We start from the raw sequence: 48,488 nt of genomic DNA, 5'->3' as shown, positions 1-48,488 counted from the left end.
CAGCGGGTCCGCGAAGAGCCGCTCGAAGTTCTCCCAGCCCACCCAGTCGGGGCTCGTGACGAAGTTGACCTGCTGGAAGCTCAGGACCACCCCGCGCACGATGGGGTACCAGGAGAACACCGCGAAGACGACCAGTGCGGCGCTCAGGAAGCCGTACGCGGTGACGTGGCGCCGCACTCACTTCACCTGCGCCAGGACGGCGTTGACCTTGGTCTCCGCATCCTTCAGCAGGGCCGCGTGGTCGGCGTCCTTGTTCGTGAGCGTCGCCTGCACCACGCTGTCGAGGATCGCGTAGACCTGCTGCGCCTGCGGCGGTTCGAGCGAGCCCTTGGTCTTCTCGGAACCGTCCACGTAGGCCTGGAAGTTCTGCACCGGCATGGTGGCGTACTTGGCCTTGAGCTCTTCCTGCTTCTTGCGCGGCTCACCGGTCCACACGTCGGCGATCGGCGGGATCGGCAGTCCGACGGGCTGACCGCGGTCCTTGTAGGTCTGCAGGTTGTGCTCGAGGCGGTCCGGGTTCAGGTACTTCCACTGGATCCACCTGAGGCCGGCCTTGATCTTCTCCGGCGAGGCCTTGGGGTTGATCATGTACCCCTCGCCGCCGAGCAGGGTGCCCTTCTGCTCCGGGATCGCGGCCAGTCCGTAGTCGTCGTACTTGCCCTTGAACTGGTTGACGATCGCGGCGACGTTGTCGGGCGCGGCGAGGTACATGCCGAGCTGGCCCGCGCCCATCATGTTCTGCACGTCGCCGATCTCCAGGAGCTGCTTCTCGCCCATGGATTTGTCGTCCCAGCGCATCTCCTTGAGCCTGCGCAGGACTTCCTTGCCCTTGTCGTTGTTGAAGTCGGCCTTGTAGGTGTCGCCGTCCTTGCGCGCGATGTCACCGCCGACGGACTTCATCCAGGTGGTGAAGTGCCAGCCGCCCTGGTTGCTCTTGCTGTACTCGGCGAACCCGGTGACGCCGGCGTCCTTGAGCTTCTTGGCGGCGGCCCTGACCTCGTCCCACGTCTTCGGCGGGGAGTTCGGGTCCAGACCGGCCTTGGTGAAGTTGGTGCGGCTGTAGAGCAGGCCCATCGTGTAGTTGGCGGTGGGCAGCCCGTAGACCTTGCCGTCGACGGTGAAGACGTCCTTGAGCTCCTGCTTGATGTCCCCGTAGTGCGGGACGTCCTTCACGTAGCCGGTCAGGTCGGCGGCTTGCTTTCTGGCGATGAGAGCCGCGGGATCTGTGAAGTAGACGTAGAAGACGTCCTCGAGCTGCCCGCCGGCGAGCTTGGCGGAGAACGTCTTCGGGTCCATGAACCCCTCGTGCGGCACGAGGTCGATGTCCTGGTTCAGCTTCTCGAACTCCGCGACGTCCTCGTCGAAGACCTTGCGGTCGAACGCCTGGGTCTGTGGCGGCTGGCCGTTGATGTCGATGGTGACCTTGCCGCCGGGTTCGGTCGTGGAACCGCTCCCACAGCCGGCGACGAGGACACAGCCCAGCAGCACGGCAGCGGACTTCTTCATGGTGGAGCCGCCCTTCTCGCGAGCGCGTCGATGTGACGGCGACCATAAGTCCCCGTTACATCTGAACGCAATATCCAGACGAAAACTCGCAAGAAGGCGACTGCCTTGTCACCTCACCGGCGCGCTGGAGGCCCTCACCACCAGTTCGGGCTCGAACAGCAGCTCATCGGGCGCGACGGCGTTGCCCGAGATCTGGTTGGCCAGCAGCTCCACGGCGGCCCGCCCCATCGCCTCGATGGGCTGCCGAACCGTGGTCAGCGGCGGATCAGTGCAGGTCATGAAGGCCGAATCGTCGTACCCGATGATCGACACGTCCTTGGGCACATCCAGCCCCGCACGCCTGACGGCCCTTATCGCGCCCAACGCCAACGGGTCGCTCGCGCAGATGATCGCCGTGACCCCGCGCTGCACGAGCTTGGTGGCCGCCGCCTGCCCACCCTCGAGGCTGAACATGGCGTGCTCCACATCCGCTCCGCCGCTCTTGGTGAGGGCTTCGAGCTTGCGCTGGCTGGGCACGTGGTCCGGCGGCCCGAGCACGGCCCCGATCCTCTTGTGCCCCAGCGACACCAAATGCCCGTAAGCCTGCTCGACCGCCACCGCGTCGTCACACGAGACCCGCGGGAACGCCAGGTCGTCTATGGCGGCGTTGACCAGCACCGCAGGCAGTTTCCTGCTCATCATCTGCTGGTAGTGCCCATGGCTCGCGTCCTTCTGGGCGTACAACCCACCCGCGAACACGATCCCGCTGACATGCTGCTCCAACAGCAGCTCCAGGTACTCCGCCTCCGTCACCCCGCCGGCGGTCCTGGTGCACAGAACGGGCGTGAAGCCCCTTTGCGCCAGCGCGTTGCCCACGACGTCCGCGAACGCGGGGAAGATCGGGTTCTGCAGCTCCGGCAGCACGAGCCCGACCAGCCGCGCCCGTTCCCCCCGCAGCTGCGTCGGCCTTTCGTAACCCAGCACGTCAAGCGCGGTGAGCACGGCGCTCCTGGTGGCGTCAGAGACGCCTGGCTTGCCGTTCAGCACCCGGCTGACGGTGGCCTCGCTGACCCCGACCTTGGCCGCGACCTCGGCCAGCCTTCGTTGCGTCATGGCGCAAGTGTACGCAATTTCTTGCGTCCGTTTGCGTGACCCGGTCTGAACGGGTGAAGGAGGTGCCGGACACTTGCGGCTGCCTACGCTGGACGACCTGTCGATCGAGCCCGAGGACGCGCGATGGCGGATTCAGCGAGATCCGGGACATAGGTGCTCGCGTGTCCAGCCACGTACGCCTGCGCAGGCGCACGGACAAGATGCAGATCAGCCCAGACGGCAGCTGTACCTACTTCGTCGAGTTCGACGTGGAGGTCGAGCGGGATGTCGCCGTCGCATGGCTCGCCTTCCCTGTCTTCTCCTCCGCTCCGGTGGATGCACAGCCTTGGCAAGGCGTCCAGGTGCGCCGTCTGATGATCGACGGCAGGGACAACGACGTGCAGCACTCATATCTGCGCAAGCGCAGGTCGTTCGTGGAAGGCCCGCTGTACAAGGACGTCGTCTTCGAGGAAGGCGTGATTCGCATGCCGGTCTCGTTGGAGAAGGGGCAGGCCAAGCGCCAGGTCAAGTTGGAGATCGATCTCTACAACAGCATGCCCGCGCTGTTCAGCGAGGAGTCGCACGCGATCGACATCTCTTATCTCACCGATGAGCTGGATGTGCACCTCACGGGCACGGCCGGGCTGGAGATATTCCCATCACCGAACGCGCCCTACCTGGTGGAAGCCAGCCAGAACCTGGGAGAGGACGCCGACCCGCAGGAGTCGATACTGCAGTCGAGCACCTGTCGGCACCGGGATGGAATCCACTGGCGGTCGGGGAACACCAAGCTCGGCTACCGGTATGAGATCAAGTTCGTCGCACGGCGGGAGGTGCCCCTGGACCCGATGTCCGGGTAACCTTTCTGTTCAGAGGGAGGGGATGCGATGACCTCCGACCGCCCGTTGCCAGGCGATGCCTCCACCTCGGGGGTGTGGCCGGTTCCAGGGATCCCTCCGTCTCCGGAACGCCCACGGCCTCAGGGTGAGCCCGTGCGCCAGGTCGACTGGTTTCGCCGCGCCCCGACGGGCGGCACCGTCAATGCCGCGCCTCCCGCCACATCAGAGCCACCCCGTGCCCCGGAAGCAACCACGACCGAACCGTGAGGTCGTCCAGGTCGTCCGCCTTCAGCCACTGCCCGGTCACGGTGTTGGAGCGGAACAGGAACGGCATGATGGAGAACTCGTGCGCGGGGGAGTGGTCGTCCACCGTGAGGCCGCGCACGTCGAAGCAGATCTGCTCCACATAGGACGGGTACGGCGCCTGCCAGTAGCAGAATCCCTCATTGGTCCGCTGCAACATCCTCGAGGTGATGGTGAGGCCGCGGATCGCGCTGACCAGGTGGTCCTCCGCGATGCCGCTGAGGTCGCATTCGAAGATGCGCAGGTCGCCGAGGTGGTGGTGAGGGCTCAGTTTGGGACGGTTGCCCATGGCCTCGCGGAAGAAGGTCAGGTAGTTCGCCCACTGGTCGAACCTCACCTCGAGCAGGGGGATCTGGCTCGGTGCGGCGGAGCGACTGACACCGTCGTGGTCGATGTAGTCGATCGCGATCTGCGTCGAGTGCAGCACGTCGTCGACCGAGTCGAGGAACAGCGACGGATCGGTGATGTAGTAGAGCTCGAACAAGGGGTAGCGGCAGGCCGCGCTGATCGTGTCGCGCAGCAGCACGTTGCTGGTGGCGAAGATGACGAACCGGTCGACGGGAACGGTGTGCCGGAACTGGTAGCTCTGCGTCGTGATCAGGTGGTACGTCTTGGCGTCGATGCCTTGCAGTTCCAGCTTCACCGTCGTGTTCGTGCTGATGGTGAGGTCCTTGCCGTGCGGGCGCAGCCCGTTGCCACCGAGCACGCCGGAGACGACGTCCTGGTTCGCTTCGTTCGAACCGTAGATCGACGACAGGAACGTGCGCAGCACATCGCTCGGCAGCAGGTGTTCGACGATGCCGGGACCGGAGATCTGGCTCAGCTCGCTGACCAGGCGACGGTGCAGGAAGAGCTCGTAGGCGCCGAGCAGGAAACCGGCCAGAGCCGGCAACGGCCACAGCACGACCAGCACGTCGTGCGGAAGGCTGCGTTCTTCCGGCTGCCAGAGGAAGACGACGGACAGGTCCGCGGCGGCGAGGGCGAGCAGTGCGAACGCGACGGCCAGCACCAGCCCGTGCCTGCGCGGAGCCACCACTCGCCGCCCGCCCCCTCGACTCCACCGCTCGTCCATACATGGTGGGAGTGGCGGCGGATCAGCGCCAGATCCGTTCGGCGGATGCCGTATCAGCGAGTGGTCTTCCAGATCGGGTTGTCCGACACCCCGACGTAGGTGTCCAGTGTGGCCTTCGGCTTGGAGTCGTCGGTGGCGAGATCGTTGTACAGACCCAGCAGGTGGGTGGTCATCGCACTCTTCGCGCCCACTTCGTCGTGCCTGCGCAGGAACCAGACGACCTGGTCGTGCTCGTTCGCCGAGCGGTTGTGCACCTCGCGGGTCGTGTTCGTGTGCCGCTTGCAGTCCTGCAAGCCGGGCACGAGCGCCTGGTACATGTGTTCCAGCAGTTCGTTGTGCGACGCGCGGACCAGCGCCGAGTGGAACTCCTCGTCCACCTCGATCACCTCCTGCGGGTCGTCGACGGACACACGCTGGTAGCGGCGGTTCAGCTTGGCCAGTTCGTCGAGTTCGCCGTCGCCGGCGCGGACAGCGGCGAGACTCGCCGCTGTGGCCTCGAGCGCGATTCGCACCTCGAGCAGGTCCGTGTGGGAGAACTGGCGGGCGGCGAGCCTGCCTTCCAGGTGCTCTTCCACCGCTGCCAGGTCGGTGCGGCGCACGTACCAGCCGAGGCCGCGGCGCACTTCGACGATGCCCTGCAGCTGCAATCTCTGCAGAGCTGTACGTAGCGACGACCTCGCGACATCTAGCTTGCGGGCCAGTTCCGGCTCGGTGGGAAGGCGGTCGCCGGCCTTGAGGGTGCCCCCGATGATCTGCTCGCGCAGTTTCTGCTCGATCAGCTCTGGCAGTGGCCGTCGCGAATCGGGTGAGAGCGACCAGCTCTCACCTGGCTGCGCGTCATCGGCGGGCATTGGTTCAGGGTAGGCCCCAGGCCTACCTGTTGCAACTTGTCTGGCAACCTGTCGACCGTTGACAGACAACCTACAACACGGGATTCTGAAGTCATGGTGAGAGGCCCAGGACCGCCCACACCTGGGAGCTCGAACTCACCTAGTCGGGAGGGAACGAGATGTCCACAGGGAGCGCACTCGGAATCGCCGCCGTCATAGCAGTCGCCGTCACCACGATCGGCTGGCGCACCGTGTTCACGATGATCGCCGTCTCGGTCATCGCACTGGCCGTCGTCGGCTTCGTGAACGTCACCAGCATCATGTTCGGCTGATGGACGGAATCGAGTAGCTGTGCCCCGGTCGCTCTCCGGCAGACGCGACCGGGGCACAGCCGTTCGCGGGGGATCCGCTGTGTTGGCCTGGTCACGATGTGCTCTAAAGTTGCGCGCCATCAGGGCGTCGCCGTTGTGGTGCGCCCATGGCTCCATGGCGTCGGGGGACGTGAGTACGGAGTCTTCGGTGACGGGTTCGTCCACCGTGAGCACGCATGCGCTGCATGCGGCGCTGGTTCCTGTGCCCGCTCTGGTGGACGAGAGACGTACCCTCTACCGGCTCGCGGCGGAGTTGTTCGCCCCCGGAACCCAGTTGTCCGACAACCTGGCCGACCACCCGATCGTCCGCTACGAGATCGGCAAGGCCCTGGCCGGTCACGGTGGCCTCGACCCGGCGAGGCTGGCGGAAGCCGCCTCGATGCGGGTGCGCGACGCGGGCATCGACGTCGCCGCGGACTCGATGGCCGCTGACGTGCTGGAAGCCCCGCTGCGGATCGTCGCCCCGCGCGACGCGCGGCCGGAGCCGCTGACCGTGGCCGACGGGGACCGGTTCGAGGCGGCACTCGCGGTCGTGGCCGAAGGTGTTCGGCTGTTCCGCGAGATCGCGCCGGACATGGCCGCTGATCTTCTCGCGCACGTGTCGATGCTCGTGGTGCTGAAGAAGGAGTCGTCCGGCGGTCTGGTCTCGGCGTCGTCGCGCTACGTGCCCGGAATCGTGCTGGTCGACGAGCCCGCGCTGCCGATGGAGGTGGCCGAGGCGCTGGTGCACGAAGGAGCACACGAAAAGTTCTTCGACCTCGCAATCGTGAAAGATTTTCTTGACCCGCGTGCCGAGGAAGCGGATTATTTCGAGAATTCGTGGTCGCATGCACGGTGGCCACTGGAACAGACCTTCGCGGCTTGGCACGCCTACAGCTGCCTCGCGCAGTTCAACGCTTCAACCGGCACCGAACAACTCGGTCCGGACTCACTGCTGCCGAAAGCCGGCATGCGGGCGCGGGAGATCGGTGCGTGGCTGCTCGCGCACGAGGACGAGCTGCGCGAAGACGCGCGCTGGCTCCTGCGCGGCCTGGCCGGTGACGCGAACGAAAACCCTGGTGAGGGTGTCGTGCCGTCGCGAGTGGACAGTGCTGTCACACTGTTCCCCGAGATCGCGGAAGACTGCCATTTCCAGCCGCTACCGGACGTGCGGTACAAGCGCGCGGCCACGGGGCGTGTGGTGGTGGGAAGGGTGGCACAACCGCCCGAGGTCTTCTGGCTCGACGAAGATGCGAGCTGGACTCTGGGCCAGTGGTGTCACGATAGAACGCCGAAAACGTTCGGGTGGATGCTCACCCGCGCAACCGAGGAATGGCACGTCGATTCCGCCGCAGCCACGGCGCGTCTCGGAAAGGCACTCGGGTCGCTTCTGCGTTCAACGCTCGTCGAGCGCTCCGACAGAGCACGTTAAAGCTGCCTCCCGAGAAGGAACGATGACCACCCCGAACCAGCCTCACCGCCTGCCGCAGTTCCCGCGGAACGCCGGCATGCCCGTTGCCCACCCGACGACCGGGGTGGGTCCGGTGATCGGTCAGCCGGTCACCCCCGTTCAGTGGTTCAGGCGGATGCCGACCGGTGGTGGCACCGTGTTCCTGCGGCCCACGAAGGCCGGGCAGAACGACTGAGAACCATCGCTGGTGTGACGGAGGGGGCCGGTTCGCCGGCCCCCTCCGGCGTTCGGTCGTTTGGGAGTACCACTTCACGGGCGCATAACAACTGGGCCACAAGGGCGAAGTTGATCGTCATCTACGCCGTTCGGGCGACGTCGATCGTCTTAGATCGCCGCATCCGCCAACCCCACGGAGTAACCCGATGCGCCTCACGCCCCTGAGAAGAGCCGGCCTGCTCGCTTCGGCCGCGGTCACCGTCGTGCTCGCACTGACGACGACTGCCGGAGCCCAGCCCGAAACGCCGGTCACGGACGACGAGCGGGCGCAGCCGTTCCTCAAGAACGTGGACATCAACCACCCCGAGGCCTGCACCGTCGGCGGGTTGAGCGGCAGCACGGTCCACCCGAACCTGTTCACCTACACGGGTGGTGACAACCAGCAGTACCTGACCATCTCCGGTGTGCCGGCGGGCATCAAGGTCACGGGGATCCTGGTCAAGGGCGGGGACCGGTTCAACGTCTACCTCGCCGACAAGCTCGGCCCGCTGTCGTGGGAGAAGTTGCGGGCGCCGTTCAACAACGGTGGGCAGCTCCCGCAAATCAGCCACTGGTTCGGCTGCGGCGTCAAGGACGAGCCGCCTACCACGACCACCACGACGACGACCACCACGACGACGACGACGACCGAGTCGACCGTGACCCACTCGTCGACGCCGATCGCGACGTCGAGCACCACGTCGTCTTCCTCCGTGATCGCGCCGACCACGACCACCACCGCCGCGCCTGTCCCGGTCGCCGACCAGGACCAGCTCGCGTCCACCGGCTTCGGGTCCGCGTGGTTGCTCGGGCTGGGTGCCGCGCTCGTGGCCGCCGGTGCCGCCGTGCTGCTCGTGATGCGCAGGCGCCGCGCCTAACCGCGCTCCATCAGCACGCCCCACAGCGTGCCGAAGAGGACTCGGACCTCCAGCCAGAACTCGACGTCCGAAGAAGCCGCTCCGCCGCCGTACAGCTCCACGGCGCGTTGAGCGGCTTCTTCGCCACGTGCACCCGCCAGGCAGGCCAGGTCCCAGCCGACGGGGCCGCGCCAGGTGTCCTCGAAGTCGTTCCATACCGGGCCTGACGACGTCATCAGCAGGTTGCCGTGGTGGGAGTCGCCGTGCAGCGGCTGGACGTCGTTGTAATGCGCGTCCCATTCGCGAACCAGCTCGGCTCGCCGTGTGTGGAAGGGCTCCAAGTCCGCCACGCCTGCGCGAGCCAGGTGCGCGAGCGTGTTGTCGATGTCGTCCAGCGGGCCGTGAGTAGGTAGGTCGCCGGGGTAAAGCCGCAGCTCGGCGTGCAGGCCGGGCAGCAGCTTGAGCACGTCGGGGCGCGTCAGCTCCACGTCGGGGAAGTGCGGGACGTACGTGCTGAACGTGAACACGAACCCGTCGGCCGTGTGAGGACCGGCGGGAAGCTCGGACGACGGCGTCACGACGGGCACGCCGCGTGAGGCGAGGAACGCCGACACCGCCAGGTCACGGGCGAAGTGAGAGGCAACCGAGGGCCGTATCAGGGCCGTGCGCGCGGCTATGCGGGCCACGACCGGTGCCGGGCGCAGGTGCACGATGACGTTGCTGCCGTCCTCCAGGACGGCGGGGTCGTCGCACACGACGCCGTGGGAAGCGGCCAGCGACACCGCGGCGCGCACTGCGGCAGAAGTCATGCGGGTGAGGCTGGCATCAGCCCTGGGGGAGGAGCGACTCCATTTCCGCGATCTCCTTCTCCTGGTGCGCGACGACGTCCTGGGCCAGCCTGCGGGTCTCCGGGTCGGTGCCGGCGGACAGGTGCTCGCGCGCCATGTCCACGGCGCCGCGGTGGTGCTGGATCATCAGCGACAGCCACTGGCGGTCGAACTCGGTGCCGTCCAGGCCGGCGAGGTTGCCGAGATCCACCATGCCGTGGTTCGACGAGTGGCCGTGTGACGTGTGCGACGACGACGCCTCCACCGGGGCGTTCCAGGTGCGCAGCCAGCCGTTCATGCGGTCGATCTCGGGCTTCTGCGCCGACGAGATGCGGGCCGCCAGGTCGATCACCCGCTGGTTGTCCGTGCGGGTCGCGACGAGGCCGCTCATCTCCAGCGCCTGCTCGTGGTGGGGCACCATGCCCCGCGCGAACGCGACGTCCGCCGAGTTGTGCGTGGCGGGACCGCCGCACGCGGTGAGCAACAGGACAGAAGCGACGGCGAACGATCGGAGCACGGCGGCAGGATACGTGTGACCTGCGCTACGCCGCTGGCCACCGGCTCCGGCCCACCCGAATGGAGCTGATCGGCTCCGTCTAATATCCCGTGGAGTTTCCCGAACGACTGGTCCCACCAAGGCCTGGAGGCACCGTGACGGCCGTAGCCCCGCAGCCGATCGCAACGCGTCCTTATCCGACGCGCACTGCGGTCAAGGGGTCCTTCCTGCTGCGGATGTTCCGCACCACGGACCACAAGCAAATCGGCATCATGTACCTGGTCACCTCGTTCGCCTTCTTCATGGTCGGCGGCGCGATGGCCATGTTGATCCGAACCGAGCTTGCCCGGCCTGGCATGCAGTTCCTGAGCCAGGAGCAGTACAACCAGCTCTTCACGATGCACGGCACCGTGATGCTGCTGCTCTACGCGACCCCGATCGTGTTCGGCTTCGCGAACTTCGTCCTGCCGCTGCAGATCGGCTCGCCCGACGTGGCGTTCCCGCGGCTCAACGCCTTCTCGTACTGGCTGTACCTCTTCGGCGGCCTGATCGTGATGGCGGGCTTCGTCACCCCCGGTGGCGCCGCCGACTTCGGCTGGTTCGCCTACACGCCGCTGTCGAGCGCCATCCACTCGCCCGGCGCGGGTGCCGACCTGTGGATCGCCGGCCTGGTGGTCGGTGGTCTCGGCACCATCCTCGGCGCGGTGAACATGATCACCACCGTGGTCTGCCTGCGCGCGCCCGGCATGACGATGTTCCGCATGCCGATCTTCACCTGGAACATCCTGGTGACGTCGGTGCTCGTGCTGCTCGCGTTCCCGATCCTCACCGCGGCGCTGCTCGGCCTTCTCGCCGACCGCCACCTCGGGGCGCACGTGTTCGACCCCGCCAACGGCGGCGTCATCCTGTGGCAGCACCTCTTCTGGTTCTTCGGGCACCCGGAGGTCTACATCGTCGCCTTGCCGTTCTTCGGCATCGTGTCGGAGATCTTCCCGGTGTTCAGCCGCAAGCCGATCTTCGGCTACAACGGCCTGGTCTACGCGACGCTCGGCATCGCCGCCCTGTCCGTCGCCGTGTGGGCGCACCACATGTACGCGACCGGCGCCGTGCTGCTGCCGTTCTTCGCCTTCATGACGTTCCTCATCGCTGTCCCGACCGGTGTGAAGTTCTTCAACTGGATCGGCACGATGTGGAAGGGCCAGCTGACGTTCGAGACGCCGATGCTGTTCTCGATCGGCTTCATCGTCACGTTCCTCTTCGGTGGCCTCTCCGGCATCCTGCTGGCCGCGCCCGCGATCGACTTCCACGTGTCGGACACGTACTTCGTCGTCGCGCACTTCCACTACGTGCTCTACGGCACGATCGTGTTCGCGACCTTCGCCGGCATCTACTTCTGGTTCCCGAAGATCACCGGCCGGTTCCTCAACGAGCCGCTCGGCAAGCTGCACTTCTGGACGACGTTCCTCGGCTTCCACGCGACCTTCCTCGTCCAGCACTGGCTGGGCAACGAGGGCATGCCGCGCCGGTACGCCGACTACCTCGCGTCGGACGGCTTCACGACGCTCAACATGATCTCGACGATCGGCGCCTACATCCTGGGCGCGTCGACCCTGCCGTTCATCTGGAACGTCTTCCGGTCGTACCGCTTCGGCGAGGTCGTGACGGTCGACGACCCGTGGGGTTACGGCAACTCGCTCGAGTGGGCGACGTCGTCCCCGCCGCCGCGGCACAACTTCACCGAGCTGCCCCGGATCCGTTCGGAGCGCCCGGCGTTCGAGCTGCACTACCCGCACATGATCGAGCGCATCCGGAACGAGGGTCACGTGACCTTCACCGGCAAGACCATCCCGCACGAGAAGGCGGCGCCCGCGCTGTCCGAGATGGCTGCATCGGCGATCAAGTCGGGCACTGCCTCCGAGAAGGACGATTCGGAGCACGACAAGTAACCTGCCCTTAACAGGTTCAACGATGAGCCCCGGCTGCTTGGTTGCGGTCGGGGCTCATTCGCGTCTTACGAGGAGACGACCACGTGAAAACGCCCGTGCTCATCACCGTGACCGGCCCCGACAAGCCCGGCGTCTCCTCGGTGCTGTTCGCCGTGCTGACACGGCACGGCGTCGAGGTGCTCGACGTGGAGCAGGTCGTCATCAGGGGACGGCTGGTGCTCGGCGCGCTGGTCTCGACCGAGCAGGACCCCGAGAGCCTGCAGGAGTCGGTCGAGCAGGCCATGGCCACCGTCTCGATGCACGTGGAGATAGAGATCGGCGCGGACTCGAAGCGCACCGCGCGCCTGGAGTCCTCGCACGTCCTGATCGTGCTGGGCCGCCCGGTGACGGCGAAGGCGTTCACCGAGGTGGCGCGCAGGCTCGCGTCGCTGGGTGTGAACATCGACGCGATCCGCGGTGTCGCCGACTACCCCGTCACCGGTCTCGAGCTGCGGGTTTCCGTCGCCGACGACACGATGGAGAACGACGCGGAGCTGCGGTCGGCGCTGGCAGAGGTGTCGGGGCGGGTGGGCCTCGACATCGCCGTGGAGCGGGCCGGCCTGACGCGGCGGGCCAAGCGCCTGGTGGTGTTCGACGTCGACTCCACTCTCATCCAGGGCGAGGTGATCGAGATGCTGGCCGCGCACGTCGGGTGCGAGGAGCAGGTGCGCGAGATCACCGAGGCCGCGATGCGCGGCGAGCTCGACTTCGCCGAGTCGCTGCGGCGCCGGGTGGCGTTGCTGGAGGGTCTCGACGCGAAGGTGCTGGACGAGGTCGGTGCCTCGCTGGAGCTCACGGCCGGCGCGCGCACGACGATCCGCACGCTCAAGCGCCTCGGCTTCTACTGCGGTGTGGTCTCCGGCGGGTTCACGTCGGTGATCACGGGTCTGGCCGACGAGCTGCAGCTGGACTTCTGCGCGGCCAACACGCTGGAGATCGTCGACGGCAAGCTGACAGGCAAGGTCGTCGGCGAGATCGTCGACCGGCCCGGCAAGGCCGTGGCGTTGCGCCGGTTCGCCGACGAGGTGGGCGTGTCGCTCGCCCAGTGCGTGGCGGTCGGTGACGGTGCGAACGACATCGACATGCTGAGCGCGGCCGGGCTGGGCATCGCGTTCAACGCCAAGCCGGCGTTGCGCGAGGTCGCCGACACCGCCCTGTCGCACCCGTTCCTCGACGCGGTGCTGTTCATCCTGGGCGTCACGCGCGCCGAGGTGGAGGCCGCGGACGCCGCGGACGGCCTGGAGCTGACCCGGCTGTGATGATCCTCGACCTGATCGCCTCCCGTAACTACGCGGAGGAGTCCGAAGTCCGCGCGATGCCGATGGTGATGCGCATCGAACGCGTCGACCCGCCGTCCAGGACGGCGTTGCTGGAGGCCGCGGCCGCTTCGGCGGTCGCGGTGTGCCTCGACCCGCGTGCCGACGTGGGCGGGGAGTGGCACGAGCCCGTGCGGGCGTGGGTGGCCGGGAGGATCCGCAAGGTGTCGCGGCGAGCCCGTGGCGTGCAGTGGGAGGCCGTGCAGGCCCTGCCGGGCGTGACGATCACCGTGGACGGCGCGTCGGTGCGGTCGCTGCTGCCCGTGCTGGTGACCGAGACGCCCCGGGAGGTCGCGAAGCTGCAGATCTCCGGGTCCGACCTGCCGGTGGACGAGCCGGGGCCGGTGCCGGAGGGCGCGCGGCTGCTGTACGTGAACCCGCGCGTCGAGATGTCCGCGGGGAAGCTCGCGGCCCAGGTCGGGCACGCGTCGATGCTGCTGGCGCCACGGCTGTCGGAGACCGAGCTCAAGGCGTGGGCGTCGCTCGACTACCGGTGTGCCGTGCGGACGCCGTCCGTCGCCGAGTGGGACTCGCTGGTGGCCGGTGACGACGTCGTGGCCGTGCGCGACGCGGGTTTCACGGAGGTCGAACCGGGCACGACGACGGTGCTCGCTGTTTAGAACCTCGTCAAACGGGTAAATCCGCCTCTTGTGGGCTTTTTCGACGTTCTCGACGCACGCCTCGGCGACGGGCTGGAGAACCTGCTCTGCTCCCACCACACGCGAAGACTGCGGCGGCTGGGATGGGGCGAGGTTCTCGAAGGCGACGGCGCGGGGTGGTTCACCCCGCGCCGGCCGGTGCAGCACGGCAACAACATCGAGGTGCTGATCGACGGCGCCACCGCGTTCCCGGTCGTGGCGAAGGCGATCGAGGGCGCGCAGAAGTACGTGCACATCGCGAACTGGCACGCGTCGCCCGACTTCCAGCTGACCAGGGAGCCGGGCGCGCCCCAGCTGCGCGAGCTGCTGTCCGCCGCCGCGGAACGGGTGCCGGTGCGCGTGCTGCTCTGGGCGGGCCCGCCCGTGCCGTTCTTCGAACCGACGCGGAAACGGGCCGTCGCCGCGCAGAAGGCGTTCCTGGAGTGCGGCGCGGTCCGCTGCGAGCTCGACGCGCGCGAACGGACCCTGCACTGCCACCACGAGAAGGTCGTGATCGTCGACGACGTGGCGTTCGTCGGCGGCCTCGACATGACAGCGGTGGAGGGCGACCGCCACGACTCGCCGGAGCACCCGCCGCGCGACCTGGGCTGGCACGACCACATCGCGAAGCTCGAGGGCCCGGTGGTCGCGGAGGTGGCCGCCCACTTCGCCGCGCGCTGGCTGGAGATCGCGGGGGAGACCCTGCCCTCGCCCGAGGTGCCGCCCGAGGCCGGGTCGTCGTCGGTGCAGCTGGTCCGCACGATCCCGGAGAAGACCTACGACTTCGCACCGCACGGCGACTTCAGCCTGCTCGACTCGTACCTGAGGGCGCTGCGGGCGGCGGAGGAGTTCGTGTACGTGGAGAACCAGTTCCTGTGGTCGCCGGAGATCACCGAGGTGCTCCTGGAGAAGCTGCGCAACCCGCCGTCACCGGAGTTCCGGATGGTGCTGGTCCTGCCGCAGAAGCCCAGCAACGGCGCGGACACCACGCGCGGCCAGCTCGGCCGCATGCTCGACGCCGACCCGGACGGCCGGGTCGTCGCGGCGACCCTCGTCTCGCACGGTGACGCACCGGTCTACGTGCACGCCAAGCTGTCCATTGTGGACGACAAGTGGCTGTCCGTCGGCTCGGCGAACCTGAACGAGCACTCGCTGTTCAACGACACCGAGGTCAACGTGGTGACCGACGACGCGGAGGTCGTGCGCGCGACGCGGCTGAAGCTGTGGGCGGAGCACCTGGAAGGCCTGGAGGGTGACGTCTCCGGACCCGTGCACGAGGTCGTGGACAAGATGTGGCGCCCGGCCCTGGAACGTCCGGCCCGCGTGACGTCGCTGCCCGGTGTGTCGCGTCGTGCCGGAAGGTTGCAAGGACCGTTACGCGGATTGCTGGTCGACGGCTGATCTCTGGGTCTAGCGTGGCCGCGTGGCCAACGAGGTGACGATCCCGCTGTTACCGTGCGCCTCCATCGACGAGGTAGCCGAGTTCTACGTGATGCTCGGGTTCACGCTCACGTATCGGCAGTACCGGCCGAACGCGTACCTCTCGGTGCGGCGCGAGGAGATCGACCTCCACTTCTTCGGCATACCGGGCTACGACCCCGCGTCGTCGTACAGCTCGTGCCTGATCCAGGCGGAGGACCCGCGCGAGCTGTACGAGGCGTTCGCCGCCGGGATGCGCGCGGTGTACGGGCGGGTGCTGCTCACGGGGATCCCGCGGATGACCCGGCCGCGGCGGGACGGGTTCCTGTTCGTCGATCCCGGTGGCAACTGGATCCGGGTGGTGCCGTCCGTGCGGGAGCGGGAGGTCACGCGCAACGGCCTGTCGCGGGCGTTGACCAACGCGGTGACGCTGGCGGGGTCGCACGGGGCGGAGCGGCAGGCGTTGAAGATCCTCGAAGGGGCGCTGGCGCGGGAGGTGCACGCTTCGGAGGAGGAGCGGGCGTCGGCGCTGGAGTTCCGCGAAGAGCTGCTCGAACGGCTCGGGCTGCGCAGCTGACGCTGTTCGCACGAGCAAATAGCTCCGTGTCGTTCTCGCCGCACCGGGCTTAGCTTCAGGCGGTGGCGAACGAACTGACAATCCCGCTCCTGCCCTGCACTTCCATCGACGAGATCGCGTCGTTCTACGAGATGCTCGGCTTCTCGCTCACCTATCGGCAGACGCGGCCGAACCCTTACGTCGCAATGCAGCGCGAGGGCATCAACCTGCACTTCTACGGCATGGACGGTCACGTCCCGGAGCACTCGCACAGCTCGTGCGTGGTCATCGTGCAGGACACCGGCCCGCTGTTCGAGGCGTTCGCGGCGGGGATGCGTGCCGTGCACGGGAAGGTGCTCATCTCCGGCATCCCGCGCATGACCCGGCCCAGGGTGCGCAACGACCGGTACACCGGGTTCACCGTCGTCGACCCCGGCGGCAACTGGATCCGGATCAACAAGGCCGCTCAGGAACCCGAGCCGCGGACCAGGCTGGCCCGCGCCCTGGAGAACGCCGCCCGGCAGGCCGACGCGCGCGGCGACGAGCGGCAGGCGTTGAAGATCCTCGAAGGCGCGCTGAAGCAGACCGACGGGACCGAGCCGGAACTGGCGGAGGCCCAGGCCTACCGCGACGAGCTGGTCGAGCGGATCAGCGCGACTGGATCTATCGAGTCTGGGCCTCGTCCAGGCGCTTGAGGGCGCCGCGGACCACCTCGGGGTCGTAGGTCGTCCAGAACGGGGGGAGTGAGGCCCTGATGAAGCCGCCGTAGCGAGCGGTGGCGATGCGCGGGTCGAGGACGGCCACCACGCCCTTGTCCGACATCGAGCGCAGCAACCTGCCGGCGCCCTGGGCCATCAGCAGGGCGGCGTGCGTGGCGGCGACGGTCAGGAAGCCGTTGCCGCCACGGGTGTTGATCGCCTTCTGCCGCGCGGAGGCCAGCGGGTCGTCCGGCCGCGGGAACGGGATGCGGTCCATGATCACGAGCTGCAGGCTGGGACCCGGCACGTCGACGCCCTGCCACAGCGACAGCGTGCCGAACAGGCACGTGCGCTCGTCCTCGGCGAACTTCTTGACCAGCAGGCCGGTCGCGTCGTCGCCCTGGCAGAGGATCGGGTAGTCGATCTTGTCGCGCAACGCCTCCGTGGCGGCCTTGGCCGCGCGGGTCGACGAGAACAGGCCGAGCGCGCGGCCGCCCGCCGCGTTCACCAGGCCCTCGATCTCGTCGAGGTACTCCGGCGGCAGGCCGTCACGGCCCGGCTGCGGCAGGTGCCGCGCCACGTAGAGGATGCCGCTCGACGAGTGCTGGAACGGCGAGCCGACGTCGAGGCCGGTCCACTTCGGACCGTCGATGTCCTTGTCGGTGGCCGCGCCCTCGATCTTGCGGACCTTCTCCGACGGCGGCAGGCCCCACTGGCGCGCCATGGCGTCGAAGGCGCCGCCGAGAGTGAGCGTCGCCGACGTGAGAACGGTGGTGCGCTTGGCGAAGAGCCGTTCCCTGAGCAGCCCGCCCACACCGAGCGGCGCGACCCGCAGGGACGGCGCCTTCTGCTGGAAGTCGCCCGACACCCACACGACGTCGTGCTCCTCGTCGAACGCCTCGAGGATCCGCACCGCGCAGTCGTGGACCTCCTCCAGCAAAGCCAGCGCGAGCTTGCGCGCCGTCGCCCCCTCCGGGTCCTCCTTGCGCTCCGGTCCCATCGCCGACACACAGGCGTGCGCGGCGTCGCGGGTGGCGGCGAGCGCTCCCGCCAGCGCGCGGGGGAGCGCGTCGAGCCGGCCGGCCGGAATGTCCTCGAGGATCATCGCGAGCCCGTCGCCCGCCTCGGCCAGCCGGTCGGCGACGTCCTGGTCGATGAGCCTGCCGCACCGGCGCGCGGCCATGGAGACCGACGCCCCGCTCAGCTCCTCCGTGGCCACCGACGTGACCCTGTCCACCAGGTCGTGCGCCTCGTCGATCACCACCACGTCGTGGTCGGGCAGGACCTGGTAGCCCTCCAGCGCGTCGATGGCGAGCATCGCGTGGTTGGTGACCACGACGTCGGCCTTGCCCGCCTCGGCGCGCGCCCGTTCCGCGAAGCAGTCGGACCCGACCGGGCACTTGCTGACGCCCAGGCACTCCCGCGCCGTGACGCTGACCTGCCGCCACGCCTGCTCGCTGACGCCGGGCACCAGCTCGTCGCGGTCGCCGGTCTCGGTGTCCGACGACCACTCGTGCAACCGCTTGACCTCGCGCCCCAGCTTCGAGGCGGCGAACGGGTCGAACAGCGCGGCGTCGTCCGGCTCCTCGGGCGCGCCGTTGTGGACGCGGTGCATGCACAGGTAGTTGCGCCGGCCCTTGAGGATCGCGAACGTGGGCTCCCGGCCGAGCTCCTTCTTGAGCGCCTTGGACAGGCGCGGCAGGTCGCGGTCGACCAGCTGCCGTTGCAACGCGATCGTCGCCGTCGACACCACCACGGTCTCGTCCTCGGCCACCGCGTGCCGGATCGACGGCACCAGGTAGGCGAGCGACTTGCCCGTACCCGTTCCCGCCTGGACCGCGAGGTGCTCGCCCGTGCGGATCGAGTGGTCGACGGCCTCGGCCATCTCCACCTGACCAGGGCGCTCCGCACCGCCGACGGCGGTGACGGCGGTTTCGAGGAGGCTCAGCGTGGGGGGAACTTCAGGCACGGGACAAGACCGTACCCGGCAGGTCCGACAGTCCCGCCGGGAGTCGCGGAGTGGGCCGGGGCTCAGTCGCCTCCGCCGCCGCACCCACCACCGCAGCCGCCGCCGTCCCCACCACCGTCACCGCCGCCGCACGAGCTCGACGAACACCCACCACCGCACGAGCTGCCGGACGACGCGTCACGCCCCGGCAGCGTGGCGACAGCGGCCGCCGTCAGCCCGAACATCCCGGCGACCGCCACCCCGCCGATCTTCCCGCGCAGCCCGCACACCGCCACCGCGCCGAACCGGTCCTGCGGGCCCGCACGCCGCTGGGCCCGCTTCACCGCCAGGTAGCCCGCCCTGGTCCGCAGCCGGCCGGGATCGCGGGCGGACAGCACCGTCGACCAGACGAGCAACGCCACCCCGGCCGCGTAGTGGATCCAGTCCGGGAGGCCGGGCACGGTGTTGTCGACGACCTCGGTCAGCGGGCGGACCACCTCCGGCCACAGCCAGTCGAGGAAGCCCACCGCGATCAGGCCGAAGCCCAGCAGCATGAGCCACGGGTACAACCGCGGACGCCACGAGCGGTGGCGCCGGAGCAGGCCCCGATCGGCCAGGTGGGAGCGCAGGCCTTCCGCCTCGGCCGAGGTGCGGGCGCCGTGCAGGACGTCGTGGAGCGAACGCCCGGTGCGCAGGCCGGAGAGGATCTGGGCTTCCAGGGGTGTTGCGGGACCGCGTCCGGGCACGTGGACGGCGCTCAGCACGCCTTCGCGGGAGACCCGGACCAGACCGGCGTCCAGCAGCCTCGCCAGGGCGACCTCGGCGGCGCGGGCAGGGCCGCCGACCAGACAGCCCAGCTCTTCCGGGGTATGCGTCGTCACGCGGATTTCTCGGCCGGAACGGTCACGTCGTTACGTCGGTGATGATCCGGTCGAACAGCTCGAGGGAGGCCTTCGCGTGGGCGACGGTCAGCGGCACTTCCGCACCTCGCCGGGATGACACCAGGTCGAGGATCGGCAGGTCGGGCCAGCGGGCGGCAGCCAGTTCGCCGGCGCGCGACTTGCTGACGATCTCGCCGGTCCTGATCGTGTGCCACAACCGTGCAGGACCGAGCCCCACCCACAGCAGCGTCTCCCGCGGGATGGTCGCTCGGAGGTCCAGGGAGGGCAGCACCTCGCGGAAGTGGTCGAAGTCCGGCTTCCAGTAGCTGACGAGGTTCGCGCGGCAGTACGCCTCGACGTCAGCGGCAGTACCGGGACAGGTGGGCCGTGCACCGCGCACGGTCTGACCGACGGTCCGCAGTTGCTGCCACAGCACGGGAGTGACCTCACCGGCCAGCGGAGTCACGTCGAACACCGGCTTCTCCAGCGAACCGGCGAGCACGACCGTGACATCCGCCCCGTCGACCGGCGGCAGCTCGACAGGAGAAGCAACCTCTACCACGATGTCCAGGTCCGAGTCCGCGACGACGTCGTCCAGCACACGCGACCCATGAAGATGCGCGCCCGCCACGAGACCGGGCAGGCGCGCATCCAGAAGATCCAGGTACTCCCCAGGGGTGATCACCTGGTCCAAGCTACCGGCGGCGCAGCAGCGCCCAGGCTCCCGGCAGCACGCCCGCGGCCAGCGCGATCTTCAGCGCGTCACCGACGAGGAACGGCAGCACGCCGACGGCCAGCGCCTTCGCGAAGGACATCCCGGTCATCGCCATCAGCCACGGCACGCCGACGGAGTAGATCGCCAGGTTGCCCAGCGCCATCGTGCCCACCACGCGCAACGGCGTGCGGTCGCCACCGCGTCCGGCCAGGTAGCCCACCAGGGCGCCCGCGAACACGAAGCCGACGACGTAGCCGAGCGACACCGGGACGCCGGACGACCCGCCCTGGAACCACGGCACGCCCGCGACCCCGGCGATCAGGTACAGCAGCATCGAGGTGGCGCCGCGCTGCCAGCCGAGAGCGGCGCCCACCAGGAGTGCCGCGAACGTCTGACCGGTCAGCGGAACGGGGCTGCCGGGGATCGGCAGCGCCACCTGCGCGGCCAGTCCGGTCAGGGCGGCGCCGGCGACGACCAGGGTCAGGTCGCGGACCAGTGCTCCCGGCACGAAGTCGGCGAGCACGGTGCGACGAGGCGCGAGTGCGAGAGTCACGGTCCCTCCCAGGCGGAATCGAGTGAACCGAGGTTAACCACGCGGACTCGAGAACGTCTTTGTCCGGTGTCTACAAAGTGACCGGTCACACACACTCGGGTCATACGTCGAGGGCGACCTCGCCCACCACCCGTTCCTGGTTGCGGCGCGTCTTCGTCCAGCCGTTGTCGCCGCGCACCAACCGGATCAGCGCGCGCCACGACGTGATGTAGAAGGTGTAGATGTACAACGCGTAACCGAACCCGTACGCGATGGACTTCCAGAACCCGACGGGCACGCAGCGCGCGCGGTACACCGGTCCCCACAGGACGAACGGCAGCAGACCGAAAGCGCCGTAGACGGTGAACAGGATCCAGGCGCCGTCGAAGAACCACGCCACCACCTCGGAAGGCGACACCGCGAACCGGTACGCCATCATGGCCATCGGGATCGGGTAGATCAGCGTGCCGAGCAACTGCATCCACGGTTGCGCGAGGTAGTACATCATCTCGGCGGCGCCGAGGGTCGTCAGGTGCTCGGAGTCCCAGATGCGCCGCAGATAACGCATGCACTGCATGGTTCCCTGACCCCACCGGGTCCGTTGCGCGAGGAACCTCCGCAACGAGTACAGCGCCTCCTGGTTCACGTGCGTGTCCAACGAGAACCCGGTGTGCCAGCCCGCGGTCAGCAGGTGCACGCCGAGCTCGAAGTCCTCCAGCAACGACCCGCGCCACGGGCTCCCCGTCGGCCCGGCGATGGAGTCCAAAGCGGACAGACGCGTGAACTGGCCGTTGCCGCCCATGGAGATCGTGCCGGTCGCGCCGCGCGACATCTGGATCGCCGCGATGGCCGTGCGGAACTCCAGGTCCTGCATCCGCACGAGCCCGGCGCCGAACGCGCGCCGCCACCGCGAGACGCCGGGCTGCCGCGTGCCCGCGTTGATCATCCGCACGTCCACCTGCACGGCGCCGATGCGCGGGTTGCCGAAGAGGTGGGTCGCCGCGCAGACCTCCAGGCAGTTCGGGGCGGGCCTGCCGTCCGCGTCCACCACGACGACAATCGCGCGGTCGGTGTCCGCGCGCCTGCCCATCCACAGCTTGAGCATGCGGTAGGCGTCGTTCAGCGCGTTGCCCTTGCCGGTGCGGGCGTACGGGCGTTGGCGTTGCACGAGGTGGATCTGCGGATCACGAACACCACCGTTGCGCTTCAGCATCCGCACCACACCGGCGGTCTTGTCGTCGGAGTCGTCGTCGATGACCCACACGTGCGCGATGGGGAACGTCCCGCGCAGGTACCGGATCGTGTCGCCGATGACGGCCTCCTCGTCGCGGCACGGCACGAAGAAGTGCCACTCCAACGACTCCGGCTCGCCGGCCGGGGCGGGTTCGCGCCGCAGGTACGGCACCACGATGAAGAACACGTACGTCACGAAGGCGACGCTCATCGTCAGGGCGAGCGCCTGCGTGAACCCGAGGACGAGGTCGAGGCTCACCGGCGGGTGGCCAGCCAGACGAACGCGACCAGCGCCGCCGCGCCACCGAACACGCTCACCATCGAGCCGAGCAGCGTGTGACCCCAGTAGTACCCGGTGTCGACGCCCAGCCACCGCACCAGGCCCACCAGCGTGAGCACGCGGAACTGGTTCACCACCACGACCGCCAGCGCCGCGATCCCCAGCGCGAACAGCACCCGCGACTGGATGCGCGGGCGCAACGCGATCATCACCGCGCCCACCACGATCAGGGGCAGCACCAGGAACGCGGAGGTGCACTCCGGCGTCATCCGCAGTCCCAGCGGCGTGTCCGAGCCGAGTCCGAAGTAGACGGTCTGGCGTTCGGGCACCACGGCCACCCCGTAGGAGCTGATGACACCGAGCACCGCGCCGGACAGCGAGATCTCCGCGGTGCGGTACAGGCGGTGGGCGAGGACGAGGCCCGCGGCGAGGGCGAGCAGGACGACCACCGTCACCCGGCTCGGGAATGCGGTGCGGCGCACGGCAAGCGTCACCCTGGAATCCTTTCCACCGATCAGGGAGCGCCCAGACGGGCTATTTGACGTTCCATCGGTAGACGGAACGTCAGCCCTCACCCCCGGATCGGGTGACGCCGTGACCGGAAATTCATCAAAAAACCCACGATAAGTGGCGCCGATTGGGCGAGTCGAGTGGTCGTATCGCCCGATACGGGGAGTAACCCTCAGTTCCCCCGAAAGAAAGCCGATGCCGGTAATTGCCCCCGGAAAGCGTGAAACCAGATTGGTATCAACGCGCCCTGGGGCCGGAGGAATGAAGGGAAGGAGTTTCATGCGTGTCCGAATGACGGGACTGGCTGGGGTCATCGCGATCGCCGCGCTCCTCGCCGGTGCCGCCCCTGCTTCGGCCGCTCCGGGGGACGCCTCGGCCTACGGTGCGAAGCTCGACGTGACTCTGCTCGGCAACCCCGCGGTCACCGCGGAACCGTTCGCCGCCGCTGACGCGAACGGGCCGAAGACGCAGAACACGTTCGTGGGCGTCGACCTCACCGGGATCCTGAAGACCGGTGTCATCAACGCCTCCGCCACGCGGGACGAGAACTCCGGTGGCGTGCACTCGCGGGCGAGCACCGCGGACGTCCGGGTCGACCTGCTCCCGAAGGTCACCGGCGAGATCTCCGCCGAGCTCGTGGAGGCGGAGTGCTCGGCGACCCAGAAGGGGCTCGCCGGCAAGGCCGAGCTCGCGGGCGTGAACCTCGGCAAGCTCGGCCAGGTGGACGCGGACCCGGCGCCGAACACGAAGCTCGACGTGCGGCTCGCCGGGATCGAGATCGCCGAGGTCGTCTTCAACGAGCAGGTCGAGAACAACGACGGCAGCCTCACGGTCAACGCGATCCACATCCGGCTGCCGCAGGGCGTGCTCGGCTCCATCGGCACCGGCGACGTGATCATCTCGTCCGCCACCTGCGGTCCCGCCGCCCTGCCGGTCCCGATGGCGTCGGGCGCTGGCCTGTGGATCGGCCTCGGCCTGCTCGGTGTCGTCGCCGCCCCGGTCGCGTTCGTGGCGCTGCGCCGCCGCGCGTCGCTCGCCACGGCCTGATCGAGGAGGGCGGCGGATGTACAAGATCCCCGGTACCGGCGTGGGTGTCGGCACGGGCGTGGGTGCCCTCGCGGTCACCGGCGCCGACGTGACGTGGTGGGTCGCAGCGGGAGTCGTGCTCCTCGTCGCGGGTGCGTTCCTCGTGCACTCGACGCGGAGGCGGCGCCGCGCGGTCGCCGTCAAGACCAGGCCGAATCGAGCCGGCTGACACGGTCCGCCTGGGAACTCCCCCGCTCCCAGGCGGACCTCCCCGGTAGCGCAAGGAGAGGACACACGGTGAGCAAAGAGGTTCTGCTGGTGGCCGGCACGAGGCCGGAAGCAGTCAAGATCGCCCCGGTCGCCATCGCGTTGCGGGGTCACCCCGGCCTCCGCCCGACGATCGTCCACAGCGGACAGCACTCCGGCATGGTCGAGCAGGCGCTGGCCGCCTTCGACCTGGTGCCGGACCTGGTGCTGGACGTGCCCCGCGACACCGGCACGCAGGCCGAGCTGGCCTCCCGGCTGCTGCCCGCGTTCGACGCCGTGCTGGCCGACCGCGACCCCGCGGTCACGCTCGTGCAGGGCGACACCACGACGACCCTGGCCGCGGCGCTCGCCTCGTACTGGCGCGGGATCCCCGTGGCCCACCTCGAAGCCGGTCTGCGGACCGGTGACCTGTACGGCCCGTTCCCCGAGGAGGGGAACCGGCAGATGATCTCCCGCATCACCTCGCTGCACCTCGCGCCGACGGACGACGCCGCCAACGCCCTGAACGACGAACACCTGCCCGACAGCCACATCGTCGTCACCGGCAACACCGTCGTGGACGCCGTGCAGCGCGTCGCGTCCGCCGACGCGCCCGCGTCCAGCCCGGACGTCGTGGCCCTGGAGCGCACCCTGGACGCCACCGGCGGCCGGCTCATGCTCCTCACCGTGCACCGCCGCGAGTCGTGGGGCCGCCCGCTCATGCGCGTGCTCGACGCCGTGCGCGCCATCGTCGACCGCCACCCCGACCTGCACGTCCTCGTCCCGGCGCACTCGAACCCCGGTGTGCGGGAACAGGTCGTGTCGTCGCTGGGCGGTCACGAGCGCGTGGTCATCACCGACCCGCTGGACTACCCGGACCTGGTGCGCGTGCTGCGGCGCGCGGCCCTGGTGCTGACCGACTCCGGCGGCCTCCAGGAGGAGGCGCCGACGTTCGGCGTGCCGGTGCTGGTGCTGCGGGAGACCACCGAACGCATGCTCGCCGTCGATGCCGGGTGCGCCTGGCTCGTCGGCACCGACACCACCCGCGTCCTCGCCGAGGCGGGATGGGTGCTCGGCTCCCGGTTGCGGCTGCCGCTGGGGCGCAACCCGTTCGGCGACGGGCGTGCCGCCGTCCGGGTCTGCTCCGCGCTGGAGAGGCTGGCGGGCCTGCCGACCGCTCTGCCGCGCCGGGAGCCGTTCGCCACGCTCTCGGGAGTCTGGTGAATGTCACTCGTTCGGGTAATCGCGATTTCTCGAACGGGTGACATGGCCGCCGAGTCGTCAACGGCGCCATTCCGCACAACCATTATCGGAAGGTGGGAATTCGAGCAACAGGGGCACCAGTGCGCAAGAGTTTGATCGCAGGCGCCGCGGTCGCGCTGACGTTCGCGACCGCGGCCCCCGCGCTCGCGGCCAACTCGCCCGGCACCGCCTCCGCGGGCTCCGCGGACTTCGCGAAGGGCACCCAGACCTTCAAGGTCGAGCCGCTCGCGGTGTGCACCGTCAACCCGGACGCGGCGGGCACCGTCACCGGCTCCAGCCCTGCCGTGAGCAGGACCGGGCTCAAGATCGGTGAGACGTCGTCGACGTGCACGACCGAGGTCGTGAACCCGGACGAGTTCCTGACGAGGACGAAGTCCTCCGCCAGGGGCACCGGCTTCGAGCTGTCCGCGCTCACCGCTCAGAAGGGGCCCCGTCTCAAGATCGCCGAGTGGACGGTCACCTGCGACGCCGACGACAAGGGCACGCGGGCGGACTGGGAGCTCAAGGGCATGGCGGGCTGGACGGGGCTGCCGCAGGAGATCCCGGCCGGCTACGTGCACGAGATCAAGGCGGCCAGCGGAACCGTGCTGGCCAGGGCCAAGTTCACCGACACGGTGTTCCCGGAGCCGAACGACGGCGGCCTCGCCATGACCCTGCTGAGGATCACGTTCGAACCGTCGTCCGGCTACACGGGCAGCATCACCGTCGGCAGCACGGCCTGCTCGCCGACGCCGTAGGGAACGGCCTCAGGCGACGACGACACCCGCGGCGAGCAGCTCTTCGACGGCGGCGTCGCGGGTCGTCGGGGCGACTGCCGCCGTGAGGTCGACGAGCACCCTCGTGCGGAACCCGTTCCGGTGCGCGTCCAGCGCCGTGGCGCGCACGCAGTGGTCGGTCGCGATGCCCACGACGTCCACCTCGGTCACACCCTTGGCCGTCAGCCACCCCGCGAGGTCGTTCTCCGCCTCGAAACCCGAGTAGGCGGCGGCGAACCGGCCCTTCGAGAAGACCTGCTCGATCCCGGACACGTCGAGCTCGGGGTGGAACGACGCGCCGGGCGAGCCCGCCACGCAGTGCACCGGCCAGGAGTCGATGAAGTCCGGCGTCAGCGAGAAGTGGTCGCCCGGGTCGACGTGGTAGTCCCGCGTCGCCACGACGTGGTCGTACGCCGACGCGGCGATGTGCCGCGAGATGGCCGCCGCGACGGCGGCACCCCCGGCGACGGCCAGTGAGCCGCCCTCGCAGAAGTCGTTCTGCACGTCCACGACGATCAGCGCCTTCGTCATGTCAGCCTTCCAGGTACATCGTCGGAATCGCGGGCTCGCCGCGCGAGAGCTTGAGGCCTTCCCACGGCACGCTCACCAGTGCCGCGCGCAGGCGTTCGCGGTTCTGCTCCAGCGTGGGGACCTCGTCGGCGACCTGCCCGCCTCGCATCAGCGGGATCTGCACGAGCCTGTCATGTTCACCGAGCTCCGGTTCGGCCGACGCCTGGAACACGACCTCCTCCAGCGCCGTGCCGGTGTCCTTGTGCCGCCGCAACGCCTTCTTCCAGCCGCCGCGCGACTGCTTGGACGTGCTGCGCTTCTCGACGTGCCTGCCGTCGACCTCGACCAGCTTGTAGACCATGCCCGCGGTCGGCGCGCCGGAGCCGGTCACGACGGACGTGCCGACGCCGTAGGCGTCCACGGGCTCGGCGCGCAGGGCGGCGATCGCGTACTCGTCGAGGTCGCTGGACACGACGATGCGGGTGTTGCGGGCTCCCAGCGAGTCGAGCTGGTCGCGCGCCTGCCTGGCCATGATGCCGAGATCACCCGAGTCGATCCGGATCGCGCCCAGCTCGGGGCCCGCGACGGCGACGGCCGTCTTGATGCCCTCGGTGATGTCGTAGGTGTCGACCAGCAACGTCGTGCCGACTCCCAGCGCCTCGACCTGGCTGCGGAACGCTTCTTCCTCGGTGTCGTGCAGCAACGTGAACGCGTGCGCGCACGTGCCGGCCGTCGGGATGCCGTGGCGGCGGCCCGCCTCGAGGTTGGAGGTCGCGTTGAAGCCCGCCAGGTACGCCGCGCGGGCGCACGCCACGGCGGCTTCCTCGTGCGTGCGCCGGGAGCCCATCTCGATCATGTGACGGCCGTTGGCGGCGGTCACCATGCGAGCGGCGGCGGACGCGATCGCGCTGTCGTGGTTGAGGATCGAGAGCACGAGCGTCTCCAGCACGACCCCCTCCGCGAACGACGCCCTGACCGTCAGCACCGGGGATCCGGGGAAGTAGAGCTCGCCCTCCGGGTAGCCGTCGATCTCACCGGAGAACCGGTAGTTCGCGAGCCATTCCAAAGTCGAATCGTCGACCACGGCGTTGCGGCGCAGCTGGTCGATCTCCTCCTCGCCGAAGCGGAAGTTCCCAATCGCTTCGAGCAGCCTGTTCACGCCCGCGACGACGCCGTAGCGGCGCCCGTCGGGCAGTCTGCGGGCGAAGACCTCGAACACGCACGGACGGTCACCAGCACCGTCACGCAGCGCGGCCGCGAGCATGGTGAGCTCGTAGTGGTCGGTCAGCAACGCCGTCGAGTCCATGGTCGCCAACCCTAAGGTCGCATCCGGTTTAGCCGCATGCGGTCTCCGCCACTGCGGCGAACATGACACCATTGGCGGTATGACCACGCCCGTCGAACAGGAACGGACGCAGCCAGAGGCCGTCGGCGAGGAGATCGCCGCGGAGGACCGGCCTTGGCAGACCGTGGTCTGGAACGACCCGGTCAACCTCATGTCGTACGTGACCTACGTGTTCCAGAAGTTGTTCGGCTTCAGCAGGGACAAGGCGACCAAGCTGATGCTCGACGTGCACCACAAGGGCAAGGCGATCGTGACATCGGGCACCAAGGACAAGGTGGAGGCCGACGTGGCGAAGCTCCACGCGGCAGGGCTCTGGGCGACCATGCAGCGGGCCTCGTGAAGCGCTGGATCCGCGACGGTGACGTCGTCATCGGGCGGCTCGACCAGCAGGAGGCCGCGGTCGTGCGCGGTCTGGTCAGCCAGATCCAGGACATGCTGCTGGCCCGCGCCGAGGAGACCCCGCAGGACGAGCTCGCCGAGCTGACCGGCATCAGAACCGGCTCGTCGGAGGCTCCCGACGACCCGATCCTCGGCCGGCTGCTCCCGGACTTCCACCGGCTGGACGACGACGCGCCCGACCCGGACGAGGTGAACTCCGCCGGGGCGTTGCGCTCCCTGCACGAGCCCGAGCTCCTGGACCACAAGACCGGCGCGGCAGAGACGGTGCTGCAGACCTGCTCACCCGACGGTGGCGAGATCCGGCTGACGATCGGCGAGGCCGAGGCGTGGCTCTCGTCGTTGAACGACGTGCGCCTGGCACTGGGGACCGCGCTGGACGTGACCGAGGACATGCCGGACGAGCTGCCGCCGGAGGACCCGCGCTCGCCGCACCTCGGCGTCTACCACTGGCTGACGTGGGTGCAGGACACCCTGGTCGAGGCGATGATGCCGTGATCCCCGGCGTTCTCGTCGGTCACCACCACCGCGTCGAACCGGGCTGGGCCACGGGCACGACCGTGGTGCTCGTGCCCTCCGGAGCCGTGGGTGCCGTCGACGGACGCGGCGGCGCTCCCGGCACCCGCGAGACCGACCTGCTGGACCCGGCGAACCTGGTCCAGCAGGTGCACGCGATCTGTTTGAGCGGTGGCTCGGCGTACGGGCTCGCGGCGGCCGACGGCGTCATGCGCTGGCTGTCGGAACGTTCGATCGGCTTCCAGGTGGGTGCTGAGCCGCACCACGTCGTGCCGATCGTGCCGGGTGCCGTGATCTTCGACCTGCCCATGTCGGACTGGGGCAACCGGCCGGACGCGTCGTTCGGCCACGCGGCCTGCGAGGCGGCCTCCGCCGACTTCGACCTGGGCTGCGTCGGCGCGGGTGCCGGTGCGCGGGTCGGATCGCTCAAGGGCGGCGTCGGCGTCGCCTCGGCAACCGTCGGAGCGCACCAGGTCGGAGCGTTGGCCGTGGTGAACGCCGCCGGCGAGGTCGTCGACCGCGCGTCCGGCCTGCCGTGGCTGCCCTCGTTGGGGACGACCGCCGTCGCGTTGCCCGAACGCAAGCCCGAGGGCCTCAACACCACGATCGGCGTGGTCGCGGTGGACGCGGAGCTGTCCAAAGCGGAGTGTCAGCGGCTCGCGATGGCCGCGCAGGACGGCCTGGCCCGCGCGGTGCGGCCGGCGCATTCGATGTTCGACGGCGACACAGTGTTCGCGCTGGCCACTGGTGCCGTGCCGCTGGCGGAGCCGCGTGCGTTCGCGTTGGACGCGCTGTGCGCCGCCGCGGCCGACGTGTTCGCCGAGGCCGTGGTGTCCGGTGCGCGCGAGGCGACGACGTTGAACGGCGTGGTTGCTTTCCGCGACCTCTGAGTGGGTAGCCCCCGGTCATGGCGGATGTCATCGATCAGGCAGCAGGTGTCGTGTCCGAGCTCGTCCCACCCGGTGTGTCCCGGCGTGAGGTCCCCGGCAGGGAAGTGGCGGTGGTCGCGCCCGCCGGGTTGTTCATCGCGTCGTTCCTCGTGCCACCGGGGCTGGGGAAGGTGCTGATGAAGCTCGGCGTCGCCGCCACCCCGTTCGCGACCTGGGCGGAGCTGGCCGCGTGGCGCGGCCTCGACCAGGCGCAGCGGCGGCGCGGCGTGGCGTTGCTGGCCCTCTACCTCGTGGTGGTGCTCAGCAGGCGTCGATGAACGCCTTGAAGTTGTCGATGTTGCGCTCGACCTGGTAGAAGCCGCCGACCCGCAGGTCTTCTGTGATCGGCAGGAACCAGGTCGAGCGCGACACCCTCAGGTGCGGCGAGACCGCCGTGCCGGGTGATCCCGAACTCGGCCTGGACCGCCGCGCCGACGTCCCCGGACGCCCGCTCACCACCGGCGAGCAGTCCAGGATCCGCCTGCGCACCGGGTCGCCGAGTACGTGGTATCTCGCATACCGAGACAACTCCTGCCAGCCCGTAGGATTGAGCGCGTGCTGGTGATTCGCCGTGACCTGGTGGACGCGATGGTGGCCCACGCGCGCCGCGACCATCCCGACGAGGCGTGCGGGGTGATCGCCGGGCCGTACGGGTCCGACCGTCCCGAGCGGTTCATCGAAATGGAGAACGCGGAGCGGTCGCCCACGTTCTACCGGTTCGACGCCGCCGAGCAGCTCAAGGTGTGGCGCGAGATGGACGCGAACGACGAGGTGCCGGTGGTCATCTACCACTCGCACACCGCGACGGAGGCGTACCCGTCCCGCACCGACATCTCGTTCGCGGGCGAGCCGGAGGCCCACTACGTGCTGGTCTCGACGCGTGACCCGATCGAGCACGAGCTGCGGTCGTACCGCATCGTCGACGGTGTCGTGACCGAGGAACCGGTCAAGATCATCGAATCCTGAGTTACGTTTCTGCGGAGGTAGAACCATCATGGCCGTCACCGTGTCGATCCCGACCATCCTGCGCACCCACACCGGGGGCGAGAAGTCGGTGTCCGCCACCGGCGCGACGCTCGCCGAGGTCATCGACGACCTGGAGAACAACCACGGCGGCCTCAAGGCCCGCCTGGTCAAGGAAGGCGCGCTGCACCGCTTCGTCAACGTCTACGTCAACGACGAGGACGTGCGCTTCGCCGGTGGCCTGACCGCCCCGGTGAAGGACGGCGACAACGTCACCATCCTCCCGGCCGTCGCGGGCGGCTGATCCCGCCGTGACCCGCTACGACTCGCTCCTGGACGCGCTCGGCGGAACGCCGATGGTGGGCCTGCCGCGCCTGGCGCCGTCCGAGAACGTGCGCATCTGGGCGAAGCTCGAGGACCGCAACCCGACCGGCTCGATCAAGGACCGGCCGGCGCTGGCCATGATCGAGGCGGCGGAGCGGGACGGCGTGCTGCGTCCCGGCGCGACGATCCTGGAGCCGACGTCCGGCAACACCGGCATCTCGCTCGCCATGGCCGCGAAGCTCAAGGGCTACGGCCTGGTGTGCGTGATGCCGGAGAACACCTCGACCGAACGCAAGCAGCTGCTGCAGGCCTACGGCGCGCGCATCGTGTTCTCGCCCGCCGCGGGCGGGTCGAACCAGGCCGTGGCCACGGCGAAGGAGATCGCGAAGCAGAACCCGGACTGGGTGATGCTCTACCAGTACGGGAACCCGGCGAACGCGGAGGCGCACTTCCGCGGCACCGGCCCGGAGATCCTCGCCGACCTGCCGACGATCACGCACTTCGTGGCGGGCCTGGGCACGACGGGCACGCTGGTGGGCGTCGGCAGGTTCCTGCGCGAGGCCAAGCCGGACGTGCAGATCATCGCCGCCGAACCCCGGTACGGCGAGCTGGTCTACGGCCTGCGCAACCTCGACGAGGGCTTCGTGCCGGAGCTGTACGACGAGTCGGTGCTGACCGGCCGGTACTCGGTCGGGTCGTACGACGCGCTGCGCCGCACCCGTCAGCTGCTGGAGACCGAGGGCATCTTCGCGGGCATCTCGACGGGCGCGATCCTGCACGCCGCGCTGGCCGTGGCGCAGAAGGCCGAGGTGGCGGGCAAGGCCGCGGACATCGTGTTCATCGTGGCGGACGCGGGGTGGAAGTACCTGTCCACCGGCGCCTACGCGGGGACGTTGGACGAGGCGGCGGCCAGGCTCGACGGCCACCTCTGGGCTTAGCCCGGCGCTCCTGCCGGGGCGCTGCTGCGGCCTGGTGAGCTTGTCAGGGGGAGGGCGTGGCCGTCGATCCCGGCGGTCCGCCGGCCGGGGCCGCCTGGGCCGGGCAGCGGCTCGGCCGCGTGCCCCGCCCGGCGGCTACCGCGGTCTGCCGATAGTCGTCGGCCGCCGGTGGTCTTGACGGGCGCGCTGCTGCGTCCATGGCGCCGGCCGCTGAGCTCGGCGTCAAGCGTCGCCTGGGCCACACGCATGTTCTCGGCGTGTACGGGTCCTGCAGCCGCTTCCACATCTCGTCCTCGGAGACGTCCTCAACGCAGCTGACCACCCACCAGATGTTGCCGAAGGGGTCCTTGACACGCCCTCCGCGCTGTCCGAACGCGTTGTCCGCCAGAGGGGTGACGACACGGCCGCCGGCTGCGACGGCTTGCGAGAACGCCTCGTCCGCGTCGGCGACGAACAGGGCGCAACGGTGGTGTAGCCCTGCGGCGCGGCGGTGTTCTGCTCGGGCATCTCGGTCCTTTCGCCGATGTCGGGTTCGAACAGCGACGTCAGGTACGAGATAGGTCTGGTCCGGTCCTGGATAGCGGCGATCTCGCGCCAGGCCGGGTCGCACCCAGGCCGCACCGCACTCACGCCGCACCGCACCTGCACCAGGCAGCTCCGCGCCCGAACCGGGCAGGGAGCCGAATCCCGACCTGGTGGCCTCACTGATCAGAACCGCGCCGAGGAACTTCGCCCCGGCCTCACCCCGCGAAGGCGACGCCCGGCAGCCCCACGCCCAAGCCGGGCAGCACCAGCACCGACCCGTTCAGCTGCCGGTCCACCAACGCCTGGTCGGACAGCCCGGCCCGCGCGGAAGTGACGTAGAGGTCCGTGAAGTCGTCCCCGCCGAAGCAGCACGCGGTCGGGTTGTCGACGGGCAGCGTGATCTCGCGGTCCAGCTCACCGGCCGGCGTGTAGCGGCGCACGGCGTGGCCGCCCCACAGCGCGACCCACACGCACCCGTCGGCGTCGACGCACAGCCCGTCCGGCCAGCCGTCGGTGTTGCCGACGTGGGCGAACGGGCGGCGGTTCGCGACCGTGCCGTCGGAGTTGTCGAAGTCGAGGACGTCGATGCGGCGGGTCGGGGTGTCGATGAAGTACATGAGCTTCGCGTCGGGGCTCCAGCCGACGCCGTTGCTCGTGTTCACCCTGTCCAGCACCACCTTCGCGGCGCCCTCGCCGGTGACCCGCGCCAGCCAGCCCTCGTCGGCGGCCTGGTCGTAGCGCATGGTGCCTGCCCACAACCGTCCTGAAGGGTCGATGCCCGCGTCGTTGCCGCGCACGCCCTCGCGCGCCCAGTAGACGAGCCAGCTCTTCTCGCCGTCGCGGTCGATCAGTGCGATGCCGTCGCGCAGGTTGCAGACGATGCCGCCGTGCGCGCGCGGCTTGGCTGCGCCCACGTGCTGGGGCACCACGAGCACTGCGTCGTCGTCGCGCGCCGGTGCGTAGCGGTGCACCTCGGAGGCGAGGATGTCCACCCACAGCAACGTGGAACTGCTGTGGTCCCACGTCGGGCCCTCGCCGAGCTGGGCCGATGCACGTACCGCTACCTCAATCGACACCCGATCACCTTATGTGCACGTACTCTGGAGAGGTGGACCGCACCGCCGCCCTCGCGAAACGGGTCATCCCGCCGCACCCCGTGCTGTCGCTGCTCGTCGTGGCCGGGTTCGTCGGCTTCCTCTACGCCGTCGAGGTCTTCGACGTGACGACCGGCGGCTCGCTGGAGGACGACGGCGTGCGGCCGCGCGACTTCGGCGAGTGGGACAACGTGCTGTGGATGCCGTTGATCCACGGCGACTGGAGCCACCTCACCGGCAACGCGGTTCCGTTGCTGCTGCTCGGTTTCCTCGCGAGCTCGGGCGGGCTGAAGCAGTTCTTCCAGGTCACCGCGGTTGTCTGGCTGGCCTCCGCGCTGGGTGTGTGGGTGTTCGGCAGCCCCGGCAGCCACATCGGCGCGTCCGGGCTGGTGTTCGGGTTCCTCGCGTTCCTGCTCGTGCGCGGGCTCTTCGCGCGGTCGTGGCTTCAGCTCGTCATCGCCGTCGGCGTGTTCGCGTTGTACGGCGCGGCCTTGTGGGGTGTCCTGCCGGGACAGCCGGGCGTGTCGTGGGAGGGCCACCTGTTCGGCGCAATCGGTGGAGTCATCGCCGCCTGGGGTGTTTCTCGCGACAACCGCAGGAGCAGTGCACCGGCTACATTCTCCGCGTGACGATCGGGATCATGGACTCGGGCGTCGGAGGCCTCACGGTCGCCCGCGCGATCATGGACCAGTTGCCGGGCGAGTCGATCCACTACATCGGCGACACGGCCAACGGTCCGTACGGGCCGCTGCCGATCGCGCAGGCCCGCGAGCACGCGCTGGAGATCTGCGACCGGCTGGTCGACGAGGGCGCGAAGATGCTCGTCATCGCCTGCAACACCGCGTCCGCCGCCTGCTTCCGCGACGCCCGTGAGCGCTACGACGTGCCGGTGGTCGAGGTGATCCTCCCGGCGGTGCGCCGTGCGGTGATGACGACGCGAAGCGGACGCATCGGCGTGATCGCCACGGTCGGCACGATCAACTCGCACGCCTACCAGGACTCGTTCCAGGCCGCGCGCGACGTGACGGTGACGGCGGCGGCGTGCCCGAGGTTCGTCGACTTCGTCGAGCGCGGCATCACGTCGGGACGGCAGGTGCTCGGTCTGGCCCAGGCCTACCTGGAGCCGTTGCAGCGCGCCGACGTCGACACGGTCGTGCTCGGCTGCACGCACTACCCCCTGCTGACGGGCGTGATCCAGATCGTCATGGGCGAGCGCGTGACGCTGGTGTCGAGCGCCGAGGAGACGGTCAAGGACGTCGTGCGGCTGCTGACCGAGCGGGACGAGTTCTCCTCCGCCCCGCCCGTGCACCGCGTGACGTGCACCGGTCCGCCGGAGCGGTTCGCGAAGCTCGCCGCCCGGTTCCTGCCGACCTTCGAACAGTGGGGCTGACGTGCTGCTGACCGTGCTCGGCTGCTCCGGCAGCATCCCCGGACCCGGCGCGGCGGCGTCGGGGTACCTCCTGGAGGCCGACGGGTTCACGCTGGCGCTGGAGTTCGGCAACGGAGTGCTGTCGCGGTTCCAGGAGGAACGCCCGCTGTTCTCGATGGACGCCATGGTGCTCTCGCACCTGCACCCCGACCACTGCATCGACGTGTCCTCGCTCTACGTGGCGCGGAAGTACCACCCGTCGCCGCCCGGCGGACTGCTGCCGGTCCACGCGCCCGCCGAGGCGCCCTCGCGGTTCGTCGCCGCCTATGCGCCCGATGCCGCCGAACGGTCGTCGTTGGACTTCAGCGACGTCTTCGCGTTCCACGCGCTGGGCTCCACTGTCCACATCGGACCGTTCACTGTGGAGTCCGCTCTGGTGGCACATCCCTGCGAGGCTTACGGGTTCCGCATCTCCTGCGGCGGCGTGTCCCTGGCCTACACCGGCGACAGCGGACCGTGCGAGGCGCTGGACACCCTGTCGTCGGGCGTGGACGTGCTGCTGAGCGAGGCGAGCTGGACGCACGCCCCGGAACGCCAGCCGGACCTGCACCTGTCGGGACGGCAGGCGGGCGAGCTGGCGGCGCGCGCGGGCGTCGGAAGGCTGCTGATCACGCACGTACCGCCGTGGACGTCGCGTGAGGACGTGCTGAAGGAGGCCAAGTCGGCCTTCGGCGGACCGTGTGAGCTGGTCGTAGAGGGCGGCCGGTACGAGGTGGGGGAGCAGGCATGATCAACGTGGAGCGCGTCGGCGAGCACGAGTTCGTCGCGACGAACGACAGAGGCGCCTCGGTGCACATCGGCCGCAAGGGCCAGGAGGGCTCGTTCAGCCCGGTCGAGCTGCTGGTGGCGGCCGCCGCGGGCTGCGCGCTGGTGACGTCCGAGACGCTGGTCCTGCGCCGCACCGGCACGGACGAGCTCTCCGCGGTCGCGGACGCCGTCCAGTCCGAGAGCGGCAACGAGGTGATCTCCATCCCGGTGACGCTCTCGTACGACCTGTCCGGCGTGGACGACCCGGAGGCGCTCGAGACCGTCGTCCGGCGTGCCGTGGAGCAGTTCTGCACGGTCACGCGGACGTTGAAGCAGTCGGCGACGGCACCGCTTCAGCTCCCCACACCGCTCCAGACGGCCTCGGAGCCGCTGTGACCGGCGCGCACGGTCTGCACCGTCGTCCCGATCGCGAGCAGCACCACCAGCACGGACACCACGACTGAGACCACCCGCCACGTCTTCGTGGTGGGTGCCTCCGCCTGGCGTTCCCGATCCGCGAGCCTGCCCGCGAGCAGCAGCGCGATCACCGCGACCCCGAACCCGAGCGCGACGGGCAGCAGCGTCGTGCCGAGGTCGGCGTGGGTCTGGATGGCGGGGTTCTGCACGCCGTTGCGCTCGAGCGCGGCCTGGAAGTCCTCACCTGCCTGCTTGGCCATGGGAACAGCGGCGACACCGGCCAGCGTGACCCCGAGAACGGGCCACGCGTACTTGTGCCGCCAGCGCGGGACCAGCGCGATCGCGATCGCGCTGAGCGCCGCGAGGGGCAGCAGCACGACCACCGCGTGCACCAGCAACGGGTGGAGCGGAATACCGTCGATCGTCAGCATGCCTCTCCCTACGCCATGGCGCCCCGCAGGGTTCATTAGGGTAGGCCCCGTGGTGCGAAGCGATGGCCGATACGACGACGTGTTGCGTGACATCCGAATCACGCGTGGATACCAGACCTGGCCCGCCGGCTCGGTCCTGATCGAGTTCGGGAACACCCGCGTGCTCTGCGCCGCGAGTGTCACCGAAGGCGTTCCCCGCTGGCGTCAGGGCTCGGGTCTCGGCTGGGTGACCGCCGAGTACGCGATGCTGCCGTCGGCGACGCACTCCCGCAGCGACCGCGAGTCGGTGAAGGGCCGCATCGGCGGGCGCACGCACGAGATCTCGCGCCTGATCGGACGGTCGTTGCGCGCCTGCATCGACCTGGCCGCACTGGGCGAGAACACCATCGTCATCGACTGCGACGTGATCCAGGCCGACGGCGGCACCCGCACCGCGGCGATCACCGGCGCGTACGTCGCCCTCGCCGACGCGGTCACCTACCTGGGCGCGGCCGGCCGGCTGGCCGACCCGTCGCCGCTGTCCTGCGCCGTGTCCGCGGTGTCGGTGGGTGTCGTGGACGGCCGGGTCCGGCTGGACCTGCCGTACGAGGAGGACTCGCGGGCCGAGGTCGACATGAACGTCGTCGCCACCGACGCCGGCACCCTGATCGAGGTGCAGGGCACCGGTGAGGGCGCCACCTTCGCCCGGTCCACTCTGGACCGGATGCTGGACGTGGCGATGCAGGGATGCGCCGAGCTGAACCGCATCCAGGCCCGTGCGCTGGCCGAGCCGTACCCCGGCGTGCTGCCGGAGCCCAAGGCCGGTGGCAGGCGATGAAGGTCCTGCTGGCCTCCCGCAACGCGAAGAAGCTCCGGGAGCTGCAGCGGATCGTCGTGGCCGAGAAGCTGACGGGTGTCGAGGTGCTGTCGCTCTCGGACGTGCCCGAGTTTCCCGAGGCGCCGGAGACGGCTCCCGATTTCGAGGGCAACGCGCTGGCCAAGGCCCGTGACGCCGCTGCCGCCACCGGACTGGTGTCGGTCGCCGACGACTCCGGGCTCGCCGTGGACGAGCTGAACGGCATGCCGGGTGTTCTGTCCGCCCGGTGGTCCGGTCGGCACGGTGACGACGACGCCAACCTGGACCTGTTGCTGGGACAGCTCGGCGACGTGCCGGACGAGCGCCGTGGCGCGGCGTTCGTGTCGGTTGTGGCGATGGTCGTGCCCGGTGGCGAAGAGGTCGTCGTTCGCGGGGAGTGGCGCGGCACGTTGCTGCGGGAGCGGCGGGGGACCAACGGCTTCGGCTACGACCCGATCTTCGTGCCCGAGGGCTACGAGATCACCTCGGCGGAGATGACCGCCGAGGAGAAGGACGCGGAGTCGCACCGCGGCCGCGCCCTGAAGCTGCTGGTCCCGTACCTGCGCAAACTCGGCTAGATCACGCTGCCGCGTGTGCGTGGGACGCGACCGACACCACGCACACGCCGGCCGCGATCAGGGCCATGCCCGTCAGCATCGCCAGGTTCAGCGGGTCGGCGAACAGGACGCGGCTCGACAGGGCGACCAGCGCGATCCCGGCGCCCGCCCAGATCGCGTAGGTGATCGCGACCGGCAGGCCCATTCTGATCACCTGCGACTCCAGGTACAGAGCGGTGAGGAAACCGACGGCGAGCCCGGCGACGGGCCACGGTTTCGTGAAGCCCTCGGAGTACTTGAGACAAAGGGTCGCGAACACTTCCGCGCCCACGGCGACGGTCAGCAGAATCCACTTCAGCATTGAATTTTCCCAGCACGAAATGCACGCAGCGTTGCGCATGCGTGTTTGAGGATGAACGGTTGACGGGGCGGAACGCCCTGGTCAGCCGCCTCGCGTGGGGAAGTGGACGCGCAGGACGAAATCAGACGGGATGTCGGGGCCGCGAGGTGCCGTCAAGCGACACACGGTGTATCACCCTCACCGGAACAAGGGGCGGCATTGTGCACGCCCTGCCTCGACGATACCCGAAGAAGGGGTCGCCGCCACACCTTGTGCGGCGGCGGCCCGTTTTCACGCTAAAAATCGCGCTGGAGCGTCACCCGGGGAGTTCGCGCAGGAGCTTGGCGACGTGGCCGGTGGCGCGGACGTTGTACAGGGCTTTGACGATCTTGCCGTCGGGGCCCACGAGGAACGTCGAGCGGATGACGCCCTGGACGGTCTTGCCGTAGTTCTGCTTCTCGCCGAACGCGCCCCACTCGACGAGGACCTTCTTGTCCGGGTCTCCGAGCAGCGGGAAGTTCAGGCCCTCGGTGTCGCGGAACTTGGCGAGCTTCTCCTGCTTGTCCGGCGAGATGCCGACGACCTCGTAGCCGGAGCCGGCCAGGGCGCCTAGGTTGTCGCGGAAGTCGCAGGCCTGCTTCGTGCAGCCCGGCGTGCTCGCGGCCGGGTAGAAGTACACGACCACGGACTTGCCGAGGTAGTCGGACAGGGACACCGGCTTGCCCTCGCTGTCGGGCAGCGTGAAGGCGGGCGCGGTGTCGCCAGGTTCGAGACGACTGGTCATGCCGAAAGACTAGGCCTGGCCCGCGAAGACCGTGGGCGCGTCCTGGCCCTGTCCGCCGGGCTGGATGGTCAGCTGCATCCGCGCGGGGAGCTCGGACACCGCGAACGCCAGCTGGATCTGCGTGTCGCGGCCCGGCGGCACCTCCGCCACGGCCGCGGCGAGACCGTTGAGGCCCTGCACGGAGTCCACCAGCTCGGCGGCGGGGGAGCCGTCGGCCGTCGCGCGCACGGAGAGCTGGGAGGGGCGGTAGGAGGTCTTGGAGCCGTTGTAGACGGTGATCGTGAAGACCGCGGTGCGCTTGGCCGGGGGGATCGCCGTCTCGGACGGCGCCAGGGAGCGGGGGGCGGACACCACGACGGACAGGCCGGAGGCCCACACGCGCTGGGTGCCGAAGGCGGCCGCTCCGGACGTGCTGGGCGTCTCGGCTCGCTGTTCGACGGTCAGGTTCTCGTTCGGGGTGACGGCGACGCTGGGGCCCGCACATCCCGCCACGGCCAGCACCAGGCACAGGCCCGCGACCGAGTTGGCGAACTTCACGAACTCCCCTTTCCCACCCCGGCGGTGGGTGTGTGCGACTGCCGTCAACTGTGACGGTGCCGAAGGGGGTGGGGCGAACGAAAGAGGCCTCTGAAGCGGACCTGGTGCCGGGCCGTGGCCGACTCGTGATGGGCGGCGTGGGCGGCGCCACAGAGTGCGCCGGCCCCACGCCGTCCTGGTGGCCGGAGCCACCTGGTGAAGCTAGGGAGCGCGTCGGGGGGCGTGCGCGCTCATACCGATCATCGCCCACTCCGCGCCCGGCGCTACAAGCGGAGCCGATTATCACCCGTTCAGAGCAACAGCAGTCGTACAAAACGTGAAGCTCACGCGTAACCGACTCACGTATGTGCGGCTGAACGGCCCAGCGACGGCGTCCGTTCGGCGATCTCGCTGAGCAGTTCGAACGATCGCAGACGGTCATCATGGCCGTGGACGATGGTCGTCACCATGAGCTCGTCGGCCGCCGTCGACTCCATCAACTCGTCGAGTCCCGCGCGGACCGTTGAGGGGGATCCGATGATCTGGGTGGCCATGCGGTCCTCGATCACCAGCTCGTCGATCTCGGTGTACGGGTAGTCCGCGGCCTCCTGCGGCGTCTCCAGCGGTCCGGGACGGCCCTGGCGCAGCCGCACGAACGAGAGCGCTCCCGGGCCCGCGACCCAGCGGGCGTGCTCGTCGGTGTCGGCCACGATCACCGAGGCGCACACCATCGCGTAGGGCTCCGCCAGCACCTCGGACGGCCGGAAGTTCCGGCGGTACAACTCCAGCGCCGGCAACGTGTTCTGCGCGCTGAAGTGGTGGGCGAACGCGAACGGCAGCCCCAGCAGACCCGCGGCCTGCGCGCTGTAGCCGGACGAGCCGAGCAGCCAGATCGGCGGCTTGTTGCCCGCGGCCGGCACGGCGTTGAGCTCGGCGGTGCCCTCGAAGTACTTGATCAGCTCGGTCAGCTCCTGCGGGAAGTTCTCCGCGGACAGACCGGCCTCCGTGCGGCGCAACGCCCGCGCGGTCTTCTGGTCGGTGCCGGGCGCGCGGCCGATGCCGAGGTCGATGCGGCCGGGGTGCAGGGCCTCGAGCATGCCGAACTGCTCCGCGACCACCAGCGGGGCGTGGTTGGGCAGCATCACGCCGCCCGACCCGACGCGGATCGTCGACGTCGCGTCCGCGATGTGCCCGATCAGCACCGCGGGCGCGGACGACGCGATACCGGGCATGTTGTGGTGCTCTGCGAACCAGTAGCGGTGGTAGCCGAGGCGCTCTGCCTGCTGAGCGAGCTCCCGCGAGTTCCGCAGCGCGGTCGTCGCATCCGCACCCGACGTGATCGGAGCGAGGTCGAGAACGGACAGAGGGATCTCACTGAGACGGCTCATGCATCGATCAACACCGATACTTCGTGACTTCTTCCGTGAGCCGCGTAACTCGTTTCGCGGCCTTGTCGTAGGCCGTGCCCTCGGGGTGCAGCGTCAGCACCGCCACGATGCTGAGCCCGCACGTCCCGGACGTGTGCATCGCCGGCGACTTCGTGTCCAGCTCCCACTGCGCGCGCGGGCGCGGCCTGTCGACGCACGGCCTGACCGGGTCGCCGAACCCGGACCAGCCCTGCTTGAACGCGGGCCACCACGTGGCCGACGGCAGGCCGAACGACTGGTCGAACCCGTCCGAGGCGCACTTCCCGGCCCGCTGCAGGTGCCCCATGATCGTGAACCGGACCTTCGGCCTCGCCTTCTCCAGCAGGTACCGGTAGATCTTCACGACGTCGTGCGCGCTCACCGCCGTGTAGCCCCACATGCCGCGCTTCTCCGGCGGCCGGGTGTCCTCGAGCCCGAGGCGCTCGGCCGTGCGCACGACGAGCTGGTCCCAGCCGTTCTCGACCCACAGCTCGCTCGCGGCGTTGTCGTCGCTCACGCGCAGCATCGGCTCGATGCGCGGGTCGTCGCCGCGCGTCTCCAGCTGCTCGATCGCGATCAGGATCTTCACCAGCGAGGCCGATCTGATCGGCTTGTGCACGTCTCTGCCGGTCAGCTGGTGTGTGATCCGGTCGTAGACCGCGTAGGAGGCCGTCGTCGTGGGAACGGGCGCCGCCAGCAGTGCCATCGTGAGCAGAAGGTGCACGACCCCGGAACCTAGCGGCGAATGATCCGTGGGTCACACCACGAGAAGGACCAACACCTCCTTTCCGTTGTTCGTGGTGTGACGGATGTGGTGGTGATCGGCGCGGGACAGGCGGGCCTGTCCGCCTCGTACTTCCTGCGGCGCCGCGGTGTCGACCACGTGGTGCTGGACGCGAACGACGCTCCCGGCGGCGCGTGGCTGCACCGCTGGCCGAGCCTGCGCATGCGCACGGTGCACGGCATCCACGAGCTGCCCGGCATGCCGTTCGAGCAGCCCTCACCCGACGAGCCCGCCAACGAGGCGATCCCGTCGTACTTCGCGCGCTACGAAGCGTTGTACGACCTGCCGGTGGTGCGCCCGGTGAACGTCACCCAGGTGCTGGACGACGGCCCGCTGCTGAAGGTCGAGACCTCCCAGGGTGTGTGGACCGCACGCGGCCTGATCAACGCGACCGGCACGTGGCGGCACCCGTTCTGGCCGCACTACCCCGGCCAGGAGACGTTCCAGGGCCTGCAACTGCACACCGCCGACTACCAGGGGCCCTCGTCGTTCGCCGGCAAGCGCGTCGTCGTCGTGGGCGGCGGTGCGTCGGCCACTCAGCTGCTCATGGAGATCGCTCCTTTCGCTGCGGAGACGCGCTGGGTCACGCGTCACGAACCGGTGTGGCGGGAGGGCCCGTTCACCGAGGACTACGGCCGCTGGGTCGTCGGCATGGTCGAGGAACGCGTGCGGGCGGGACTGATCCCGCGCAGCGTCGTCAGCGTCACCGGGCTGGCGTTGACCGACGAGACGCGCGCGGCGATCGCGTCCGGTGTGCTGGACCGCCGGCCGATGTTCTCCCGGCTCACCCCGTCCGGCGTCGAGTGGGCGTCCGGGGGACGCTTCGACGCCGACGTCGTCCTGTGGGCCACCGGGTTCCGGCACGACCTCGACCACCTGGCGCCCTTGCACCTCCGTGCCGCCGGCGGCGGGATCCAGGTCGACGGGACGCGGGTGGTCTCGGATCCGCGGATCCACCTCGTCGGGTACGGGCCTTCCGCCAGCACGATCGGTGCCAACCGGGCCGGGCGCAGTGCTGTGCGGGAACTGGTGTCGCACCTGGGGATCGGGAGCCTGGCGGCCGCGCGGTAGAGCGGTCGCGCCGGGTTCGTGTGACGAGTGGTTGCGGAACCGCGCAGGGCTGCTGGCCGTGGTGCTCACCAGAGGTGGGCGTCATGCCGGAGTTGGCGCGGCGCGTGGTGTCGGCAGTCTGGGTACATGGGCCTGGGGCGGTGGGTTCGTAGGTGGGAACTCCTTCAAGAGCGGATTGCGGGGGCGGTCGGCTTCGGGATGAACGGCGGGACTGGATGTGACGTCCCGCTGGAGTTGCTGCGGCTTCCGGGACCGGCAGTATCGGTGCCTGCGAGGAGGCGCGGGCGTGTCCGGCCCCGTAGGCGAGGGCTCCTTCAAGGGGGTGCAAGGGCCGTCCGCTGCGGGCGGACCCGGTCGGTGCGGCGCCGGGGTTCGGTGCCTCGCCGCCGCGAGAGGACGCGGCTTCCGGATGTCCTGAGCCGCAGGACGTGTCAGGTGCGCGAGGCGGCGCGCCTCTTCGAGAGGCGGACCGCCACGAAGACGCCGACCGCCACCGCCGCCAGCACCAGGACGGCCGTCGAGGCCAGGCCCACGTACTGCTCGACCAGGTGCCAGTTGTCGCCCAGCAGGTAGCCCGCGAGGATCAGCGCCGTGTTCCACAGCAGACTGCCCGCGGCGGTGTAGGCGAGGAACGGTGCTAATCGCATGCGTTCCACACCGGCCGGGATCGAGATCAGGCTGCGGAACACCGGGACCATGCGGCCGAAGAAGACGGCGCGGTAGCCGTTGCGCAGGAACCAGGCCTCCGTCCGGTCCACATCGGACACGCGGACCAGCGGCATCCGCTCCGCGATGCGGCGGACGCGGTCGCGGCCCAGCAGAGCGCCCACCCAGTAGAGCAGCACCGCGCCCGCGACCGAGCCGAAGGTGGTCCAGAGGATGGCGTCGAGCAGCGACATCTTGCCCTGGCCGGCGGTGAAGCCGGCCAGCGGCAGGAAGACCTCGCTGGGCAGGGGCGGGAACAGGTTCTCCAGCGCGATGGCGAGGGCCGCTCCGGGGGCTCCGGCCGTCTCCATCAGGTCGGTGACCCAGTCGACCAAGTTCATGTCATCCAAGTTACGGACGGCCGGAGGGGCGGACATCGGGGTTTTCCCCAGGATCGAGGTGGGGTTCACCGCACCCCGGACTTACGGGAAACCACAAGTCCTCAGAGGACGCGGCGAGCGCCGCGGGCGGACCCCCGCGGCGCGAACGCGCTGATCAATGAGGTCGGGGGGACTCGAACCCCCACTGGCTGGGACCTAAACCCAGTGCCTCTGCCAATTGGGCTACGACCCCTCGCAGGGAAGCCTATCGGCCCCTTGCGCACCGGCTCTCCCGGGTCGCTCGAAGCCGCGCTGCCCGCCGTCCACTACGGTTGGTGGAAGAACCGCTGCTAGGAGGACATGTGGCTCGCGATCCCGACACCATCCAGCGCGAGATCGAACAGGCTCGCACCGCGCTGGCCGCCACCCTGGACGAGCTCAGCGAGCGCGCCAACCCGCAGAAGCTCGTCGAGCAGGGCAAGGCGTCCGTGCTCGACGTGCTGAGCCGGCCCCAGGTCAAGTACACGCTCATCGCGGTCGGAGCCGTGGTCGGCTTCGCGCTCGTGCGCAAGCTCTTCCGCTAGGCGTGCACCAACGGTAGGAGCACCTGCTCGACGACCTTCTCCACGAACGGCTCGTCGAGCGGGTCACCGGTGAGCATCAGCCGGTAGATGAGCGCGGCTCCCGCGATCTCGACGGCCATGCCGCGCGGGGCGTCGGCCTTGAGCTCGCCCCGGTCGGCCGCCCGGTCGAGGATCCCGCGCAGCACGTCGCGCTGCGAGATCAGGAACGTCTCCCGGAACGCCGTCGCCAGCTCGGGTTCGTGCGGCAGCTCGCCCACGAGTGCCTGCGCGGCCTTGCCGATCGGTCCGGAGAGGAACGCGGCGAACGACGAGAGGAACTCGCGCAGGTCCCCGGCCAGCGAGCCGGTGTCCGGTGCCGCGAGGTTCTGCGTGGCGAGCTGGGTGCACGTGTCGATCACCAGATCGAGCTTCGACTCCCAGCGCCGGTAGATCGTGGCCTTGCCCGCTCTCGCGCGGGCCGCCACGGCGTCCATGGTGAGGGCCCGGTACCCGACCTCGGCCATCACCTCGAGCGCTGCCTGACGTAACGCGTCGTCCCTGCTGGCGTCACGAGGACGGCCCCGCTGGGGGGTCCTGCCCTCGTTGAACGCCGTTGTCGACACGGCCATGCCACCTCCTCGTGCAAGGGCACGGCTACGCGTGTCTTCCCGCCCCTTTGGCGGAACATCCTAGGCGTGTTGCCCACGTCGTAGGGCCAGCAGCACCCGGTTGTTGCTTCGTGTTGTGGTTGGTTGGTTCTTGCTCGATGCGTTCTGCGGTCAAGGCGTCTGACCTGCGGCGACGTGACGGAACGCGGCGGGAAAGCGCTTTTCTGGGCAGAGGCCGTCTCGCTTGGTTAGTAACGCAGGTCACACCTCGGTGCGGGCGACGGCGAGCTGGGTCATGTACCGCTTGACGATCCGTCCGCCGAACCGGGTGTCGATCAACGCCGCGATGTCCGCGACCAGCCGGTCCCGGTCTGGCAAAGCGATGTGGTTCGAGTACGTGAGGAGCAGGTCCACGTACGAATCGCTGGAATAGGCCTGTTCCCACTCGTACCGGTGGAACTCCGGCTCGTCGAAGAGAGCGCTCTCGTCGAACTCGCACGGGATCTCCGAGGCGGTGGACTGGCGCAGGCCGGGCGGCGTGGCCGGGTCCCAGCGCTCGTAGATCTCCTGCACGTCGGCGAAGAACCGCTCCGTCCCGCCGGCGACGTGGTGCGTGGAGATCACGGCCAGCGAGCCGCCCGGCCGCAGCGCCGCGGCGCACCGGGTCATCCGGGTGGCGGGGTCGAGCCAGTGGAACGCCGTCGCGGACACGACGAGGTCGAACGGCTCCGGTGGCAGCGGCCAGACGTCGAAGTCCGCCACGACCACGTGCGCGGCCGGGACGTGCGCCTGGGCCACCGCGGCCAGCGACGGGCTCAGCTCGACCGCCGTCACGTCCCCCAGCGACGTCAGCGGCAGCGTGGCCTGGCCGGTGCCGGGCCCGATCTCCAGGATCCGCGGGCCGCTCAGCCGCGTGAACAGCTCGGCGGGATAGGTGGGACGTGCCCGGTGGTACCGGGCCGCGTCCTCTCCGAACGTGGTGCGCAAGCGCTCGCGATCGGTCATCCGCCGAATTCAAGCGAGCGCGACGGCAGCGCGTCCATCCCGTTTCGCGCGAAGCCCGCCCACGTGCTCCGCACGGTCCGCGCCAGTCCGGGGTCCGGCTCCTGCCCCGCCAGCATCGCCGCGCCCCTCCAGGCCGCCGGGTCGAACACGAACGGCAGCTCCATGCAGTGGCACGCCCCCAGAGGGGCCCCCTCGGGCCGCCACGAGAAGTTGTAGGTGGCGACCTGGCCGCCTGCCGCGGCCCAGTCCTGCGCCAGCTCGCGGGCGGGCCCAGCGAAGATCAGCTCGGTCACGGCCTCCCAGTGCTCACGGCTCGGCACGTACGGGCTGCCGTCGTCGGCCGTGTGCCCGATGAGCAGCTCGACGCGACTTGCCGCCGCGCCGAGGTCGCCTCCGTCCAGCACCGGGGCGAACGGCATGCTGCCGGACAGCTGGAACCGCGGTCCCACCTCGGCGGCGGCGTTCTGCTGGGCCACCAGGACCTCGTCTACCGGCGTGGTGGCGTCGACGGCGACGAACTCGCGCAGGGCCTCCGTCAGCTGGGCGCGTTCGGGACCGCGGGTCCCCAGCGGCGCGCTCTGCACGATCGCGCGGTGGAACAGCCCCTCGGTGTCGGTGAGCATCAGCGCGAACACGGAGTCGGCGCCCGCGGACTGGCCGAACGCCGTCACGTTCGCCGGGTCGCCGCCGAACCCGGCGATGTTGTCCCGCACCCACCGCAGCGCGGCGAACTGGTCGAGCAGGCCCAAGTTGTCCCGCAGGTACCCGAGGACGCCGAGGCGGTAGCTGACGCTGACGACCACGACGCCCTCCGCGGCCAGCAGCGACGCGTCGTACTTCGTGGACTCGCCGCTCCCGGTCACGTAGGCGCCGCCGTGGAACCAGACCATCACGGGCAGGCCCGCGGCGTCGGCGGGAGCGGTCACGCTCAGCACCTGGCAGTGTTCGTCGAACGACAGGCCCTCGACCGAGCTGCCGAACACCGCGGCGAGCGACGACGGCGGCTGCGGGCAGGCCGGGCCGCGCCGCGTGGCGTCGCGCACACCGTCCCAAGGCAGCTGAACGGGTTCGGCGAAGCGAGAGGCCGTCGCGTAACGGATGCCGCGCGCTCGCGCGAGGCCATCGGTGTTGATCAGCACGTCCTCGATCGTATGCGTAACCGATTCCACAACGCCTCGATTCGGCGCGACGGGCCCGGCTGGAGCACGATGCAGGGACCGGTCAACGAGGCAGAGGAGGCACCCGGTGCGGGCTACGACGATCTACGGCACCCGTGACATCCGCGTGGAGGAGGTGCCGGACGCGGCCGTCGTGGAGCCGACGGACGTCGTCGTGCGGGTCGAGCTCGCGTGCATCTGCGGCAGCGACCTGTGGGCGTACCGGGGCGTGGCCAAGCGCGAGGGCGGCCAGCGGATCGGGCACGAGTTCCTCGGCATCGTCGAGGAGGTCGGCGGTGAGGTCCGGTCCGTCAACGTCGGCGACCGCGTCATCGCGCCGTTCGTGTGGAGCGACGGCACCTGCGCGTACTGCCAGGCCGGTCTGCAGACGTCGTGCCTCAACGGCGGTTTCTGGGGCAGCAAGGGCAACGATGGCGGCCAGGGCGAGGCCGTGCGCGTGCCGCAGGCCGACGGCACTCTCGTCAGGGTCCCCGCGGACGCGCCCGCCGAGCTGCTGCCCGCGTTCCTGAGCCTGTCCGACGTCATGGGCACCGGCCACCACGCGGCGATGGGCGCCGGCGTGCAGCCGGGCAGCACCGTCGCTGTCGTGGGTGACGGCGCGGTCGGGCTGTGCGGTGTGCTCGCGGCCAAGCGGCTGGGCGCCGAGCGGATCATCGCGCTGGGACGCCACGAGGACCGCGCCAAGGTCGCGAGGCTCTTCGGCGCCACGGACCAGGTCGCCGAACGCGGTGACGCCGCGGTCGAGCGGATCAAGGAGATGACCGGTGGCCTCGGGGCGTCCAGCGTCCTGGAGTGCGTCGGCACCGAGCAGTCGTGGCAGACCGCGATGGGCATCGTGCGCGACGGCGGCCGCATCGGCTACGTCGGCGTGCCGCACGAGATGCCGGGGCTGCCGCTCGGCAAGCTCTTCGGTCGCAACATCGCCATCGGCGGCGGTGTCGCGCCCGCGCGGGCCTACCTGCCGGAGCTGCTGGCCGACGTGCTCGCCGGCCGGCTCGACCCCGGTCCCGTGTTCGACAGGACGGTCCCGCTCGACGACATCGCCCAGGGCTACCAGGCGATGGACGAGCGGACCGCCCTGAAGGTGATCGTGAAGCCCTGAGCTACCGGGCGGCAGTCAGCACGTAGTCCTCGGCGCGCACGCGCTTGGTCCGCATCCAGTACCGCCAGGTGAACCCCGGCCACACGGTGCGGTTCACGCCCTGCGCGTCGAGGTACCAGCTCTTGCAGCCGCCCTGCGTCCACACGCCCGTGGTGAGCTTGCCCTGGATCTCCCGGTTGAACTCCCGCTGGGCCTCCGGTCGCACGTCCAGTTCCGCCGCGCGGTGCTTGTCCAACAACTTCAGGCACTGCGAGACGTACCGGATCTGCGACTCGATCATGAACACGACCGAGTTGTGCCCGAGTCCGGTGTTGGGGCCCAGCAGGAAGAAC

Annotated in this window: 58 protein-coding genes, 1 tRNA gene and 1 pseudogene; 31 read left to right on the top strand and 29 right to left on the bottom strand. The window is 69.6% G+C overall.

Features of this window, described 5'->3' with window-relative positions; translation table 11 throughout:
- Positions 1-177: 177 nt before the first annotated feature.
- Positions 178-1,506, bottom strand: coding sequence for an ABC transporter substrate-binding protein (locus VM306_RS16055; RefSeq protein WP_325515786.1), 1,329 nt, complete (start codon positions 1,504-1,506; stop codon positions 178-180).
- A gap of 108 nt (positions 1,507-1,614) precedes the next feature.
- Positions 1,615-2,598, bottom strand: coding sequence for a LacI family DNA-binding transcriptional regulator (locus VM306_RS16050; protein WP_325515785.1), 984 nt, complete (start codon positions 2,596-2,598; stop codon positions 1,615-1,617).
- 161 nt (positions 2,599-2,759) lie between these two features.
- Here VM306_RS16050 and VM306_RS16045 point away from each other — a divergent pair, with 161 nt between their 5' ends.
- Positions 2,760-3,437 carry a hypothetical protein gene (locus VM306_RS16045; RefSeq protein WP_325515784.1) on the top strand — a complete coding sequence of 226 codons (678 nt, stop codon included), beginning with the start codon at positions 2,760-2,762 and terminating at the stop codon, positions 3,435-3,437.
- Between the two features lie 178 nt (positions 3,438-3,615).
- Here VM306_RS16045 and VM306_RS16040 read toward each other — a convergent pair whose 3' ends face one another.
- Complete coding sequence (locus tag VM306_RS16040) at positions 3,616-4,752, bottom strand: hypothetical protein (protein ID WP_325515783.1); 1,137 nt, start codon at positions 4,750-4,752, stop codon at positions 3,616-3,618.
- 92 nt (positions 4,753-4,844) lie between these two features.
- Positions 4,845-5,642, bottom strand: coding sequence for a FadR/GntR family transcriptional regulator (locus VM306_RS16035; RefSeq protein ID WP_325515782.1), 798 nt, complete (start codon positions 5,640-5,642; stop codon positions 4,845-4,847).
- Between the two features lie 158 nt (positions 5,643-5,800).
- Here VM306_RS16035 and VM306_RS16030 point away from each other — a divergent pair, with 158 nt between their 5' ends.
- The 4 genes from VM306_RS16030 to VM306_RS16015 all read left to right on the top strand — a co-directional run bounded on the left by VM306_RS16030 (position 5,801) and on the right by VM306_RS16015 (position 8,515).
- Positions 5,801-5,953 carry a hypothetical protein gene (locus VM306_RS16030; protein WP_325515781.1) on the top strand — a complete coding sequence of 51 codons (153 nt, stop codon included), beginning with the start codon at positions 5,801-5,803 and terminating at the stop codon, positions 5,951-5,953.
- 187 nt (positions 5,954-6,140) lie between these two features.
- Positions 6,141-7,403: an aKG-HExxH-type peptide beta-hydroxylase gene (locus VM306_RS16025; protein WP_325515780.1), complete on the top strand. Its 1,263-nt coding sequence runs from the start codon at positions 6,141-6,143 to the stop codon at positions 7,401-7,403.
- Positions 7,404-7,425: 22 nt separating this feature from the next.
- Positions 7,426-7,617 carry a hypothetical protein gene (locus VM306_RS16020; protein WP_325515779.1) on the top strand — a complete coding sequence of 64 codons (192 nt, stop codon included), beginning with the start codon at positions 7,426-7,428 and terminating at the stop codon, positions 7,615-7,617.
- Between the two features lie 187 nt (positions 7,618-7,804).
- The gene (locus VM306_RS16015; protein ID WP_325515778.1) at positions 7,805-8,515 is read left to right on the top strand and encodes an LPXTG cell wall anchor domain-containing protein; all 711 of its coding nucleotides are present in this window, start codon (positions 7,805-7,807) and stop codon (positions 8,513-8,515) included.
- Here VM306_RS16015 and VM306_RS16010 read toward each other — a convergent pair.
- Both VM306_RS16010 and VM306_RS16005 read right to left on the bottom strand, forming a co-directional pair.
- Entirely contained in the window at positions 8,512-9,303 is a 792-nt protein-coding gene (locus tag VM306_RS16010) for a phosphotransferase (RefSeq protein ID WP_325515777.1), read from the bottom strand. The genes VM306_RS16015 and VM306_RS16010 overlap by 4 nt on opposite strands.
- A 16-nt stretch (positions 9,304-9,319) precedes the next feature.
- The gene (locus VM306_RS16005; protein ID WP_325515776.1) at positions 9,320-9,838 is read right to left on the bottom strand and encodes a DUF305 domain-containing protein; all 519 of its coding nucleotides are present in this window, start codon (positions 9,836-9,838) and stop codon (positions 9,320-9,322) included.
- Positions 9,839-9,972: 134 nt separating this feature from the next.
- Between VM306_RS16005 and ctaD the strand changes: the two genes are divergently transcribed.
- The 6 genes from ctaD (at position 9,973) to VM306_RS15975 (ending at position 16,426) form a co-directional block, all read left to right on the top strand.
- On the top strand, positions 9,973-11,763 hold the full coding sequence (gene ctaD, locus VM306_RS16000) for a cytochrome c oxidase subunit I (protein ID WP_325515775.1): 1,791 nt from the start codon (positions 9,973-9,975) through the stop codon (positions 11,761-11,763).
- 83 nt (positions 11,764-11,846) lie between these two features.
- The gene (serB, locus tag VM306_RS15995; protein ID WP_325515774.1) at positions 11,847-13,061 is read left to right on the top strand and encodes a phosphoserine phosphatase SerB; all 1,215 of its coding nucleotides are present in this window, start codon (positions 11,847-11,849) and stop codon (positions 13,059-13,061) included.
- Positions 13,061-13,738 (top strand): aminoacyl-tRNA hydrolase, encoded by a 678-nt coding sequence (locus VM306_RS15990; RefSeq protein ID WP_325515773.1) that lies wholly within the window; start codon positions 13,061-13,063, stop codon positions 13,736-13,738. The genes serB and VM306_RS15990 overlap by 1 nt, the downstream gene beginning before the upstream one ends.
- Before the next feature lie 30 nt (positions 13,739-13,768).
- A complete protein-coding gene (locus VM306_RS15985) occupies positions 13,769-15,157 on the top strand; it encodes a phospholipase D family protein (protein WP_325515772.1) in 1,389 nt (462 codons plus the stop codon).
- Positions 15,158-15,179: 22 nt separating this feature from the next.
- The gene (locus VM306_RS15980) at positions 15,180-15,752 is read left to right on the top strand and encodes a hypothetical protein (RefSeq protein WP_325515771.1); all 573 of its coding nucleotides are present in this window, start codon (positions 15,180-15,182) and stop codon (positions 15,750-15,752) included.
- Positions 15,753-15,814: 62 nt separating this feature from the next.
- Positions 15,815-16,426, top strand: coding sequence for a hypothetical protein (locus VM306_RS15975; protein ID WP_325515770.1), 612 nt, complete (start codon positions 15,815-15,817; stop codon positions 16,424-16,426).
- On the opposite strand, the gene VM306_RS15970 is transcribed toward VM306_RS15975, so the two are convergent.
- From VM306_RS15970 to xrtP, 6 genes are all read right to left on the bottom strand, one after another.
- Positions 16,395-18,314, bottom strand: coding sequence for an ATP-dependent DNA helicase (locus VM306_RS15970; RefSeq protein WP_325515789.1), 1,920 nt, complete (start codon positions 18,312-18,314; stop codon positions 16,395-16,397). The genes VM306_RS15975 and VM306_RS15970 overlap by 32 nt on opposite strands.
- Before the next feature lie 146 nt (positions 18,315-18,460).
- Positions 18,461-19,258: a TIGR04222 domain-containing membrane protein gene (locus VM306_RS15965; protein WP_325515769.1), complete on the bottom strand. Its 798-nt coding sequence runs from the start codon at positions 19,256-19,258 to the stop codon at positions 18,461-18,463.
- Positions 19,259-19,280: 22 nt separating this feature from the next.
- Positions 19,281-19,943: a hypothetical protein gene (locus tag VM306_RS15960; protein ID WP_325515768.1), complete on the bottom strand. Its 663-nt coding sequence runs from the start codon at positions 19,941-19,943 to the stop codon at positions 19,281-19,283.
- A 10-nt stretch (positions 19,944-19,953) separates the two neighbouring features.
- Complete coding sequence (locus VM306_RS15955) at positions 19,954-20,526, bottom strand: biotin transporter BioY (protein ID WP_325515767.1); 573 nt, start codon at positions 20,524-20,526, stop codon at positions 19,954-19,956.
- A gap of 100 nt (positions 20,527-20,626) precedes the next feature.
- A complete protein-coding gene (locus VM306_RS15950; protein WP_325515788.1) occupies positions 20,627-21,949 on the bottom strand; it encodes a glycosyltransferase in 1,323 nt (440 codons plus the stop codon).
- Between the two features lie 44 nt (positions 21,950-21,993).
- Positions 21,994-22,512, bottom strand: a complete 519-nt coding sequence (gene xrtP, locus VM306_RS15945; RefSeq protein WP_325515766.1) for an exosortase P — start codon at positions 22,510-22,512, stop codon at positions 21,994-21,996.
- Between the two features lie 295 nt (positions 22,513-22,807).
- Between xrtP and VM306_RS15940 the strand changes: the two genes are divergently transcribed.
- From VM306_RS15940 to VM306_RS15925, 4 genes are all read left to right on the top strand, one after another.
- A complete protein-coding gene (locus tag VM306_RS15940; protein ID WP_325515765.1) occupies positions 22,808-23,575 on the top strand; it encodes a choice-of-anchor P family protein in 768 nt (255 codons plus the stop codon).
- A 16-nt stretch (positions 23,576-23,591) separates the two neighbouring features.
- The gene (locus VM306_RS15935; protein ID WP_325515764.1) at positions 23,592-23,783 is read left to right on the top strand and encodes an LPXTG cell wall anchor domain-containing protein; all 192 of its coding nucleotides are present in this window, start codon (positions 23,592-23,594) and stop codon (positions 23,781-23,783) included.
- Between the two features lie 68 nt (positions 23,784-23,851).
- Positions 23,852-25,024 (top strand): non-hydrolyzing UDP-N-acetylglucosamine 2-epimerase, encoded by a 1,173-nt coding sequence (gene wecB, locus VM306_RS15930; RefSeq protein WP_325515763.1) that lies wholly within the window; start codon positions 23,852-23,854, stop codon positions 25,022-25,024.
- A gap of 119 nt (positions 25,025-25,143) precedes the next feature.
- Positions 25,144-25,800: a hypothetical protein gene (locus VM306_RS15925; protein WP_325515762.1), complete on the top strand. Its 657-nt coding sequence runs from the start codon at positions 25,144-25,146 to the stop codon at positions 25,798-25,800.
- Between the two features lie 9 nt (positions 25,801-25,809).
- Here the strand turns inward: VM306_RS15925 and VM306_RS15920 are convergent, their stop codons facing one another.
- On the bottom strand, positions 25,810-26,349 hold the full coding sequence (locus VM306_RS15920; RefSeq protein ID WP_325515761.1) for an isochorismatase family protein: 540 nt from the start codon (positions 26,347-26,349) through the stop codon (positions 25,810-25,812).
- A gap of 1 nt (position 26,350) precedes the next feature.
- Positions 26,351-27,634 carry a nicotinate phosphoribosyltransferase gene (locus VM306_RS15915; protein WP_325515760.1) on the bottom strand — a complete coding sequence of 428 codons (1,284 nt, stop codon included), beginning with the start codon at positions 27,632-27,634 and terminating at the stop codon, positions 26,351-26,353.
- Positions 27,635-27,713: 79 nt separating this feature from the next.
- On the opposite strand from VM306_RS15915, the gene clpS reads away from it, so the two are divergent.
- From clpS to VM306_RS15895, 4 genes are read left to right on the top strand one after another with little or no spacing between them, the layout of a single operon-like run.
- A complete protein-coding gene (clpS, locus tag VM306_RS15910; protein WP_045310228.1) occupies positions 27,714-28,013 on the top strand; it encodes an ATP-dependent Clp protease adapter ClpS in 300 nt (99 codons plus the stop codon).
- Entirely contained in the window at positions 28,010-28,567 is a 558-nt protein-coding gene (locus VM306_RS15905) for a DUF2017 domain-containing protein (protein ID WP_325515759.1), read from the top strand. The genes clpS and VM306_RS15905 overlap by 4 nt, the downstream gene beginning before the upstream one ends.
- Positions 28,564-29,475 carry a P1 family peptidase gene (locus tag VM306_RS15900; RefSeq protein ID WP_325515758.1) on the top strand — a complete coding sequence of 304 codons (912 nt, stop codon included), beginning with the start codon at positions 28,564-28,566 and terminating at the stop codon, positions 29,473-29,475. The genes VM306_RS15905 and VM306_RS15900 overlap by 4 nt, the downstream gene beginning before the upstream one ends.
- A gap of 17 nt (positions 29,476-29,492) precedes the next feature.
- Positions 29,493-29,792 (top strand): hypothetical protein, encoded by a 300-nt coding sequence (locus tag VM306_RS15895; protein ID WP_325515757.1) that lies wholly within the window; start codon positions 29,493-29,495, stop codon positions 29,790-29,792.
- On the opposite strand, the gene VM306_RS15890 is transcribed toward VM306_RS15895, so the two are convergent.
- On the bottom strand, positions 29,776-30,003 hold the full coding sequence (locus VM306_RS15890; protein WP_325515756.1) for a hypothetical protein: 228 nt from the start codon (positions 30,001-30,003) through the stop codon (positions 29,776-29,778). The genes VM306_RS15895 and VM306_RS15890 overlap by 17 nt on opposite strands.
- 66 nt (positions 30,004-30,069) lie before the next feature.
- Here VM306_RS15890 and VM306_RS15885 point away from each other — a divergent pair, with 66 nt between their 5' ends.
- Genes VM306_RS15885 through VM306_RS15875 form a run of 3 tightly spaced genes read left to right on the top strand, consistent with a single transcriptional unit; the run spans position 30,070 to position 31,739 of the window.
- Positions 30,070-30,480 (top strand): M67 family metallopeptidase, encoded by a 411-nt coding sequence (locus VM306_RS15885; protein WP_325515755.1) that lies wholly within the window; start codon positions 30,070-30,072, stop codon positions 30,478-30,480.
- Positions 30,481-30,508: 28 nt separating this feature from the next.
- Positions 30,509-30,781, top strand: a complete 273-nt coding sequence (locus VM306_RS15880) for a MoaD/ThiS family protein (RefSeq protein ID WP_325515754.1) — start codon at positions 30,509-30,511, stop codon at positions 30,779-30,781.
- Positions 30,782-30,788: 7 nt separating this feature from the next.
- Positions 30,789-31,739, top strand: coding sequence for a cysteine synthase (locus VM306_RS15875; protein WP_325515753.1), 951 nt, complete (start codon positions 30,789-30,791; stop codon positions 31,737-31,739).
- A 43-nt stretch (positions 31,740-31,782) separates the two neighbouring features.
- On the opposite strand, the gene VM306_RS41375 is transcribed toward VM306_RS15875, so the two are convergent.
- Positions 31,783-32,349: a VOC family protein gene (locus VM306_RS41375; RefSeq protein WP_414672391.1), complete on the bottom strand. Its 567-nt coding sequence runs from the start codon at positions 32,347-32,349 to the stop codon at positions 31,783-31,785.
- Positions 32,350-32,479: 130 nt separating this feature from the next.
- The gene (locus VM306_RS15870) at positions 32,480-33,340 is read right to left on the bottom strand and encodes an SMP-30/gluconolactonase/LRE family protein (protein WP_325515752.1); all 861 of its coding nucleotides are present in this window, start codon (positions 33,338-33,340) and stop codon (positions 32,480-32,482) included.
- Positions 33,341-33,372: 32 nt separating this feature from the next.
- On the opposite strand from VM306_RS15870, the gene VM306_RS15865 reads away from it, so the two are divergent.
- Genes VM306_RS15865 through VM306_RS15850 form a run of 4 tightly spaced genes read left to right on the top strand, consistent with a single transcriptional unit; the run spans position 33,373 to position 35,930 of the window.
- On the top strand, positions 33,373-33,987 hold the full coding sequence (locus tag VM306_RS15865) for a rhomboid family intramembrane serine protease (protein ID WP_325515751.1): 615 nt from the start codon (positions 33,373-33,375) through the stop codon (positions 33,985-33,987).
- Between the two features lie 11 nt (positions 33,988-33,998).
- A complete protein-coding gene (gene murI / locus VM306_RS15860) occupies positions 33,999-34,748 on the top strand; it encodes a glutamate racemase (protein WP_325515787.1) in 750 nt (249 codons plus the stop codon).
- A 1-nt stretch (position 34,749) separates the two neighbouring features.
- Positions 34,750-35,517, top strand: coding sequence for an MBL fold metallo-hydrolase (locus tag VM306_RS15855; RefSeq protein WP_325515750.1), 768 nt, complete (start codon positions 34,750-34,752; stop codon positions 35,515-35,517).
- Positions 35,514-35,930 carry an OsmC family protein gene (locus tag VM306_RS15850; protein ID WP_325515749.1) on the top strand — a complete coding sequence of 139 codons (417 nt, stop codon included), beginning with the start codon at positions 35,514-35,516 and terminating at the stop codon, positions 35,928-35,930. Before VM306_RS15855 ends, VM306_RS15850 begins: the two co-directional genes overlap by 4 nt.
- On the opposite strand, the gene VM306_RS15845 is transcribed toward VM306_RS15850, so the two are convergent.
- Positions 35,888-36,382 (bottom strand): DUF2231 domain-containing protein, encoded by a 495-nt coding sequence (locus VM306_RS15845; RefSeq protein ID WP_325515748.1) that lies wholly within the window; start codon positions 36,380-36,382, stop codon positions 35,888-35,890. The genes VM306_RS15850 and VM306_RS15845 overlap by 43 nt on opposite strands.
- A gap of 49 nt (positions 36,383-36,431) precedes the next feature.
- Here VM306_RS15845 and rph point away from each other — a divergent pair, with 49 nt between their 5' ends.
- Positions 36,432-37,199 (top strand): ribonuclease PH, encoded by a 768-nt coding sequence (rph, locus tag VM306_RS15840; RefSeq protein ID WP_325515747.1) that lies wholly within the window; start codon positions 36,432-36,434, stop codon positions 37,197-37,199.
- Positions 37,196-37,795 carry an RdgB/HAM1 family non-canonical purine NTP pyrophosphatase gene (gene rdgB, locus VM306_RS15835; RefSeq protein WP_325515746.1) on the top strand — a complete coding sequence of 200 codons (600 nt, stop codon included), beginning with the start codon at positions 37,196-37,198 and terminating at the stop codon, positions 37,793-37,795. The genes rph and rdgB overlap by 4 nt, the downstream gene beginning before the upstream one ends.
- Position 37,796: 1 nt before the next feature.
- Here rdgB and VM306_RS15830 read toward each other — a convergent pair whose 3' ends face one another.
- The 5 genes from VM306_RS15830 to VM306_RS15810 form a co-directional block, all read right to left on the bottom strand.
- Positions 37,797-38,135 carry a multidrug efflux SMR transporter gene (locus tag VM306_RS15830; protein WP_325515745.1) on the bottom strand — a complete coding sequence of 113 codons (339 nt, stop codon included), beginning with the start codon at positions 38,133-38,135 and terminating at the stop codon, positions 37,797-37,799.
- A 295-nt stretch (positions 38,136-38,430) separates the two neighbouring features.
- Positions 38,431-38,898, bottom strand: coding sequence for a thioredoxin-dependent thiol peroxidase (bcp, locus tag VM306_RS15825; RefSeq protein ID WP_325515744.1), 468 nt, complete (start codon positions 38,896-38,898; stop codon positions 38,431-38,433).
- Positions 38,899-38,907: 9 nt separating this feature from the next.
- Positions 38,908-39,435, bottom strand: a complete 528-nt coding sequence (locus tag VM306_RS15820) for a hypothetical protein (RefSeq protein WP_325515743.1) — start codon at positions 39,433-39,435, stop codon at positions 38,908-38,910.
- A gap of 338 nt (positions 39,436-39,773) precedes the next feature.
- On the bottom strand, positions 39,774-40,802 hold the full coding sequence (locus VM306_RS15815) for an LLM class flavin-dependent oxidoreductase (RefSeq protein ID WP_325515742.1): 1,029 nt from the start codon (positions 40,800-40,802) through the stop codon (positions 39,774-39,776).
- A 7-nt stretch (positions 40,803-40,809) separates the two neighbouring features.
- Entirely contained in the window at positions 40,810-41,544 is a 735-nt protein-coding gene (locus VM306_RS15810; protein WP_325515741.1) for a hypothetical protein, read from the bottom strand.
- Positions 41,545-41,565: 21 nt separating this feature from the next.
- Between VM306_RS15810 and VM306_RS15805 the strand changes: the two genes are divergently transcribed.
- Positions 41,566-42,675, top strand: a complete 1,110-nt coding sequence (locus VM306_RS15805; RefSeq protein ID WP_325515740.1) for an FAD-dependent oxidoreductase — start codon at positions 41,566-41,568, stop codon at positions 42,673-42,675.
- A 431-nt stretch (positions 42,676-43,106) separates the two neighbouring features.
- Here the strand turns inward: VM306_RS15805 and VM306_RS15800 are convergent, their stop codons facing one another.
- Both VM306_RS15800 and VM306_RS15795 read right to left on the bottom strand, forming a co-directional pair.
- Positions 43,107-43,721, bottom strand: coding sequence for a DedA family protein (locus VM306_RS15800; RefSeq protein WP_325515739.1), 615 nt, complete (start codon positions 43,719-43,721; stop codon positions 43,107-43,109).
- A 158-nt stretch (positions 43,722-43,879) separates the two neighbouring features.
- A tRNA-Leu gene (locus tag VM306_RS15795) sits at positions 43,880-43,953 on the bottom strand.
- Between the two features lie 109 nt (positions 43,954-44,062).
- Here VM306_RS15795 and VM306_RS15790 point away from each other — a divergent pair.
- Positions 44,063-44,284, top strand: coding sequence for a DUF3618 domain-containing protein (locus VM306_RS15790; RefSeq protein WP_325515738.1), 222 nt, complete (start codon positions 44,063-44,065; stop codon positions 44,282-44,284).
- On the opposite strand, the gene VM306_RS15785 is transcribed toward VM306_RS15790, so the two are convergent.
- The 3 genes from VM306_RS15785 to VM306_RS15775 form a co-directional block, all read right to left on the bottom strand.
- Positions 44,281-44,892, bottom strand: coding sequence for a TetR/AcrR family transcriptional regulator (locus VM306_RS15785; protein WP_325515737.1), 612 nt, complete (start codon positions 44,890-44,892; stop codon positions 44,281-44,283). The genes VM306_RS15790 and VM306_RS15785 overlap by 4 nt on opposite strands.
- Positions 44,893-45,132: 240 nt before the next feature.
- Positions 45,133-45,876, bottom strand: a complete 744-nt coding sequence (locus VM306_RS15780) for a class I SAM-dependent methyltransferase (RefSeq protein ID WP_325515736.1) — start codon at positions 45,874-45,876, stop codon at positions 45,133-45,135.
- Complete coding sequence (locus VM306_RS15775; protein WP_325515735.1) at positions 45,873-47,015, bottom strand: carboxylesterase family protein; 1,143 nt, start codon at positions 47,013-47,015, stop codon at positions 45,873-45,875. The genes VM306_RS15780 and VM306_RS15775 overlap by 4 nt, the downstream gene beginning before the upstream one ends.
- 106 nt (positions 47,016-47,121) lie before the next feature.
- On the opposite strand from VM306_RS15775, the gene VM306_RS15770 reads away from it, so the two are divergent.
- A complete protein-coding gene (locus tag VM306_RS15770) occupies positions 47,122-48,156 on the top strand; it encodes a zinc-dependent alcohol dehydrogenase family protein (RefSeq protein ID WP_325515734.1) in 1,035 nt (344 codons plus the stop codon).
- Between the two features lies 1 nt (position 48,157).
- Here the strand turns inward: VM306_RS15770 and VM306_RS15765 are convergent.
- Positions 48,158-48,488: pseudogene (locus VM306_RS15765) on the bottom strand (4-hydroxyacetophenone monooxygenase); the annotation flags it as partial.

This window comes from Lentzea sp. (genome assembly GCF_035525475.1).
Classification (GTDB): domain Bacteria; phylum Actinomycetota; class Actinomycetes; order Mycobacteriales; family Pseudonocardiaceae; genus Lentzea.
The sequence above is the reverse complement of the archived record's forward strand: the minus strand, read 5'-3'. Positions and strand labels throughout refer to the sequence as shown.

What these genes read in the sequence shown, in the direction of transcription:
- VM306_RS16055 (WP_325515786.1), bottom strand. Translation starts at nt 1,506, where the DNA reads ATGAAGAAGTCCGCTGCCGTGCTGCTGGGCTGTGTCCTCGTCGCCGGC.
- VM306_RS16050 (WP_325515785.1), bottom strand. Translation starts at nt 2,598, where the DNA reads ATGACGCAACGAAGGCTGGCCGAGGTCGCGGCCAAGGTCGGGGTCAGC.
- VM306_RS16035 (WP_325515782.1), bottom strand. Translation starts at nt 5,642, where the DNA reads ATGCCCGCCGATGACGCGCAGCCAGGTGAGAGCTGGTCGCTCTCACCC.
- VM306_RS16030 (WP_325515781.1), top strand. Translation starts at nt 5,801, where the DNA reads ATGTCCACAGGGAGCGCACTCGGAATCGCCGCCGTCATAGCAGTCGCC.
- VM306_RS16020 (WP_325515779.1), top strand. Translation starts at nt 7,426, where the DNA reads ATGACCACCCCGAACCAGCCTCACCGCCTGCCGCAGTTCCCGCGGAAC.
- VM306_RS16015 (WP_325515778.1), top strand. Translation starts at nt 7,805, where the DNA reads ATGCGCCTCACGCCCCTGAGAAGAGCCGGCCTGCTCGCTTCGGCCGCG.
- VM306_RS16010 (WP_325515777.1), bottom strand. Translation starts at nt 9,303, where the DNA reads ATGACTTCTGCCGCAGTGCGCGCCGCGGTGTCGCTGGCCGCTTCCCAC.
- VM306_RS15990 (WP_325515773.1), top strand. Translation starts at nt 13,061, where the DNA reads ATGATCCTCGACCTGATCGCCTCCCGTAACTACGCGGAGGAGTCCGAA.
- VM306_RS15970 (WP_325515789.1), bottom strand. Translation starts at nt 18,314, where the DNA reads ATGGCCGAGGCCGTCGACCACTCGATCCGCACGGGCGAGCACCTCGCG.
- VM306_RS15950 (WP_325515788.1), bottom strand. Translation starts at nt 21,949, where the DNA reads ATGAGCGTCGCCTTCGTGACGTACGTGTTCTTCATCGTGGTGCCGTAC.
- VM306_RS15940 (WP_325515765.1), top strand. Translation starts at nt 22,808, where the DNA reads ATGCGTGTCCGAATGACGGGACTGGCTGGGGTCATCGCGATCGCCGCG.
- VM306_RS15935 (WP_325515764.1), top strand. Translation starts at nt 23,592, where the DNA reads ATGTACAAGATCCCCGGTACCGGCGTGGGTGTCGGCACGGGCGTGGGT.
- VM306_RS15920 (WP_325515761.1), bottom strand. Translation starts at nt 26,349, where the DNA reads ATGACGAAGGCGCTGATCGTCGTGGACGTGCAGAACGACTTCTGCGAG.
- VM306_RS15915 (WP_325515760.1), bottom strand. Translation starts at nt 27,634, where the DNA reads ATGGACTCGACGGCGTTGCTGACCGACCACTACGAGCTCACCATGCTC.
- clpS (WP_045310228.1), top strand. Translation starts at nt 27,714, where the DNA reads ATGACCACGCCCGTCGAACAGGAACGGACGCAGCCAGAGGCCGTCGGC.
- VM306_RS15895 (WP_325515757.1), top strand. Translation starts at nt 29,493, where the DNA reads ATGGCGGATGTCATCGATCAGGCAGCAGGTGTCGTGTCCGAGCTCGTC.
- VM306_RS15880 (WP_325515754.1), top strand. Translation starts at nt 30,509, where the DNA reads ATGGCCGTCACCGTGTCGATCCCGACCATCCTGCGCACCCACACCGGG.
- murI (WP_325515787.1), top strand. Translation starts at nt 33,999, where the DNA reads ATGGACTCGGGCGTCGGAGGCCTCACGGTCGCCCGCGCGATCATGGAC.
- VM306_RS15850 (WP_325515749.1), top strand. Translation starts at nt 35,514, where the DNA reads ATGATCAACGTGGAGCGCGTCGGCGAGCACGAGTTCGTCGCGACGAAC.
- VM306_RS15845 (WP_325515748.1), bottom strand. Translation starts at nt 36,382, where the DNA reads ATGCTGACGATCGACGGTATTCCGCTCCACCCGTTGCTGGTGCACGCG.
- rdgB (WP_325515746.1), top strand. Translation starts at nt 37,196, where the DNA reads ATGAAGGTCCTGCTGGCCTCCCGCAACGCGAAGAAGCTCCGGGAGCTG.
- VM306_RS15830 (WP_325515745.1), bottom strand. Translation starts at nt 38,135, where the DNA reads ATGCTGAAGTGGATTCTGCTGACCGTCGCCGTGGGCGCGGAAGTGTTC.
- bcp (WP_325515744.1), bottom strand. Translation starts at nt 38,898, where the DNA reads ATGACCAGTCGTCTCGAACCTGGCGACACCGCGCCCGCCTTCACGCTG.
- VM306_RS15815 (WP_325515742.1), bottom strand. Translation starts at nt 40,802, where the DNA reads ATGAGCCGTCTCAGTGAGATCCCTCTGTCCGTTCTCGACCTCGCTCCG.
- VM306_RS15805 (WP_325515740.1), top strand. Translation starts at nt 41,566, where the DNA reads ATGATCCGTGGGTCACACCACGAGAAGGACCAACACCTCCTTTCCGTT.
- VM306_RS15800 (WP_325515739.1), bottom strand. Translation starts at nt 43,721, where the DNA reads ATGAACTTGGTCGACTGGGTCACCGACCTGATGGAGACGGCCGGAGCC.
- VM306_RS15785 (WP_325515737.1), bottom strand. Translation starts at nt 44,892, where the DNA reads ATGGCCGTGTCGACAACGGCGTTCAACGAGGGCAGGACCCCCCAGCGG.
- VM306_RS15780 (WP_325515736.1), bottom strand. Translation starts at nt 45,876, where the DNA reads ATGACCGATCGCGAGCGCTTGCGCACCACGTTCGGAGAGGACGCGGCC.